This is a genomic window from Kribbella sp. NBC_00382 (genome assembly GCF_036067295.1).
Lineage (GTDB): Bacteria > Actinomycetota > Actinomycetes > Propionibacteriales > Kribbellaceae > Kribbella.
Window position 1 is genome coordinate 8,125,086 of the sequence record NZ_CP107954.1, and the last position, 55,157, is coordinate 8,180,242.

General features: G+C 67.5%; 55 protein-coding genes, 2 tRNA genes and 1 riboswitch (1 of these 58 only partly in view). Of the genes, 20 read left to right on the forward strand and 37 right to left on the reverse strand.

The window, feature by feature from the left end; translation table 11 throughout:
• The first annotated feature begins 64 nt into the window (after positions 1–64).
• Entirely contained in the window at positions 65–859 is a 795-nt protein-coding gene (locus OHA70_RS38130) for a MerR family transcriptional regulator (protein WP_328326461.1), read from the forward strand.
• A 3-nt stretch (positions 860–862) separates the two neighbouring features.
• On the opposite strand, the gene OHA70_RS38135 is transcribed toward OHA70_RS38130, so the two are convergent.
• Entirely contained in the window at positions 863–1,870 is a 1,008-nt protein-coding gene (locus OHA70_RS38135; RefSeq protein ID WP_328326463.1) for a sugar phosphate isomerase/epimerase family protein, read from the reverse strand.
• A gap of 16 nt (positions 1,871–1,886) precedes the next feature.
• A complete protein-coding gene (locus OHA70_RS38140) occupies positions 1,887–2,981 on the reverse strand; it encodes a Gfo/Idh/MocA family protein (RefSeq protein WP_328326465.1) in 1,095 nt (364 codons plus the stop codon).
• Positions 2,982–3,054: 73 nt separating this feature from the next.
• On the opposite strand from OHA70_RS38140, the gene OHA70_RS38145 reads away from it, so the two are divergent.
• Positions 3,055–4,188, forward strand: a complete 1,134-nt coding sequence (locus OHA70_RS38145) for an ROK family transcriptional regulator (RefSeq protein ID WP_328326466.1) — start codon at positions 3,055–3,057, stop codon at positions 4,186–4,188.
• On the opposite strand, the gene OHA70_RS38150 is transcribed toward OHA70_RS38145, so the two are convergent.
• Positions 4,185–5,189 (reverse strand): NAD(P)H-dependent glycerol-3-phosphate dehydrogenase, encoded by a 1,005-nt coding sequence (locus OHA70_RS38150; RefSeq protein ID WP_328326469.1) that lies wholly within the window; start codon positions 5,187–5,189, stop codon positions 4,185–4,187. The genes OHA70_RS38145 and OHA70_RS38150 overlap by 4 nt on opposite strands.
• Positions 5,186–5,980, reverse strand: coding sequence for a lysophospholipid acyltransferase family protein (locus tag OHA70_RS38155; RefSeq protein ID WP_328326471.1), 795 nt, complete (start codon positions 5,978–5,980; stop codon positions 5,186–5,188). The genes OHA70_RS38150 and OHA70_RS38155 overlap by 4 nt, the downstream gene beginning before the upstream one ends.
• Before the next feature lie 16 nt (positions 5,981–5,996).
• Between OHA70_RS38155 and cofC the strand changes: the two genes are divergently transcribed.
• Both cofC and OHA70_RS38165 read left to right on the forward strand, forming a co-directional pair.
• A complete protein-coding gene (gene cofC, locus OHA70_RS38160) occupies positions 5,997–6,668 on the forward strand; it encodes a 2-phospho-L-lactate guanylyltransferase (protein WP_328326473.1) in 672 nt (223 codons plus the stop codon).
• 20 nt (positions 6,669–6,688) lie between these two features.
• Entirely contained in the window at positions 6,689–6,895 is a 207-nt protein-coding gene (locus tag OHA70_RS38165; RefSeq protein ID WP_328326475.1) for a hypothetical protein, read from the forward strand.
• 99 nt (positions 6,896–6,994) lie between these two features.
• On the opposite strand, the gene OHA70_RS38170 is transcribed toward OHA70_RS38165, so the two are convergent.
• From OHA70_RS38170 to leuC, 4 genes are all read right to left on the reverse strand, one after another.
• Positions 6,995–7,579 carry an HU family DNA-binding protein gene (locus OHA70_RS38170; protein ID WP_328326477.1) on the reverse strand — a complete coding sequence of 195 codons (585 nt, stop codon included), beginning with the start codon at positions 7,577–7,579 and terminating at the stop codon, positions 6,995–6,997.
• A 246-nt stretch (positions 7,580–7,825) separates the two neighbouring features.
• On the reverse strand, positions 7,826–8,992 hold the full coding sequence (gene corA, locus OHA70_RS38175; protein ID WP_328326479.1) for a magnesium/cobalt transporter CorA: 1,167 nt from the start codon (positions 8,990–8,992) through the stop codon (positions 7,826–7,828).
• Between the two features lie 260 nt (positions 8,993–9,252).
• Positions 9,253–9,852, reverse strand: coding sequence for a 3-isopropylmalate dehydratase small subunit (leuD, locus tag OHA70_RS38180; RefSeq protein ID WP_328326481.1), 600 nt, complete (start codon positions 9,850–9,852; stop codon positions 9,253–9,255).
• Between the two features lie 13 nt (positions 9,853–9,865).
• Positions 9,866–11,296 carry a 3-isopropylmalate dehydratase large subunit gene (gene leuC, locus OHA70_RS38185; RefSeq protein WP_328326483.1) on the reverse strand — a complete coding sequence of 477 codons (1,431 nt, stop codon included), beginning with the start codon at positions 11,294–11,296 and terminating at the stop codon, positions 9,866–9,868.
• Positions 11,297–11,437: 141 nt separating this feature from the next.
• Between leuC and OHA70_RS38190 the strand changes: the two genes are divergently transcribed.
• Positions 11,438–12,157 carry an IclR family transcriptional regulator gene (locus OHA70_RS38190; RefSeq protein WP_012922430.1) on the forward strand — a complete coding sequence of 240 codons (720 nt, stop codon included), beginning with the start codon at positions 11,438–11,440 and terminating at the stop codon, positions 12,155–12,157.
• A gap of 82 nt (positions 12,158–12,239) precedes the next feature.
• Here OHA70_RS38190 and OHA70_RS38195 read toward each other — a convergent pair whose 3' ends face one another.
• Positions 12,240–12,833, reverse strand: a complete 594-nt coding sequence (locus OHA70_RS38195; RefSeq protein WP_328326494.1) for a TetR/AcrR family transcriptional regulator — start codon at positions 12,831–12,833, stop codon at positions 12,240–12,242.
• A 56-nt stretch (positions 12,834–12,889) separates the two neighbouring features.
• On the opposite strand from OHA70_RS38195, the gene OHA70_RS38200 reads away from it, so the two are divergent.
• Together OHA70_RS38200 and OHA70_RS38205 are read left to right on the forward strand one after the other, a co-directional pair.
• Positions 12,890–13,714, forward strand: coding sequence for a hypothetical protein (locus tag OHA70_RS38200; RefSeq protein WP_328326496.1), 825 nt, complete (start codon positions 12,890–12,892; stop codon positions 13,712–13,714).
• A gap of 161 nt (positions 13,715–13,875) precedes the next feature.
• Complete coding sequence (locus OHA70_RS38205; RefSeq protein WP_328326498.1) at positions 13,876–14,415, forward strand: HdeD family acid-resistance protein; 540 nt, start codon at positions 13,876–13,878, stop codon at positions 14,413–14,415.
• Between the two features lie 70 nt (positions 14,416–14,485).
• Here OHA70_RS38205 and OHA70_RS38210 read toward each other — a convergent pair.
• The 5 genes from OHA70_RS38210 to OHA70_RS38230 form a co-directional block, all read right to left on the reverse strand.
• Positions 14,486–14,561, reverse strand: a tRNA-Glu gene (locus OHA70_RS38210).
• Between the two features lie 78 nt (positions 14,562–14,639).
• Positions 14,640–14,711 (reverse strand) — tRNA-Gln (locus OHA70_RS38215).
• Positions 14,712–14,827: 116 nt separating this feature from the next.
• Entirely contained in the window at positions 14,828–15,787 is a 960-nt protein-coding gene (locus OHA70_RS38220) for a CPBP family intramembrane glutamic endopeptidase (protein ID WP_328326500.1), read from the reverse strand.
• Positions 15,787–17,325: a glutamate--tRNA ligase gene (gltX, locus tag OHA70_RS38225; protein ID WP_328326502.1), complete on the reverse strand. Its 1,539-nt coding sequence runs from the start codon at positions 17,323–17,325 to the stop codon at positions 15,787–15,789. Before gltX ends, OHA70_RS38220 begins: the two co-directional genes overlap by 1 nt.
• Positions 17,318–18,106, reverse strand: coding sequence for a fumarylacetoacetate hydrolase family protein (locus OHA70_RS38230; RefSeq protein WP_328326504.1), 789 nt, complete (start codon positions 18,104–18,106; stop codon positions 17,318–17,320). Before OHA70_RS38230 ends, gltX begins: the two co-directional genes overlap by 8 nt.
• A gap of 98 nt (positions 18,107–18,204) precedes the next feature.
• On the opposite strand from OHA70_RS38230, the gene OHA70_RS38235 reads away from it, so the two are divergent.
• Both OHA70_RS38235 and OHA70_RS38240 read left to right on the forward strand, forming a co-directional pair.
• On the forward strand, positions 18,205–18,693 hold the full coding sequence (locus OHA70_RS38235; RefSeq protein ID WP_328326506.1) for a GNAT family N-acetyltransferase: 489 nt from the start codon (positions 18,205–18,207) through the stop codon (positions 18,691–18,693).
• Positions 18,690–19,553 (forward strand): 3-methyladenine DNA glycosylase, encoded by an 864-nt coding sequence (locus OHA70_RS38240; RefSeq protein WP_328326508.1) that lies wholly within the window; start codon positions 18,690–18,692, stop codon positions 19,551–19,553. The genes OHA70_RS38235 and OHA70_RS38240 overlap by 4 nt, the downstream gene beginning before the upstream one ends.
• A gap of 2 nt (positions 19,554–19,555) precedes the next feature.
• Here the strand turns inward: OHA70_RS38240 and OHA70_RS38245 are convergent, their stop codons facing one another.
• Positions 19,556–20,224: a class F sortase gene (locus OHA70_RS38245; protein ID WP_328326510.1), complete on the reverse strand. Its 669-nt coding sequence runs from the start codon at positions 20,222–20,224 to the stop codon at positions 19,556–19,558.
• A 92-nt stretch (positions 20,225–20,316) separates the two neighbouring features.
• A complete protein-coding gene (locus OHA70_RS38250) occupies positions 20,317–21,507 on the reverse strand; it encodes an ice-binding family protein (RefSeq protein ID WP_328326512.1) in 1,191 nt (396 codons plus the stop codon).
• A 442-nt stretch (positions 21,508–21,949) separates the two neighbouring features.
• Here OHA70_RS38250 and OHA70_RS38255 point away from each other — a divergent pair, with 442 nt between their 5' ends.
• Complete coding sequence (locus OHA70_RS38255) at positions 21,950–23,221, forward strand: Fic family protein (RefSeq protein WP_328326514.1); 1,272 nt, start codon at positions 21,950–21,952, stop codon at positions 23,219–23,221.
• A gap of 86 nt (positions 23,222–23,307) precedes the next feature.
• Positions 23,308–23,889 (forward strand): DinB family protein, encoded by a 582-nt coding sequence (locus OHA70_RS38260; RefSeq protein ID WP_328326516.1) that lies wholly within the window; start codon positions 23,308–23,310, stop codon positions 23,887–23,889.
• Positions 23,890–23,991: 102 nt separating this feature from the next.
• Here the strand turns inward: OHA70_RS38260 and OHA70_RS38265 are convergent, their stop codons facing one another.
• Positions 23,992–25,098 carry a serine hydrolase domain-containing protein gene (locus OHA70_RS38265; RefSeq protein ID WP_328326518.1) on the reverse strand — a complete coding sequence of 369 codons (1,107 nt, stop codon included), beginning with the start codon at positions 25,096–25,098 and terminating at the stop codon, positions 23,992–23,994.
• A gap of 136 nt (positions 25,099–25,234) precedes the next feature.
• Positions 25,235–25,351: riboswitch (cobalamin riboswitch) on the forward strand.
• Positions 25,352–25,558: 207 nt separating this feature from the next.
• Here OHA70_RS38265 and OHA70_RS38270 point away from each other — a divergent pair.
• Both OHA70_RS38270 and OHA70_RS38275 read left to right on the forward strand, forming a co-directional pair.
• Positions 25,559–28,408 (forward strand): ribonucleoside-diphosphate reductase subunit alpha, encoded by a 2,850-nt coding sequence (locus OHA70_RS38270; protein ID WP_328326520.1) that lies wholly within the window; start codon positions 25,559–25,561, stop codon positions 28,406–28,408.
• Positions 28,405–29,472 carry a ribonucleotide-diphosphate reductase subunit beta gene (locus OHA70_RS38275; RefSeq protein WP_328326522.1) on the forward strand — a complete coding sequence of 356 codons (1,068 nt, stop codon included), beginning with the start codon at positions 28,405–28,407 and terminating at the stop codon, positions 29,470–29,472. Before OHA70_RS38270 ends, OHA70_RS38275 begins: the two co-directional genes overlap by 4 nt.
• A gap of 90 nt (positions 29,473–29,562) precedes the next feature.
• On the opposite strand, the gene OHA70_RS38280 is transcribed toward OHA70_RS38275, so the two are convergent.
• Genes OHA70_RS38280 through OHA70_RS38295 form a run of 4 tightly spaced genes read right to left on the reverse strand, consistent with a single transcriptional unit; the run spans position 29,563 to position 31,776 of the window.
• On the reverse strand, positions 29,563–29,979 hold the full coding sequence (locus OHA70_RS38280; protein WP_328326524.1) for an isochorismatase family protein: 417 nt from the start codon (positions 29,977–29,979) through the stop codon (positions 29,563–29,565).
• A gap of 13 nt (positions 29,980–29,992) precedes the next feature.
• Positions 29,993–30,196 carry a hypothetical protein gene (locus tag OHA70_RS38285; protein WP_328326526.1) on the reverse strand — a complete coding sequence of 68 codons (204 nt, stop codon included), beginning with the start codon at positions 30,194–30,196 and terminating at the stop codon, positions 29,993–29,995.
• Positions 30,197–30,253: 57 nt separating this feature from the next.
• A complete protein-coding gene (locus OHA70_RS38290) occupies positions 30,254–31,345 on the reverse strand; it encodes an MFS transporter (protein ID WP_328326528.1) in 1,092 nt (363 codons plus the stop codon).
• Positions 31,342–31,776: a MarR family winged helix-turn-helix transcriptional regulator gene (locus OHA70_RS38295; RefSeq protein WP_328326530.1), complete on the reverse strand. Its 435-nt coding sequence runs from the start codon at positions 31,774–31,776 to the stop codon at positions 31,342–31,344. The genes OHA70_RS38290 and OHA70_RS38295 overlap by 4 nt, the downstream gene beginning before the upstream one ends.
• A gap of 114 nt (positions 31,777–31,890) precedes the next feature.
• Between OHA70_RS38295 and OHA70_RS38300 the strand changes: the two genes are divergently transcribed.
• Positions 31,891–32,979 carry an epoxide hydrolase family protein gene (locus tag OHA70_RS38300; RefSeq protein WP_328326532.1) on the forward strand — a complete coding sequence of 363 codons (1,089 nt, stop codon included), beginning with the start codon at positions 31,891–31,893 and terminating at the stop codon, positions 32,977–32,979.
• Here the strand turns inward: OHA70_RS38300 and OHA70_RS38305 are convergent.
• The 3 genes from OHA70_RS38305 to OHA70_RS38315 form a co-directional block, all read right to left on the reverse strand.
• Complete coding sequence (locus OHA70_RS38305) at positions 32,966–33,232, reverse strand: hypothetical protein (protein ID WP_328326534.1); 267 nt, start codon at positions 33,230–33,232, stop codon at positions 32,966–32,968. The two genes, OHA70_RS38300 and OHA70_RS38305, sit on opposite strands and share 14 nt — an antisense overlap.
• The gene (gene cimA / locus OHA70_RS38310; RefSeq protein WP_328326536.1) at positions 33,229–34,818 is read right to left on the reverse strand and encodes a citramalate synthase; all 1,590 of its coding nucleotides are present in this window, start codon (positions 34,816–34,818) and stop codon (positions 33,229–33,231) included. The genes OHA70_RS38305 and cimA overlap by 4 nt, the downstream gene beginning before the upstream one ends.
• A 253-nt stretch (positions 34,819–35,071) precedes the next feature.
• A complete protein-coding gene (locus OHA70_RS38315; protein WP_328326538.1) occupies positions 35,072–35,470 on the reverse strand; it encodes a hypothetical protein in 399 nt (132 codons plus the stop codon).
• A 102-nt stretch (positions 35,471–35,572) separates the two neighbouring features.
• Here OHA70_RS38315 and OHA70_RS38320 point away from each other — a divergent pair, with 102 nt between their 5' ends.
• The gene (locus tag OHA70_RS38320) at positions 35,573–36,001 is read left to right on the forward strand and encodes a hypothetical protein (protein ID WP_328326540.1); all 429 of its coding nucleotides are present in this window, start codon (positions 35,573–35,575) and stop codon (positions 35,999–36,001) included.
• A gap of 27 nt (positions 36,002–36,028) precedes the next feature.
• On the opposite strand, the gene OHA70_RS38325 is transcribed toward OHA70_RS38320, so the two are convergent.
• Genes OHA70_RS38325 through OHA70_RS38335 form a run of 3 tightly spaced genes read right to left on the reverse strand, consistent with a single transcriptional unit; the run spans position 36,029 to position 38,366 of the window.
• Positions 36,029–37,120: a branched-chain amino acid aminotransferase gene (locus OHA70_RS38325; protein ID WP_328326542.1), complete on the reverse strand. Its 1,092-nt coding sequence runs from the start codon at positions 37,118–37,120 to the stop codon at positions 36,029–36,031.
• 47 nt (positions 37,121–37,167) lie between these two features.
• Entirely contained in the window at positions 37,168–38,217 is a 1,050-nt protein-coding gene (locus tag OHA70_RS38330; RefSeq protein ID WP_328326544.1) for a 3-isopropylmalate dehydrogenase, read from the reverse strand.
• A complete protein-coding gene (locus OHA70_RS38335; protein WP_020392829.1) occupies positions 38,214–38,366 on the reverse strand; it encodes a hypothetical protein in 153 nt (50 codons plus the stop codon). Before OHA70_RS38335 ends, OHA70_RS38330 begins: the two co-directional genes overlap by 4 nt.
• Before the next feature lie 259 nt (positions 38,367–38,625).
• Here OHA70_RS38335 and OHA70_RS38340 point away from each other — a divergent pair, with 259 nt between their 5' ends.
• Both OHA70_RS38340 and OHA70_RS38345 read left to right on the forward strand, forming a co-directional pair.
• Positions 38,626–39,192 (forward strand): O-methyltransferase, encoded by a 567-nt coding sequence (locus OHA70_RS38340; protein WP_328326545.1) that lies wholly within the window; start codon positions 38,626–38,628, stop codon positions 39,190–39,192.
• A gap of 237 nt (positions 39,193–39,429) precedes the next feature.
• A complete protein-coding gene (locus tag OHA70_RS38345) occupies positions 39,430–40,242 on the forward strand; it encodes an aldo/keto reductase (protein ID WP_328326546.1) in 813 nt (270 codons plus the stop codon).
• A gap of 250 nt (positions 40,243–40,492) precedes the next feature.
• Here the strand turns inward: OHA70_RS38345 and serA are convergent, their stop codons facing one another.
• From serA to ilvD, 6 genes are all read right to left on the reverse strand, one after another.
• On the reverse strand, positions 40,493–42,091 hold the full coding sequence (gene serA / locus OHA70_RS38350; RefSeq protein WP_328326548.1) for a phosphoglycerate dehydrogenase: 1,599 nt from the start codon (positions 42,089–42,091) through the stop codon (positions 40,493–40,495).
• Positions 42,092–42,204: 113 nt separating this feature from the next.
• Entirely contained in the window at positions 42,205–43,401 is a 1,197-nt protein-coding gene (locus OHA70_RS38355) for a S1 family peptidase (protein ID WP_328326549.1), read from the reverse strand.
• Positions 43,402–43,522: 121 nt separating this feature from the next.
• Positions 43,523–44,542 carry a ketol-acid reductoisomerase gene (ilvC, locus tag OHA70_RS38360; RefSeq protein ID WP_328335304.1) on the reverse strand — a complete coding sequence of 340 codons (1,020 nt, stop codon included), beginning with the start codon at positions 44,540–44,542 and terminating at the stop codon, positions 43,523–43,525.
• 55 nt (positions 44,543–44,597) lie between these two features.
• The gene (gene ilvN / locus OHA70_RS38365; protein ID WP_442913857.1) at positions 44,598–45,281 is read right to left on the reverse strand and encodes an acetolactate synthase small subunit; all 684 of its coding nucleotides are present in this window, start codon (positions 45,279–45,281) and stop codon (positions 44,598–44,600) included.
• Complete coding sequence (locus OHA70_RS38370; protein ID WP_328326551.1) at positions 45,282–47,030, reverse strand: acetolactate synthase large subunit; 1,749 nt, start codon at positions 47,028–47,030, stop codon at positions 45,282–45,284. It lies immediately after the preceding gene.
• Positions 47,031–47,284: 254 nt separating this feature from the next.
• Positions 47,285–48,955 (reverse strand): dihydroxy-acid dehydratase, encoded by a 1,671-nt coding sequence (ilvD, locus tag OHA70_RS38375; protein WP_328326553.1) that lies wholly within the window; start codon positions 48,953–48,955, stop codon positions 47,285–47,287.
• Positions 48,956–49,060: 105 nt separating this feature from the next.
• Between ilvD and OHA70_RS38380 the strand changes: the two genes are divergently transcribed.
• On the forward strand, positions 49,061–49,624 hold the full coding sequence (locus tag OHA70_RS38380; protein ID WP_328326555.1) for a CHAP domain-containing protein: 564 nt from the start codon (positions 49,061–49,063) through the stop codon (positions 49,622–49,624).
• A gap of 40 nt (positions 49,625–49,664) precedes the next feature.
• On the opposite strand, the gene OHA70_RS38385 is transcribed toward OHA70_RS38380, so the two are convergent.
• The 4 genes from OHA70_RS38385 to OHA70_RS38400 form a co-directional block, all read right to left on the reverse strand.
• Complete coding sequence (locus tag OHA70_RS38385; protein ID WP_328326557.1) at positions 49,665–50,036, reverse strand: hypothetical protein; 372 nt, start codon at positions 50,034–50,036, stop codon at positions 49,665–49,667.
• A gap of 259 nt (positions 50,037–50,295) precedes the next feature.
• Entirely contained in the window at positions 50,296–50,580 is a 285-nt protein-coding gene (locus OHA70_RS38390; RefSeq protein WP_328326559.1) for a ubiquitin-like small modifier protein 1, read from the reverse strand.
• Entirely contained in the window at positions 50,580–51,671 is a 1,092-nt protein-coding gene (locus OHA70_RS38395; RefSeq protein ID WP_328326561.1) for a WD40/YVTN/BNR-like repeat-containing protein, read from the reverse strand. The genes OHA70_RS38390 and OHA70_RS38395 overlap by 1 nt, the downstream gene beginning before the upstream one ends.
• Positions 51,672–51,750: 79 nt before the next feature.
• Positions 51,751–52,680, reverse strand: a complete 930-nt coding sequence (locus OHA70_RS38400) for a 2-hydroxyacid dehydrogenase (protein ID WP_328326563.1) — start codon at positions 52,678–52,680, stop codon at positions 51,751–51,753.
• 156 nt (positions 52,681–52,836) lie between these two features.
• Here OHA70_RS38400 and OHA70_RS38405 point away from each other — a divergent pair, with 156 nt between their 5' ends.
• Positions 52,837–54,216 carry an FAD-binding oxidoreductase gene (locus OHA70_RS38405; RefSeq protein ID WP_328326565.1) on the forward strand — a complete coding sequence of 460 codons (1,380 nt, stop codon included), beginning with the start codon at positions 52,837–52,839 and terminating at the stop codon, positions 54,214–54,216.
• Positions 54,213–55,157, forward strand: the 5' portion of a protein-coding gene (locus tag OHA70_RS38410) for a cyclopropane-fatty-acyl-phospholipid synthase family protein (protein WP_328326567.1). 345 nt of this gene lie beyond the right edge of the window; 945 of the gene's 1,290 nt are visible here — the first part of the coding sequence; the start codon lies at positions 54,213–54,215; the stop codon falls past the right edge of the window. Before OHA70_RS38405 ends, OHA70_RS38410 begins: the two co-directional genes overlap by 4 nt.

Consider the following 55,157-nt stretch of genomic DNA (forward strand, 5'->3'; position numbering starts at 1 on the left):
CGTTGCTGGGAGGGATCGCCCTTGCAGTTGACACTGTGGGAAGCCGGAGAGTGAGAGGGCCATGATGAACATCGGAGAATTCGCCCGCCTCGGCGGTGTCACCACCCGCATGCTGCGGCACTACGACGCCCTCGGCCTGCTCGTCCCCGCCCACGTCGACCCGCACACCGCCCGCCGTTCGTACGACCTGGCGCAGCTGCCAACACTCCACCGCCTGCTGGCCCTCAAAGGTCTCGGCATCCGGCTGGACGAGCTGGGCCCGCTGCTGTCAGAGGGCGTCGACCCAGCGGAACTGCACGGCATGCTCCGCCTCCGCGAGGCCGAGCTGGAACGCCAGGTACGCCAGCAGCGGCACACGCTCGACCGGGTGAAGGCGAGACTCCGACTGATCGAGCAGGAGCCCCCGATGCCCGTCGAAACCAAACACGTCGAACCCATCACCCTCGCCGCCCTCTCAGCAGACGCCCCAGACGCCAGCCGCCAACAAACAGGCGCCGTCGTCCAATCGCTGTTCGAGCAGGTCATCGACCAGATGGAGACTGGCGGCGCCGACCGTACGACACCGATAGCTCGCTACCAGCCGTCCGCTGAAGCCCCCACCGTCCATGTCATTGCCGGCTACGCACTAGCGGGCAATGAGATCCCCGGGCTGCACGACCACGTGCTGCCCGCCGCCGAGGTAGCGGCAGTCGTCCACCGCGGACCGATGAACACCATCTCCAGCGCGTACCAGGAGCTCGCCCAGTGGGCTGAATCCACCGGGCGAACTCCCACGACACTCACCTGGCGCGAGTACTACCTTGAGGCCGCCGGCGACGACCAGAGCGACTGGATCGTCGAAGTACAACTGGAACTCTGACAGCTACTTGTCGGTGGCGAAGGCGTCGTCGAAGGAGCCTTCGGGCTTGTCGAAGGCCAGCGCGCGGATGGTGTTGACGGCCTCGGCGGCGCCGACCTTGCGCTCCATCCCGGCGTCTTCCCACTCGACCGAGATCGGGCCCTCGTAGCCGATCGAGTTGAGGACGCGGAAGCAGTCCTCCCAGTTCACGTCACCGTGGCCGGTCGAGTAGAAGTCCCAGCCGCGCCGCGGGTCGCCCCACGGCAGGTGCGAACCGAGCCGTCCGTTGCGCCCGCCGCCGACCCGCATCCGGGTGTCCTTGCAATCGACGTGGTAGATCCGGTCCTTGAAATCCCACAGGAACGCGGCCGGGTCGATGTCCTGCCAGACCATGTGGCTCGGGTCCCAGTTCAGCCCGAACGCCTCGCGGTGCCCGATCGCTTCGAGCGTCAGCGTCGTGGTCCAGTAGTCGTAGGCGATCTCCGACGGGTGCACCTCGTGCGCGAACCGCACGCCGACCTCGTCGAACACGTCGAGGATCGGGTTCCACCGGTCGGCGAAGTCCTTGTACCCGGCTTCGATCCGCTCGGCCGGTACCGGCGGGAACATCGCCACGTACTGCCAGATCGACGACCCGGTGAAGCCGATCACCGTCTTCACGCCGAGCTTGGCCGCGGCGCGAGCGGTGTTCTTCATGTCCTCGGCCGCCCGCTGCCGGACGCCCTCGGGATCGCCGTCGCCCCACACCCGCGACGGCAGGATCGCCTGGTGCCGGAAGTCGATCGGGTCGTCGCAGATCGCCTGCCCCACCAGGTGGTTGGAGATCGCGAAGACCTGAAGACCGTGCCGCTTCAGGATCTCGTGCCGGCCGGCGATGTAGTTCTCGTCGTCGATCGCTTGCTGGACGTCGAAGTGGTCGCCGGAGCAGGCGATCTCGACACCGTCGTATCCCCAGGAGGACGCGAGACTGCAGACCTCCTCGAAGGGCAGGTCGGCCCACTGACCGGTGAACAGGGTGATCGGGCGTGGCATGTGCAGGCTCCTCAGTTCAGTTTTCGACAGTGATCCAGGCGCCGTCCGCGGCAGCGGATCGGAGTACGGCGTCGACGAGATGGGCAGAGCGGGCACCGGCCGCGAAGTCCGGCAGGCCGTCCGGTTGGTCGCCGTCCAGCGCAGCCGCGTAGGTGTCGGCGACAAAGGAATCGAAGGCGTCCTGGTAGCCCTGCGCATGGCCGGCAGGCAGCCGATTGATCCGCGCGGCGGGCGGGCTGAGGGTGTCCGGATCGCGGGTCAGCAGCTGACTCGCCGCACGTCGCCCGACCCACAGCCGATCCGGATCCTCCTGGTCGAAGCCGAAGCTCGACTCGGTCCCGGAAACCTCCAGATACAGCCGGTTCTTGCGACCGGCCGCGACCTGGCTGACGACGACCGTCCCGACGACACCGGCCGCAGTACGGAACTGCGCGGTCGCCAGATCTTCGGTCCGTACTTCCACCCCGCCGCGATTCGCGCGAATCGTGCGGGTCTGCGCGCTGACGTCGGCGATCCGGTCACCGGTGACGAACTCGGTCAGGTCACACCAGTGCGAGCCGATGTCAGCGAACGCCCGAGACGGACCGCCCGCGGTGTCGTCCACCCGCCAGTTCTGATCGTTCTCCCCCGCGAGCCAGTCCTGCAGGTAACTCCCGTGCAGGCTGGTGATCTGGCCGGCCTCACCCTCGGCGATCCTGGTCCGCAGCTCGCGCACCATCGGGTGGTACCGGTAGACGAACGGCACCGTGGCGACGCGGCCAGCCTCCAATGCGGCGGCGAGCAGGCCTGTCGCGTCCTTGGCAGATGTCGCCAATGGCTTCTCGCAGATCACGTGCTTGCCCGCTTCGAGCGCTTGCAAGGTGACCGGCAGGTGCGTGTTGTTCGGCGTACAGACGTGGACGAGATCGATGTCGGCGGCAAGCAGTTCGTCGAGCGTCGCGAAGCCTCGCTCGGCGCCGGACGCCTCGGCCGCAGCCTCCGCCCGCTCGGGACTGGACCCGACCGCACCGACGATCTGGGCGCCCGCGACCAGCGCGGACCGGCCGTGCACGCGGCCCATGAAGCCGCCACCGACGATCCCGACCTTGAGCTTGCGCGCTGTGGTGGACATGACGGCGACGCTATGTTGAACTTTTGTTCCCCGTCAAGCAAAAGCCTGGCGGCCCGCGACGAAAGTGCTGCCGATGCGCGAGTTCGGTCCCGCCCACGGGGTACTGCGGCTGCTGCTCGACGGGCAGCCGCGGACCCGCGCCGAGCTGATCGACCTGAGCGGACTCGGGCGATCGACAGTCACCGTCCGGCTCGAGGAGCTGCTGGCGGCCGGCTTCGTCGTACCGTCCGGCGAAGCGGCATCGAGCGGTGGCCGGCCGCCGGCCAGGTTCGCGTTCAACCCGTCGGCACGGTTGGTGCTGGCGGCTGATGTCGGTGCGACTCACCTCTCAGTGGCGCTGACCGATCTCAGCGGCACCGTCCTCGGCAGCACCACCGCTGCCCTCAACATCGCCGAAGGCCCCGAGACAGTCCTCGCCGCCCTCACCACCACCGGTCGCGCGCTACTCGAGGACGCCAGGCGCTCAGATGCAGACCTGGCCGGCATCGGCGTCGGATTGCCCGGCCCGGTCGAGCACGCCACCGGCCGCCCGAACCACCCGCCGATCATGCCCGGCTGGGATTCGTACGACGTCGTCGGCCGGCTCACGAACGAATTCGGTTCCCCTGTCCTGGTCGACAACGACGTCAACCTGATGGCCCTCGGCGAGCATGCAGCCCAGTACTCCGACGTCGAACACCTGCTGTTCGTGAAGGTCGCCACCGGCATCGGCGCCGGCCTTGTCACGGGCGGCCAACTGCACCGCGGTGCCCAAGGCGCGGCCGGCGACATCGGCCACATCCAGTCCCCCGGCCACACCGAGCTCTGCCGCTGCGGCAACACCGGCTGCCTGGAAGCGGTCGCCTCCGGCGCAGCCATAGCCACCCAGCTACGAGCCGCGGGCCTCGACGCGACCAGCAGCCAGGACGTTGTCGAACTGGTCCGCGCCGGCAACACAACCGCCACCCATTCGGTCCGCCAAGCCGGCCGCGAGATCGGCACCGTACTGGCCGCCTGCGTCAGCCTCATCAACCCATCGGTCCTGGTGATCGGCGGCTCCCTCGCCCAAGCCGGCGACCACCTCCTGGCCGGCATCCGCGAAGCCATCTACGCCAGATCCTTGCCCTTGGCCACCACCGAACTGAAGGTCGTCCCCTCCCGCATCGGCCAACAAGCAGCAGTCCAAGGCGCAGCCGCAATGGTCCTTCAGCACACCCTAGGGTTCTAGCCCCAGCGTTCCGACTTTGCGGAGCGGGAGACCAGGCTGAAGAGCATGTCCTTGGGGGTCATCTCGCCGGCGACTACCTTCGTGACGTGTTCGGCGATGGGCATCTCGACGTCGTGGTGGTGTGCCAGCTCGGTGATGGAGGCGCAGGATTTCACGCCTTCGGCGACCTGACGAGTGGCGCCCGCGATCTCGGCGACCGTCATGCCCTGGCCTAGTTTTTCGCCGAAGGTGCGGTTGCGGGAGAGCGGAGACGAGCAGGTCGCGACCAGGTCGCCCAAGCCCGCGAGGCCCGAGAACGTGTGCTCGTCGGCGCCCAGCGCAGTACCTAGGCGGGCGGTCTCAACGAGCCCGCGGGTGATGACGGATGCGCGTGCGTTGTCGCCGAAGCCGAGGCCGACAGCCATACCAACGGCGAGGGCGATCACGTTCTTGGTGGCGCCGCCGAGTTCGCAGCCGATGACGTCGTTGTTCGTGTATGGACGGAAGGTCGGCGAATGGCACAGCTTCTGCAGCCGGGCGGCCGTGCCCTCGTCGGCACACGCCACGACGGCCGCAGCCGGTTGTCCCTCGGCGATCTCGCGAGCGAGGTTCGGACCGGAGACGACAGCGATCCGCTCGGGGCCGGCGCCGGTGAGTTCCGCGATCACCTCGCTCATGCGCTTCGTCGTACCGACCTCGACGCCCTTCATCAGCGACACCAGCGGTACCGCCGCCGGCAGCACGTCGGCCCAGTCGCGCAGGTTGTCCCGCAGCGACTGCGACGGAACGGCGAGCACGATCGCCTCGGCTCCGTCGGCGGCGAGCGCCGGGTCATGCGTTGCGGTGATGGCGTCCGGCAGCCGCAGACCAGGGAGGTAGTCGGGATTCTCATGCTGCGTGTTGATCGCCTCGCACAGCGATTCGCGACGCCCCCAGACCGAGACCTGATTGCCGGCCTGGGCCAGGACGATGGCGAAGGCAGTCCCCCAGGACCCAGCGCCGAACACCGCAACCTTGGTCATCGCGTCTCCCCATCCTCACGGTTCTTGTGCTTGCGCGGGTCATAAAGCTCAGCAGGCGGAGTCTCCCCACGCAGTACGCCGAGCTCCCCGGCGACCCGCTGCATGATCACCTCGGTTGCTTCGTGCAACAGCTCGTTGGTGATCGGCTTGCCCTGGAAAGCACTCAGGTCGACCGGCTCACCCGCGATCACCCGCATCGTCTTGCGCGGCAGCAACCGCACTCGAAGGCTCCCGTACGAAGCGAAGACCTCCTGCGCTCCCCAGTTGGCGATCGGGATCACCGGACAGCCGGTCATCAACGCGATCCGGGCGGCGCCGGTCTTGCCGGTCATCGGCCAATGGTCGGGATCACGCGTGATCGTGCCCTCGGGATAAACGCCGACGCATTCGCCCTTCTCCACCGCTGCAACAGCGGCCCGGAACGCGTCCGCGGCCTCGGCCGAATCGCGATAGACCGGAATCTGTCCGGCGCTGGTGATGATCCGGCCGGCGATCGGCAGCTTGAACAGCGACGCCTTGCCGAGCAGCCGCGGAATCCGCCGGCATTCCCAGATGTAGAACCCGAGCACGAACGGGTCGAAGTGCGAGATGTGGTTCGTCACGAACACCATGCCACCGGTCCGCGGCACGTTCTCGCGGCCGCGGAAGTCCCGTTTGGTCCAGGTCAGCATGAAGGGTTTGACGATGGCGACGACCAGGCCGAACCAGAACCCGCGGCGTGGCCGGGGTCCCTCGGTGGTGCACTGGCCGTTCACTGCTGCCTCCTGGTGGCTGTGGTTGCCGTCGGTCATGGGAGAATCCTGCCTGATGGCAGACCTACAGGTCGCTCCCTGGACCCTGGTGATCCCGGTGAAGCGTACGGCGATCGCGAAGAGCCGGCTTGCTTCCGCCTACCCGCAGCACCGGCCAGAGCTCGCTCGTGCCTTCGCAGTCGACACTACTGCGGCCGCACTCGAGTCTCCTCTGGTCCGCGCCGTCCTGGTTGTCACGGATGACCCAGTGGTCGCAGCGGACGTCACGGCGATCGGTGCGCGCGTAGTACCGGATGTAGCGGGGGCAGGGCTCAATGGGGCTCTGGAGCACGGTGCGGCGTTCGCTGCTGCCGAGTACCCAGAGGCCGGAGTAGTGGCGCTTTCAGCAGACCTACCGGCACTCAGGGCTTCCGAGCTAACCGCTGCGTTGGCAGCGTGCACAGCAGAGCGCAACTTCGTCATAGACGAGCCCGGGACCGGTACTACGATGCTTGCCGCCGCCCCCGGCAGTCCCCTCACCCCGCTCTTCGGTGTGGGCTCTGCCCAGGCCCACCAGGCCTCAGGAGCTCTACCGATCGAGCTGACGAGCATCGAGTCGCTGCGGCGTGATGTGGACACAGCGGCGGACCTGGCACACGCAGTACAGCTAGGTGTTGGTCCTCGAACGGCTGACGTGATGTCGCTCGTCATGGGCGCTGCGACAGGCACTGAGGGCCTGGCCTGCTGAAAGGCCGCTACGGTAAAGGCATGCAAGCAACTGTCAGCCGCTACGACGCTACGACGGCATCCGGCGCAGTGTTGACCGACACCGGCATCGAGCTGCCCTTCGACTCCGAAGCCCTCGTCGGCACTCCGGTGCGCCTGCTCCGCCTCGGCCAGCGGGTCCGCCTGACCACTACCGGCAGCGGCGCGGGTCTGGCGATCTCCGAGGTCCACTTCATCACCTTGCCGTAGGCAACTCGGCAAACAAGCAGCAACGGCGAAGGCCGGTCGCCCCTGGTGTGGGGAGACCGGCCTTCGCTAGTACAGCGGGTACTACGAGGTGCTGACGGGTCAGCGGGCGGCTGCGCGCTTCGCCGGAGCCTTCTTGGCGGGGGCCTTCTTGGCCGGCGCCTTCTTGGCAACGGTCTTGGCCGGGGCCTTCTTGGCGACCGGGGCCGTCTTCTTGGCGGCGGCCTTGACCGGGGCCTTCTTGGCCGGGGCCTTCTTCGCAACCGTCTTGGTGGCAACGGCCTTGGCCGGGGCCTTCTTGGCGGCGGCCTTGACCGGAGCGGCCTTCTTGGCCGGGGCGGCCGTCTTGGCCGGAGCAGCCTTGGTGGCCGGGGCCGCCTTCGGTGCAACCAGCTTCGGCAGCTTCTTCGCGCCGGAGACAACGGCCTTCAGCTCCGCGCCGGCGCGGAACTTCGGAACCACGGTCTTCTTGGCGCGCTTGGTCTCGCCGGTCCGCGGGTTGCGGACCATGCGGGCACCGCGCTCGATGGCCTCGAAGGCTCCGAACCCGGTGATGGCGACCTTGCCGCCCTTCTTGGTCAGCTCGCGCTGGACGGTGTCGATCACCGACTCCAGGGCGTGCTGGGCCGAACGGCGATTTCCGTCGAAGTGCACTGCGAGCGCTTCGACCAACTGGCTCTTGTTCACTGTCTTCCCTCCGTGAACGATGGCGTCGAGCACAGCGCTCGATCTTCCGTGAACGTTATGGACTCTTCGGCGTGTGCACAAACACCAACGCGGCAATTCGGCCTTGTTTCAGGCGATTTGGGCAAAATTTTCCCTCGAATCGCCACTTGGGCGGCTTCTGAATCCCTTCAGAGCAACGAACCGGCGACCAACGGTGACCTCGGCCACAACCCCGTTAGGCCATTCTCAAAGGCCTCCGGGGGCGCGCTACAACCAGCCGCGGCGCTTGAAGATCAGGTGCAGACCACCACAGACCATCGCCATCAGGCCGACCGCGAACGGATAACCGAACTGCCAATGCAGCTCCGGCATCGAGTCGAAGTTCATCCCGTAGACGGTGCCGATCAGGGTCGGCGCGAACAGGATCGCCGCCCAGGCAGAGATCCGCTTCACCTCTTCGTTCTGGTCGTTGCTGGCGACCGTGAGGCTCTTCATCTCCTCGTTCTGCTGCTGGGCGACCAGGGTCGCGTTCACCGTCAGGATGTCCCGCAGCAGTTCGCGAAACGCGTCCACCCGCTCCACCACCTGGGTGACGTGGTCGGCCACGTCGCGCAGCGAACGTTGCAGTTCCTCATCGACGCCGTACTTGTCGAAGCCGGCGCGCAACGAATCCAGCATGCCGACCAATGGCCGCGTCGCGCGCTGGAACTCGATCACCTCACGGGACAGCTCATAGATGCGCCGCGACACCTTCGGGTCGCCGCGGAACACCTCGGTCTCGATCTCGTCGATGTCGTTCTCGAGGCCGGCGACCACTGGCGCATAACCGTCGACGACCTTGTCCATGATCGCGTAGAGAACAGCCTCGGTACCGCGCCGCAGCAACTCCGGATCGCGTTCCACCCGGCGCCGGACCGCGGCCAGGTTGGGCGCTTCCGCGTGCCGGACCGTCACCACGAAGTCCGGGCCGACGAACACGTGCACCTCGCCGAACTCGACCTCCTCGGTCGCGTCCCGGTACCTGGCGGCCTTCAGTACGACGAACAACGTGTCGCCGTAGCGCTCGAGCTTCGGCCGCTGATGAGCCTGGATGGCGTCCTCGATCGCCAGCTCGTGCAGGTCGAACTCCTGTGCCAGCGAGGTCAGCTCGCGCCGGTCAGGGCGGTACAGGCCGATCCAGGCAAGGCTTTTCGGCGACTCGTGCAGCACCTGGTAGGTGTCGGCCAGCGACTCGGGTGACGCGACCCGCGAGCCGTCGCAGTAGATCGCGCTGTCGACGACGCTGTGCCCCTTGGGCTTCGGAGTCGCGGCGGGCGACGGCTTCTGGTCAACGGGCGCCGGCGCGGCGGTGGTACCGGCGTACCGGCGGGCGGCGGCGCGAAGCGACGGGGTGCGGCTGAACGCACGCAGGGTGCGCAGGCGGATGTCGGACATGACAAGTCCTCCAGGTGCGAGGTGTGGGATCGATGGAAGAAACACATCGCCCGGCCCCGCGCCGCAGGTCACCCCGCGCGGATCCGCGACGGGGTGACCTGACCTGTCAGAAGAGGATTCAGCGCCTCAAGGCCGGACGAGATCCGTATGTCTGGAGGGTTCGCTGCTCATGGCGCCCCACCTCCAAGATCTCGGTCCTGCCTTGTGCTGACAACTTCGCAAGGATAACACCGGAGTTATCGGTGAAACTGTGCGATGCGTTACGCCTTGGCCGGAAGCGTGGCCGGCTTGAAGGCCGGCCGGGTGGCCTCGTACGTGGTGATGTCGGCCTCGTGGGACAAGGTGATGCCGACGTCGTCGAGCCCGTTCAGCAACCGGTAGCGGGTGTAGTCGTCGATCTCGAACGGCGCCGAGACGTCGCCGGCCGAGAGCGTCTTGTTCTCCAGGTCGACCGTCACCTTGGTGCCCGGGTCGGCCTCGATCGCGGTCCACAACTGCTCGACGACGTCCTGCTCGACGAGTGCCGCGAGCAGGCCGGCCTTGCCCGAGTTGCCGCGGAAGATGTCGCCGAACCGCGACGACACGACGACCCGGAACCCGTAGTCCAGCAGGGCCCAGACGGCGTGCTCGCGCGACGATCCGGTACCGAAGTCAGGCCCGGCGACGAGCACCGAGACCCCTTCGTACTCGGGCTGGTTGAGGACGAAGGCCGGGTCGTTGCGCCAGGCAGCGAACAGGCCGTCCTCGAAGCCGGTGCGGGTGACCCGCTTCAGGTAGACCGCCGGGATGATCTGGTCGGTGTCGACGTTGCTGCGCCGCAGCGGGGCCGCGGTGCCGATGTGCTGGGTGAAGGCTTCCATGATTCCTTTGTCCTCAGACGTTTTCGGGGACGACGACATCCAGCGGCTGCAGATCCGCTGGCGCTGCGAGGGTTCCGGTGACGGCCGTGGCCGCGGCGACCAGCGGCGAGACCAGGTGGGTACGGCCACCCTTGCCCTGCCGGCCTTCGAAGTTGCGGTTCGAGGTGGAGGCGCTGCGCTCGCCCGGCGCCAGCTGGTCCGGGTTCATGCCCAGGCACATCGAGCAACCCGCCCCACGCCACTCGGCGCCGGCGTCCTTGAAGATCCGGTCCAGACCTTCCGACTCGGCCTGCAGACGCACCCGGCCGGAACCCGGTACGACGAGCATGCGGGTGCCGTCGGCAACCTTCCGCCCGGCCAGTACGCCGGCCGCGGCCCGCAGGTCCTCGATCCGGCCGTTGGTGCAGGAGCCCAGGAAGACGGTGTCGACCTTGACCTCGCGGAGCGGAGTACCGGCGGTGAGGCCCATGTACTCGAGGGCGCGCTCGGCGGCGATCTTGTCGTTGGGCTCGTCGAAGTCGTCCGGCGACGGCACGTTGGCCGACAGCGGGACGCCCTGGCCGGGGTTCGTTCCCCAGGTGACGAACGGGGCGACGTCCTCGGCGCGCAGCACGACCTCGCGGTCGAAGGTCGCGTCCTCATCGGTGGCCAGGCTGTTCCAGTACTCGACCGCGGCTTCCCAGTCGAGACCCTGCGGCGCGTGCGGCTTGTCCTTCAGGTACGCGTAGGTGGTCTCGTCCGGCGCGATCATGCCGGCCTTCGCGCCCCACTCGATCGACATGTTGCAGATCGTCATCCGGGCTTCCATCGTCAGCGCGCGGATCGCTTCACCGCGGTACTCGACGATGTACCCCTGGCCGCCGCCCGTACCGACCTGTGCGATCAGCGAGAGCACCAGGTCCTTGGCCGAGACACCGTCGGGCAGTACGCCGTCGACGGTGACCGCCATCGTCTTGGGGCGGGCCTGCATCAGCGTCTGGGTGGCGAGCACGTGCTCGACCTCGCTGGTACCGATGCCGAAGGCAATCGCGCCGAACGCGCCATGCGTAGAGGTGTGGCTGTCACCGCAGACCACGGTCATCCCGGGCTGGGTCAGGCCGAGCTGCGGGCCGATCACGTGCACGACGCCCTGGTCCGGGTCGCCGAGCTTGTGGATTCGGACGCCGAACTCCTCCGCGTTCTTGCGCAGGGTGTCCACCTGCGTCCGCGAGGTCAGGTCGGCGATCGGCTTGTCGACGTCGAGCGTCGGGACGTTGTGGTCCTCGGTGGCGATCGTCAGATCCGGGCGGCGCACCTGCCGGCCCGCCAGCCGGAGGCCGTCGAAGGCCTGCGGACTGGTCACCTCGTGCACCAGGTGGAGATCGATGTAAAGGAGGTCGGGCTCTCCGTCGGCATGGCGCACGACATGCGCATCCCAGACCTTTTCCGACAACGTCCTACCCATCAGGCACTCCTCTAGATAGATTCTTAATCCCACCCCACCGCCCCGCACGGGTTTTGTGGTGGTGTTCTCTCGCTCACAGTGCGCCGGAACCGGCTGCAGAAGCGACTTGCGTTCCACGATTCGAGACGGCAATATCGTCTCATGGACAACTCTAGCGGAGTCGGCGTTCTCGACAAAGCAGCTCTCGTTCTGTCCGCACTCGAGTCCGGACCGGCGACCCTGGCCGGACTCGTGGCGGCGACGGGACTGGCCCGGCCGACGGCACACCGGCTCGCCGTCGCTCTCGAGCACCACCGGTTGGTGGGCCGGGACATGCAGGGTCGCTTCGTGCTCGGGCCACGGCTGAGCGAGTTGGCCTCCGCTGCCGGTGAGGACCGACTGCTGGCGACAGCCGGTCCGGTACTGGCGCGACTGCGCGACATCACTGGTGAGTCGGCGCAGCTTTTCAGGCGCCAGGGTGAGTACAGGGTCTGTGTCGCGGCTGCTGAGCGCCCGTCCGGCCTGCGCGACACCGTGCCGGTCGGCAGCCAGCTGACGATGGCCGCTGGATCCGCCGCTCAAATACTGCTTGCCTGGGAGGACCCGGAGCGGATGCACCGCGGTCTCCACAACGCCACCTTCAACGCGGCCGCCCTGGCCGGCGTACGCCGCCGCGGCTGGGCCCACTCGGTCGGCGAACGCGAGCAAGGCGTCGCCTCCGTCTCGGCCCCGGTCCGCTCCCCCTCGGGCAAGGTGATCGCCGCCGTCTCCGTCTCCGGCCCGATCGAACGCCTCTCCCGCCAGCCCGGCCGGATGCACGCGCCCGCCGTCATGGCCGCCGCCGAACGCCTCTCCGAAGCCCTCCGCCGCGCTTCCGAGTAGTTCACCCGGTACTACGAAACAGCCCGTCGCCTCCCGGCGACGGGCTGTTTCGTTGTCCGGCTTGATTACCCAGCCTGATTGCTCAACCGTCGACGCCGGTCAATGTCTCGATGACCCGGTCGACGTGAACCGCCAGCGCCTTGCCGACCGGCATCAGCTCGGGCGTGGAATGCGCCAACTGCGCATGCCCGAGGAACGCGGCGTACGCCAGCAAACTGCGGTCACGGGCCCGATCCTTCGACAGACCGAGTTCACCGAACAACGAGTTGAGATAACCCAGTCGCCGCTCGGTCACCCGTGCCAGCACCCGCGCCACGGGAGGATGCGTCGCACTCGCCTGGAGCGCGAGCTCGACCGAGCCGGCACTTGCTCCGGAGTCGTCCAGTACCGCGGTGAACACCAGACGCAGGAGTTCCCGGAGCCGGCTCGCAACGTCAGGCGCCTGCCCGGTGGCTGCGATCACCCGGTCAGTATCGCGTTGCTCCCAGCGCTCGAGAGCTGCCTCGATCAACGCGTTCCGATCGGCGAAGTGCCAGTAGAAACTGCCCTTCGTCGTACCGAGCGCCTTGGCCAGCGGTTCCACCGCCACCGCCGCCAGCCCACCACGTGCCAGCGCGTCGAGCGCCGCCACCGTCCAGTCGTCCGCGGTCAAGGACGCGCGCTTCCCATTCGCCATGACCATACGCTACCGTATGGTCAATCCTCCATACGGAGGCGTATGGAAGGAGTGCCATGAACGCATCCACAGTCATCGCCGCCGAGGTCCAGGACCGCGAGGAGCGCACTGCCCCTCGCTTCGTCATCCGCGTCGTCCGGCGCTATCCGCTGATCACCTTCGTTCTGCTGGCCTGCCTGTTCGGCTGGTCGCCCTACATCGCCGCCTTGTTCGGCTGGGGATCCCATCCGGAGAACCTGCCGCTCGGCCCGCTCCCCGCTGCACTGATCGTGGTCGCCTGCCAAGGCCGCGCCGAGCTGCGCAGGTGGGCGCTCCGGCTGCGCAGCTGGCGCGCTGCTCCGAAGTGGTACCTGCTGGCCATCTTGGCGCCGCTGGCGGTGCACCTCGTCAACGTGCTGGTGAACCACGCGCTCGGTGCGCCGTGGCCCACCGCCGACCAACTCGCGACCTGGCCGTCCGCCCTGGCATCGTTCGTCGTGTTACTCGTCCTGGTCGGCATCGGCGAGGAGGCCGGCTGGATCGCCTTCGCGGCTCCGATCCTGCTCCGCCGGCACGGTCTGCTGGCCGCCTGGGCCATCGCGTCGGCGATCCGGATCGGGTGGCACCTGCCGCTGATGATCAACGGCGATCTGTCCTGGACGCTCGGGGTCGTCGGCAACGCGGCGTTCACGATGCTGATGCTGCAGCTCTTCATCGCCGGCGGTGGCCGCTGGAGTCTGGTGGCGGTCTGGCACGCGAGCCTCAACGCCTTCGGCAGCGGCTTCTTCTTCCAGTTCGTCAGCGGCGCCGACAATGCCCGGCTCGGCGTGCTGCTCTCCGTCGCGTACACCGTTGTGGCGACCATCACCTGCCTCGTCGTGCGGCAGCGTCGCAGCCAGTAGGACAGCACCCAGCCAGTATTACGAACAGCCCGTCGCCTCCGCGGCGGGCTGTTTCAGTTCTCCTGCACTGCGGGTGGCGTGCTTGCCGAGGCCGTGGGGCGGGATCACGATGAGCTCAGGGGTACTGCTCTTCGGGAGGTACTGCGATGGTGCGGGACTGGATGACTGTTGGCTGGAAGTTGCTGATCGTTCGCGGGGTGATCGGCGTCGTATTCGGGATCCTGGCGATCGCCTGGCCGATCTCGACCGCGATCGCGCTGGCGTTGCTGTGGGGCTTCTGGGCGTTGATGGACGGGATCGGGTCGCTGACCCAGGCGTTCCGGCCGGAGGCACGGGGCAGCCGACTGTGGTTGATCGTGCTCGGTGTGATCGCGTTGGTCGCGGCCTTCTTCGCCATCTTCAGCCCGGCCGTCACGGCCGTGACGCTGACCTGGATCCTCGGCATCTGGCTGATCGTCCGGGGTGTGTTCGAGGCGATCGGGGCCTTCACCACCAACCACGTGACGCCGAGGTGGTTCCTGCTCCTCGGAGCCGCCTTCTCGATCCTGCTCGGCATCCTCTTCGCCGCCAACCCCGGCAAGGGCGCGGTAGGTATCGCGGTCTTCCTCGGAGTGGTCGCGCTGCTGTGGGGCGCGACGTTCCTGGTCGCCGGTCTGTCGATGCGCCGGCTGATGGCGAGCACCCCACAGTCGCAGGTGTGACGCTCACCTCACCCAAGTACTGCGGGCAAAAACAAGCGCCCCTCACCTGGTGGTGAGGGGCGCTTTTCTCTGGTAGCCCCGACGGGATTCGAACCCGCGCTACCGCCTTGAGAGGGCGGCGTGCTAGGCCGCTACACAACGGGGCCAGAGGGTTGTCGACCGGTTCCGGAGAGCCGACCAACGAGGATGAACTGTACCTAACTTCCAGCGATACGGTCCAATCGCTGGGGTACTAGGACTCGAACCTAGACTAACTGGACCAGAACCAGTCGGGCTGCCAATTACCCCATACCCCAAAGCTTGTTACTGCGATTGTCAGTGCGTTTCCGCCCTCACAACCTGGCCCGCTGAGCCTATCGCAGCATGCCGCCAGAAACCAAAACGAGGTCAGCGTCCTCAGCTGTCACTCCCGTCACAGCAGTCGCCGCCCCGGACCACGATCCGAAACCAGTGAGGTCGCGAGCGGCAGTTCGCACCGCGTCGCCATTCCCTGCTTGCGGGCCAGCAGCACAGCGATCGCACCGAAGGCGGCGAACTTCACCACATCGACGATGACCAGCGACCAGGGTGCGTCGGACGCCCCGAGGCTGTCGCCCACGCTGTTCGTCAGAGCCGCGTAGATGAAGGTGATCACGTTGTTCGCCGCATGCGCCGCGATCGGCGCCTCCAGCCCACCGGTAAGGACCGCGAGCAACCCCGCCACCAGACCGAACGCGAACCGGTCCAGGAACAGCGCCGGGCTCTCCCACGGCCAGACCCCGTGCGCCATCGTGAACAGCACGGTCGTCACCAGTACTGCGACCAGCGAGCTCCGCACCACCGCACCGACCGCCTGCAGCAGATAGCCGCGGAAGAAGTACTCCTCCCCCGCTGCTTGGAACGTCGACGTCAGCAACGTCACTGCGATCACGCCGGCCGCATCCGGGGCCACGCCGGACCCGCCGCCCAGGACATCGACGCCGCCGAGCTCGATGACGCCGAGCATCACCAGCTCCACCACCACGGCCGCGACGCCGAACACCGCGAGCGGCCGCCAGCGGACCTTGCCGGTCACCGAGGACAGCAAGCCCGGCGTCTGCTTGTTCAGCTTGGTCGCGACGATCATCGTCAGCGGGATCAGCACGATCAGCGACAGGTTCGTCGCCAGCAGGCCGAGCCACGACACGGTCCCCTTGGGGTCGGTCCGGATCGACTGCTGGATCGACAGCACCAGCACGCTCCAGAACATCCAGCCGACCAGCACGGTCAGTGCCCCGAGGAGCACGAACGCGGACGGCGTGACGTTGTTGCGCAGCAGCCGGTGGTACGGCTGCGGGCCGGTGTCCCGGGGGTCGAGCGACGCCCCGGGACCCGGCGTACCGGCGTACGACATCACTCCGCCGGGAGGCTCGCGCGGGCCTGCTCGATGCGGCGGAGCGAGCGCTCCCGGCCGAGCAGTTCCAGCGACTCGAACAACGGCGGCGAGATCCGGCGGCCGGAGATCGCGACCCGGACCGGGCCGAACGCGTTCTTCGGCTTCAGCCCCAGACCCTCGATCAGCGACGCCCGCAACGCGGCCTCGATCGCCTCGGTCTTCCACTCGCCGACCCCGGCCAGCGCCTTGCCGGTCGCCTCCAGTACCGCGCCGGCGTCGCCGGTGAGCACCTTGGCGGCCGAGTCCGGGTCGATCGAGAACGCCTCGTCCGGTACGAACAGGAAGCCGAGCATCTCGACCGATTCCGACAGCGTGTTCATCCGCTCCTGCACCAGCGGCACGGCGGCGCTGAGCAACTCCAGCTGCTCCGCCGACGGCTCGGCCGGCAGAATGCCCGCCTTGGCCAGGAACGGTATGACGCGCTTGGTGTACTCGGCCGGGTCGAGCATCCGCATGTGGGAGGCGTTGATCGCCTCGCACTTCTTCGGGTCGAACCGGGCCGCGTTCGCGTTCACCTTGCGGATGTCGAACGCCTTGATCATCTCGTCCATGGTGAAGACGTCGCGGTCGTCGGCGATCGACCAGCCCAGCAGGGCCAGGTAGTTCAGCAGCCCCTCGGGCAGGAAGCCGCGCTCCATGTACTCGCCGAGGCCGGCGCCCGGGTCGCGCTTGGACAGCTTCTTGTTGCCCTCGCCCATCACGAACGGCAGGTGCCCGAACCGCGGCGTCCGGCCGGAGCCGATGCCGATCTCGGCCAGCGCCTCGTACAGGGCGATCTGGCGCGGGGTCGAGGAGAGGAGGTCTTCACCACGGAGTACGTGGGAGATCTCCATCAGCGCGTCGTCGACCGGGTTCACCAGTGGGTAGAGCGGGTAGCCGTTGGCCCGGACGAGCACGTAGTCGCCCAGATTCTCCGGCAGGAAGGTGATCTCGCCACGGACCAGGTCGTCGAAGGTGATCGGACGATCGGGCATCCGCAGCCGTACTACGGGACGCCGCCCCTCGTCGATGTACGCCTGCACCTGCTCGGGCGTCAGCGCGCGGCAGTGACCGTCGTACCCACTGTGCTGCCCGGCGGTACGAGCTGCCTCGCGGCGCTGGTCGAGCTCCTCCTGCGAGCAGTAGCAGTGGTACGCCTTGCCCGCGGCAAGCAGCTTCGCCACGACGTCGGCGTACGTGTCCATCCGCTCGGACTGCAGGTACGGGCCGTACTCGCCGCCGACCTCCGGGCCCTCGTCCCAGTTCAGGCCGAGCCAGCTGAGCGAGTCGAGCGTGTACTGCAGCGCCTCGGGGGTGTTGCGGGACTTGTCGGTGTCCTCGATCCGCAGGATGAGCTTGCCGCCGTAGTGCCGGGCGAAGGCCCAGTTGAACAGCGCGCTGCGGATGTTGCCGACCGTCAGCAGCCCGGTGGGCGACGGTGGGAAGCGCACTCGCACCTGGTTGGGCTCCAAGCCGCCGAGGACATCGTCGTCGGTCAGGGCAGGCTTGTCAGTCACGCACGATCACCTTGTTCGTCAGAGTTCCGAGTCCTTCGACGCTGACGGCGACCTCGTCGCCGGGCAGCATCGGGCCGACACCCGCGGGGGTGCCGGTGAGCACGACATCGCCAGGCAGCAACGTCGTGAACGAGGTGATGTAGGCCAGCACCTCGGGAATGTCGAAGATGAACTGCGAGGTCCGGCCGTCCTGCTTCGGCTCGCCGTTCAGCGTGGTGGTGACGCGGAGGTCGGCCACGTCCAGGTCCGTACTGATCCACGGGCCGAGCGGGCAGAACGTGTCGTACCCCTTCGCCCGGGCCCATTGGCCGTCGGACTTCTGCAGGTCCCGGGCCGTCACGTCGTTGGCGATCGTGTAGCCGAAGATGACCTCTTCGGCCCGCTCCTTCGGCAGGTCGCGGCAGATCCGGCCGATCACGATCGCCAGCTCGCCCTCGAAGTGCAGGTCGTTGGTCTGCTCGGGGTAGACGATGCCGTCCCGCGGGCCGACCACGCTGGTGTTCGGCTTCAGGAAGATCAGCGGCTCCTTCGGCACCTCGTTGCCGAGCTCCTCGGCGTGCGCCTGGTAGTTGCGCCCGACGCAGACCACCTTGCTGCGCGGGATCACCGGGGCGAGCAGCCGGACGTCCGCCAATTGCAGTTGTTCGCCGGTGAACTGGACCGGCCGGTACAGCGGGTCCGAGTCGAGCACTGCGACGGTACCGGTGAGCCCCTCGGGGTCATCGGTCTCGACGACGCCGTACTTCGGTTCGTCGTCGACGGAGAATCTGGCGATACGCACGTGCAGCCTTTACTTCGAGGTGGGTCGACTACTGGAGTCAATACCAGAGTCACGATCGCCCCGAGCCTACCGTCGTGCCGGGGTGAGACAGTTATCCGGTGACGACTGACATCCGGCTGGCGCTGCCCGCGGAGTACGACGCAGTGGGCGAGCTGACCGCCGAGGCCTATGCGGTGGACGGTTTCATCCCGCCCGGCTCCGACTACGGGCTGACCCTGCGCAACGCGGCCGACCGCGCGGCGAAGGCGGAGTTGTGGGTCGCTGCCGACGGTACGGAACTCTTAGGCACGGTCACCTTCTGTGTACCTGGCTCGGTGTACGCCGAGATCGGCCGCGACGGCGAGGGCGAGTTCCGGATGCTCGGGGTGGCGGCGACTGCGCGCGGCCGGGGCATCGGTACCGCGCTGTCCGAGCACTGCGTGGACCGGAGCCGTTCACTGGGCTACCACCGCGTCGTCTTGTCGAGCGCCAGCTACATGACCACAGCCCACCGTATGTACGGCCGCCTCGGCTTCACCCGCCTCCCCGAACGCGACTGGTCCCCCCGCCCCGGCGTCGACCTGTACGCCTTCTCCCTGGACCTATGACCGTCGTACTGGACCCCTCCGACTGGCAACCGCTCCAAGCAGCCCACGCGCTTCGGGTAGACGCCTTGCTCGCAGGTCATCTGGAGCGCAAGGCCCGCGGCGAGAAGCACCCGGTCGAGGACTTCCTCTTCACCTACTACCCCACACGCCCCAAACAACTCCGCCTCTGGCACCCCGGCCCGGGCATTGGTTTGCGCGGCGCTCGGGCTTACGAGGGCAAACGCGGCTACCTGTACGCCGATGACGTGGCTCGGCTGGACCCGGCCGAGATCTCCCGCCGCTCCGACTCCATCACCTGGATCGGAAGGTTGCTATCAGCAACCGCCTCCCGCCAACCCCAATTCGGCTGCTTCGGCCTCCACGAATGGGCCATGGTCTATCGCTCAGACGAGACACGCCACGACTGGCCGCTGCGTCTGGGCAGTGAAGCCACCAACCAGGTCGTGAAGTCAAGCAAAATCGCCTGCTCCCACTTCGACGCCTTCCGCTTCTTCACCGAGCCGGCCCGGCCTCTCAACGTCCTGCAGCCCACTCGTGAGTCCCAGCCCGCTTTGGAGCAAGGCGGCTGCCTCCACGCCAACATGGACCTCTACAAGTGGGCGACCAAGTTGATGCCGTTCGCCCCCAGTTCGCTCGTTCTCGACTGCTTCGAACTAGCGCGAGACATCCGCACCCTCGACATGCGCGCGTCGCCGTACGACTTCACCGCCCTCGGGTACATCCCGGTCGAGATCGAGACCTCGGCCGGTAAGTCCGAATACGCGGCCGCCCAACGCTCGTTCGCCGTTCGCGCCGACCCGCTTCGCCGGCAACTCATCGAACTCTGCGAACGCCTGCTCCAACCTGTCGCCACCAGCTGAAGCTAGGCCGTCAGGTCGGCGAAGACCACGAGATTGGCTTCGAACTTGCCGGATACGTAGTCGAGTCCGCCGCAGGTGATCAGCCGCAGCCCGGCGTGGTCGAGATCGCCGTACACCGCGGAGCTCGGGAAGGTGGACTTTGGGTACTGCTTGACCCGGACCACCCTGAATGCCGCCGCGCTGCGATCGTGGCGGATCACGGTGATCTTGTCGCCTGGCCGCAGCCCGCGCAGTCCGGCGAAGACGCCCGGCCGGCCGGACCAGCGGACGTGGCCGACGATGACGGCGGGGCCTTTCTCACCTGGAGTGGGGGCGCCGGTGAACCAGCCGGCTGGGAATCCGTTCGGCGGTACCTGCAGATCGCCGGTGGACTTGAGGCCCAGGCGAATCAGACTCGAATCCACCCCGATCGCGGGTATGACAACCCGGATCGGGGTGGACGGCCGCATCGGAGCCGGCCGACGGTGGCCCTGGCCGGGGGGTCGTGGCCGGGACGGTCCGGCTGGCTCCGTGCGGAGTACTGGGTTGGGTTGGCGTGCTGTCTCTTCGTCCTGCGCGACACTCGTGCGGTGAGCCGCGGTCGCGGCCGGTGTGCTGACGTGGGTGTTCGGCCTGGGTGTGAGGACGGTGGTGGTCGGCGCAGCGGTCCCGCTCGGTACGTCGAACTGCATCGGGTCGGTGTGAGTCGGCCCCGTGCCCGACTCACTGCTACACCCCGCCACGACAAGAGCCGCCACCATGAGCATGACCGCTGCGCCGGTCCTCACGGCGTTGTCCAGCCGAACCATGGGACGACCGGAGGCTCGATCAGCCAGATCGACCAGCCGGACGCATCCCCCGTACCAACAGGCCCCCGCGGCGTCTTGGTCACCTGCGGCGGCTTAGGCCCGGTCGGCGGCGTTGTGGGTGGGGTCGTCGGTGGTGTGGTCGGCGGCGTTGTGGGTGGGGTCGTCGGTGGTGTGGTCGGCGGCGTCGTGGGCGGCGTCGTGGGCGGAGTCGTGGGTGGGGTGGTCGGCGGCGTCGTGGGCGGAGTCGTCGGCGGCGTCGTGGGTGGGGTGGTCGGTGGCGTCGTCGGCGGTGTGGTCGGCGGCGTTGTGGGCGGAGTGGTGGGCGGCGTCGTCGGTGGTGTGGTCGGCGGCGTCGTCGGTGGCGTGGTCGGCGGCGTCGTGGGTGGCGTGGTCGGCGGAGTTGTGGGTGGGGAGGTTGGTGGGGTGGGGGTGCAGAGTGGTTTGGTGACGGTGTTTGTGTCCAGGGTGACGGCGCCGTTGCGGGCCAGTAGGCGGCCGATTGCGGTGGCGCCGGTCTGCATCGTGATCGACGTCAACGCCAGGATGGTGCCGCGGAAACTGGTGGCGGTACCGATCGTCGCGGAGCTGCCGATCTGCCAGAACACGTTGCAGGACTGGGCTCCGTTGGTCAGCAGCACCTGGCTGCTGGAGGCCGTGGTAAGCGTCGAGCCCGCCTGGAACACGAACACCGGCCCCGCGTCGCCCTCGGCATCCAAGGTGAGGGTCCCGGTCAGCCCGATCGAGGACGCCGAGTTGTAGACCCCCTGGGTCAGGGTCTTGCCACCCAGGTCGTCGGTGATCGGTGACGGCGGCGACTCCCCTGCCGCGACGTTGTAGGCCGTGACCAGGTCGTCCTTCGCGCCTTGGGTGACGCTGTCCCCGGCATGGTTCGTCCCGGTGATCGTCATCGTCCCCGTCCCGCTGATCGACGGGTTGGGGAAACTGCCGATGTCGCCGTTCAGCGTGGTCGGCCCGGTATTGGTGATCCCCGACCCGCCCAGCACCACGAAACTTCCGGCCGTACCCAACGGCACCTGGACCGCCGCCGCCTGGGCGCTTCGTCCGGTGACCAGCATGCCTCCCGCGGAGACTGCGACCGCTGCGGCGACCGCCAGCACGCTCAGCCGCCAGCCGCCTCGGATCGGCCCGTGCCTGGAGAATTTCATGATCGATTCACCCTCAAGTCCATCGATAAGTGCCTGATCCGGCAGGCAGCACCGCGTGCCGCGCCGGCAGTCTTCGCGAGGGAGGGTCCGCTGCTACACGGACGACGTCTCGAGGGCCGGGCAGAGGCCGGCAACAGGACATCGGGAGACCGCCATCGGCGGGAACACCAGGTCCCGCCGCGAGTTGATGGCGCGTTCGCACCCCGTTCGATCGGCGGCAGTCCACAGAGGCCGCGATACGCCGATCACAATTCGTAACTGAGGCTGACGTTAGGTCACCAATCACTACCTGTCAACAACTCGACGGATGCCATCGGCAACCAGTCCGGTTAGTTGCCTGATTCAACTAGTGCGGGCCTCCGGCGCACGCGTCCGCGCTCAACTGGCGAGAGGTGATTAATCAAGGTTGTTCAATAAGCTTGAATAAGGCACACTCGATGGTATGGCTCGGGTGGAACTGCATCGGTGGCCGGGGCACCCGGATGGGTTCACCCGGGCTGAGCGGCTGGGCGGGTCGTATGAGTTGTACTTTCCTGATCCGCTGGTCGGCCGGGACTTCGACCTCAGCGATGAGGTGCTGGCCGCGTTGGAGGATGCGGCCGGGGATCTCGCGCGGCTGGATGCGACCGCGGCGGTACTGACGAACAGCGAGGCGTTGGCCCGGTTGTTGTTGCGGGCAGAGGCCGTTGGGTCGTCCCAGATCGAGGGCTTGGTGGTGGGAGCTCGGCGGTTACTCAAGGCCGAGGCATTGCGCGACAGTGGGCGGCATCATGACGTGACGGCCGAGGAGGTGCTCGGGGCGGTCGACGCGATGATGTGGGTGAACGAGTCGGTCCGGATCGGGGACAAACTAGAGGTTGAGCATCTGCTGGAAGCGCATCGGCGGTTGATGGCGCATTCGCCGAATCCTGAGTTCGGGGGTGAGGTGCGTTATCTGCAGAACTGGATCGGTGGGCGCTCCCCCGCTGAGGCGTATTACGTGCCGCCGCCGGCTCATGTGGTGCCTGAGTTGCTGGCGGATCTGATGGCGTTTGTTCGTGAGTCGCCGTTACCGGTGCTGGCGAAGACGGGGATTGCGCATGCGCAGTTCGAGACGATCCATCCATTTGCCGATGGCAACGGTCGGACCGGGCGGGCGCTGATTCATATGGTTTTGCGGGCGGAGGGGCTGGTCGAGCGGAGTGTGCCGCCGGTGTCGCTGTCGCTTGCCACGCATGCGACGCAGTACGTCGAAGCGCTGACTGCGTTTCGGCATACCGGCAAGGCCACCAACGCGCGCGCCCGCAGTGCTGCGAACGAGTGGCTGCTGATGTTCGCCACCGCGTGCAGCCATGCGACCGGCGAGGCCGCACGATTCGAACGCACCGCCGCGGACCTCAAGACTGCTTGGCGCGAACGAGCTGCGCCGGTGCGTGCGGGATCCGCCGTTGACCTCCTGATCGACACTCTGCCGGCCGCACCCGTCCTGACGCTCGCCGCCGCGGCTGAGCTGATCGGCAGGTCGCAGCAGGCCGCGAATCAGGCGCTGGCACGGCTGACCGAGGTCGCCGTTCTGCGCGAGATCACCGACGGTCGCCGCAACCGTGTGTATGAAGCTCCTGAGTTGATCGATGCCTTCACCCTCCTCGAACGCCGCTTCGCCAGCCCGGCGGCCGACACCCAGGTCGCGGCGCCTAGCAGACCGGTTCCGTCAGTGCCACGACCAACACGCTGAGCTGATTGACTTTCCTCGCTTCCTCGATGAACAATTCGAACACATGTTCGAGAGCTGGACCAAATCGGGGAGTGTGAGGATCTGTGATGCCGGAGCCGTTCGACTGGGAGATCTTGCAGCGGCCGTCCGCCATGGCGATGGTGCGCGGGCAGCTCGGCTTCAGCTGGATGGTGTTGTCGGGCCGGTTGGCGGCGCTGACCGACGAGGAGTACTTCTGGCGGCCGAGCAGTGAGGCGCTGACGGTGGTGCGCCGGCAGTACGCGGGGCGGTTCAGGTCGCTCGGGTCGGGCGAGTGGGTGGCGCAATGGCCGGACGAGCCGGACCATCGCGGGCCGCGGACGATCGCCTGGCTGATCGCGCATCTGACCGAAACGTTCTTCGAGCGTTGGGAATGGACCTTCGGCGCGAGCCGACAAGGGCGCGCTGACATCACCTTGCACGGCAACGCCCAGGACGCCGTCGCGTGGCTGGCGCACTGGGTCGAGGCCTGGCGCGACTCCATCGCCGAACTGGAGGAAGACCAAGCGATGACCGTAGGCCTCAGCCAAGCCACCGAACTGGACGCCGCCGAGCCCTTCGGCCACGTGGTCCTCCGCCTCAACCGCGAACTCATCCACCACGGCTCAGAAATCATGACCCTCCAAGACCTCCACGCCCTAGCCGCCTGACCTCCTCCCCCCATCCCCTGGTCGCCGAGGCGGAGGCCGCTCCATCCACCGCTCAGGAGCGCGCCTCGGCGACCAGGCCTGCGCCACCCGGCCGGTCCAGAATCAGGAGAAAGCCTTGGCGGCTAGGTCCCAGACCTGCTCGAAGGCGTTGATTTCGGTGGGGTTGAAGCGGTTCTTGGTGACGGCGACCGAGATGCCGGTGGCGGTGTCCGCGTAGGCGGCGCTGCCTCCGATGCCGACCATGCCGAACACAGTCGGCGCAACAGGCCGCATCCCAACCTGGCCGACGGTGTAGCCGAGGGCGTACTGGGCGGGGCCGCCGGTCATTTCGTCGTTGCCGGTGGTTGAGAGGGAGGAGATCTTCTGGAGGCGGGCCGGGCTCACCAGGCGTACGCCGTCGACGTCGGTCAGGAGGGCCGCGTACATGCGGGCCAGCGAGCGGGCGGTCGCGGTGCCCCACGCGGGGATGTCGGCCATTGTCACGGCGGCATTGTTGGCCAGGGCCGCGTTGGGGAACAGCGATCGGGGGCCGGACTTGAAGAGTGGGAAGTCGGGTGGCAATGAGGCGAACATCGCTGCGCCGGCCGGGTCGTCCTCGAAGTGCGCCACCCGGCCGAGCTCGGAAGCCGGTACGCCGAAGTACAGCTCGTTCTCGATGCCGAGTGGCTCACCGACAACCGAGGCGAGCACAGTGGAGATCGGTGACCCGGTCGCGCGCCGGACCACCTCGCCGAGGATGAAGCCGAACGTCACCGCGTGATATCCGACGCGAGAGCCCGGCACCCACCATGGCTCCAACGAAGCGATCAAGCTGCACATCGCGTCCCAGTCACAGAAACGCGACAACGTCAGATCCGCCGGCACAGCCGGTATGCCGGCCGAGTGCGTCAGCACCTGCCGCACCGTCGTCGACTCCTTGCCATGAGCCCCGAACTCCGGCCACGCCGAAGCCACCAACGTGTCGTAGGACAACACCCCCTGCTCGACCAGCACATGCACGACGGTCGAGGTCACGCCCTTCACCGTCGATGCCGCATAGAACAGCGTGTCCGACGTCACCGGCCGCCCAGTCCGGTGGTCAGCGACGCCGGCCACGGCATCCACGATCAACTCCCCATGCCGGTAGACAGTGGCCTGCACGCCGTTCTCCGCGCCCGACGCCACCAGCCCCTCGATGACGTCCACAACTTGCTCCTGCAACTCGTTCATACCAGCTCCTCGTTGACGACTCTCAGTACCGGGTCGGAGCCGCTGCGGCAAACTTGACATGGTGCCGAGATGCGTTTTTCACACAAGATGTGCGACACGCGGCGAGTCGAGGCACTAGATGTGGGGTTCGGCGAGTTAAGGTCTCTCCACTGGTCGTCAGGGGAATCCGGTGAGAATCCGGGGCTGCCCCGCAGCGGTAAGCGGACAAGCAGTTCCCGTGAGCCCGAATACCTGCGACCGGTGCGCGTGCCGCCGGCACGCGCTGTCCGAGACCTCGAGGGCGGGTCGCAGGGCGAGACAGCAGCAGACCGTCGGGTTGGCGCGCAACAGCAGTGCAGCAGCAGTACTGCGCGGGCAGCCCACGGGTGGAGTCTGGGCTCCTCGACGATCTGCGTCGCGCGTCCCGTCATGCGCTCAACCGGGTCCCGGTCGTCAAGAGACTCGCGTGGAGAGAGCGCTTGTGACCATCGTTTCTGCAGGTCAGTCGGCCCAGGCCGCACCCCCGAACCAGCTCACCGTCGTACGCCGGGACGGCAACAGCACCGCCTTCGATCCGACCAAGATCTCGGTCGCCCTCAGCAAGGCGTTCCTCGCCGTCGAGGGCACGGAGGCCGGTGGCAGCCACCGCGTCCGCGACCTGATCGCCGACCTCACCGCCAAGGTCGTCGACACGCTGACCAGCCGTGGTGACGCCCGGCGCAGCGTCCAGGTCGAGGACATCCAGGACCAGGTCGAGCTCACCCTGATGCGGGCCGGCGAACACCAGGTCGCCCGTGCCTACGTCCTGTACCGCGAAGAGCGCACCAAGGCCCGTACGCCGGAGAACGCCGCCGAGCTCAGCACCACCCCGGTCATCACCGTGAAAGCGGCCGACGGCAGCACCGCTCCCCTGGACGTCGACCGCCTCCGCGTCATCGTCGCCGAGGCAGCGGCGGGCCTCGACTCCGTCGACGCCGAGCTGATCCTCAACGAGACGCTCGGCTCCTGCTACGACGGCATCGCCCAGCACGAGGTCGAGCTGGCCTTGGTGATGGCGGCTCGCGGGTACGTCGAGACGGAACCGGAGTACAGCTTCGCCGCCGCCCGTCTGCTGCTCGACCAGATCCGTCGCGAGACCCTCGGCCGGGTGCACGGTGAACCCCGCCAGGCGAGCCAGGCCGACATGGCCACGGCGTACGTCGACTACTTCCCGAAGTACATCCAGACCGGGATCGAGGCCGGGCTGCTCGACCCCGAGTTGGCCACGTTCGACCTGGCCAAGCTGGCCGCGGCGATCCAGCCCGAGCGCGACCTCGACTTCGCCTTCCTCGGCCTGCAGACCCTGTACGACCGTTACTTGCTGCACATCGACAAAACCCGGTTCGAGCTCCCGCAGGCCTTCTTCCTCCGGGTCGCGATGGGCATCTCGCTGAAGGAGGAGAACCGCGAGGACCGCGCGATCGAGTTCTACGAGCTGCTCAGCTCGATGCGGTTCATGTCGAGCACGCCGACCCTGTTCAACTCCGGTACGACGCGTCCGCAGCTGAGCTCCTGCTTCCTCACCACCGTCGACGACGACCTGTCCGGCATCTTCGCCGGCATCCGCAACAACGCGCTGCTGGCGAAGTACTCGGGTGGTCTGGGCAACGACTGGACCCCGGTCCGCGGGATCGGCGCCAAGATCCGCGGCACCAACGGCGAGTCGCAGGGCGTCGTACCGTTCCTGAAGATCGCCAACGACACCGCCGTCGCGGTGAACCAGGGCGGCAAGCGCAAGGGCGCGGTCTGCGCGTACCTCGAGACCTGGCACATGGACATCGAGGAGTTCCTCGACCTGCGCAAGAACACCGGTGACGAGCGTCGCCGCACGCACGACATGAACACCGCCAACTGGGTGCCCGACCTGTTCCTGCAGCGGGTCGAGTCCGGTGGCGACTGGACGCTCTTCTCCCCCGACGAGGTCCCGGACCTGCACGATCTGTACGGCACCGCGTTCCAGACGGCGTACGAAAACTACGAGCACAAAGCCGACAAGGGCGAGATCCGGGTGTTCCGCCGGGTCAAGGCCGTCGACCTGTGGCGCCGGATGCTGACCGTGCTGTTCGAGACCGGTCACCCCTGGATCACCTTCAAGGACGCGTGCAACCTGCGCTCGCCGCAGCAGCACGATGGTGTCGTGCACTCGTCGAACCTGTGCACCGAGATCACCCTGAACACCACCGTCGACGAGACCGCGGTCTGCAACCTGGGCTCGGTCAACCTGGTCGCCCACCTGACGGACACCGGTCTCGACGCCGAGCTTCTGAAGCGCACCGTCAAGACGGCCGTCCGGATGCTCGACAACGTGATCGACGTGAACTTCTACACGACGCCGGAGTCGGAGCGCGCCAACCAGCGTCACCGTCCGGTCGGCCTCGGCCTGATGGGCTTCGCGGACGCGCTCTTCGCGCTGCGCATCCCGTACAGCTCCGACGCGGCCGTCGCGTTCGCGGACAGCTCGATGGAGCAGATCAGCTACCACGCGATCGAGGCGTCGAGCGATCTCGCCGCCGAGCGCGGCCGATACCAGACCTACGAGGGCTCGCTGTGGAGCCAGGGCATCCTGCCGATCGACTCGCTCGAGCTGCTGCGCCAGGCGCGCAACGGCGACCTGACCGTCGACACGAGCAAGCAGCTCGACTGGGACGCGCTGCGCGGCAAGGTACTACGGGATGGCATGCGCAACTCCAACGTGCTGGCGATCGCGCCGACCGCGACGATCTCCAACATCTGTGGGGTCAGCCAGTCGATCGAGCCGATCTACCGCAACCTGTTCGTGAAGTCGAACATGTCGGGTGAGTTCACCGTCGCCAACCCGTACCTGGTCGCGGACCTGAAGGCGCGCGGGCTGTGGGACCAGGTCATGGTGTCCGACCTCAAGTACCACGACGGCATCCTGTCCCAGATCGACCGCGTACCGGCCGACCTGCAGGAGCTGTACGCGACCGCGTTCGAGATGGACCCGCTGTGGCTGGTCAAGGCGGCGTCGCGCCGGCAGAAGTGGCTCGACCAGGCGCAGTCGCTCAACCTCTACATGACGGCGCCGTCGGGCAAGGCGCTCGATGAGCTGTACCGGTCGGCGTGGCGGTACGGGCTCAAGACCACGTACTACCTGCGCTCCCAGTCGGCCACGCACGTCGAGAAGTCCACGCTGCAAGGCACGGATGGCCGGCTCAACGCAGTACCGGTCACTCCGCCGAAGCCTGCTCCCGAGGTACCGATGGACGACTCGTTGCTGGATGCACCCAATGTCTGCCTGATCGACGACCCTGACTGCGAGGCCTGCCAGTGACCACCACCAGCAATGTGACCGGGCTGGGCTCGATCGCCGTCGGCGCATCCCGGATCGAGGTCGCCGACAAGGCGATGATCAACGCGCGGGCGGACGTCAACCAGCTGCTGCCGCTGAAGTACCAGTGGGCCTGGGACAAGTACCTTGCCGGATGCAACAACCACTGGATGCCGACCGAGGTCTCCATGCAGGCCGACATCGCGCTGTGGAAGTCGAAGGACGGCCTCACCGAGGACGAGCGGCTGATGCTGAAGCGCAACCTCGGCTTCTTCGCCACCGCGGAGTCGCTGGTCGCGAACAACATCGTGCTCGCGGTCTACCGCCAGCTCACCAACCCCGAGTGCCGGCAGTACCTGCTCCGCCAGGCGTTCGAGGAAGCCGTGCACACGCACACCTTCCAGTACATCTGTACGTCACTCGGGCTGGACGAGGGCGAACTGTTCAACATGTACCGCGAGGTGCCGTCCATCTCCGACAAGGACGCGTGGGCGCTGAAGTACACGCAGCACCTGGAGGACCCTGACTTCAAGACCGGGACTCCTGAGTCGGACACGGACTTCCTGCGGGACCTGATCGCGTTCTACGTGGTCTTCGAGGGCATGTGGTTCTACACCGGGTTCGCGCAGATCCTGTCGCTCGGCCGGCGCAACAAGATGGTCGGGATCGCCGAGCAGTACCAGTACATCCTGCGCGACGAGTCGATCCACCTGAACTTCGGCATCGACTGCATCAACCAGATCAAGCAGGAGAACCCGCACCTGTGGACAGCTGAGTTCCAGGCCGAGGTACGGCAGATGCTGACCGAAGCGTGCGAGCTCGAGGTCGCCTACGGCCGGGCCACCATGCCCAACGGCATGCTCGGCCTCACGGCGGACCTGTGCGAGCAGTACATGCACTTCGTCACCGACCGGCGCGCCGAGCAGATCGGCATCGCCCCGATCTTCGGCGAGACCCGCAACCCGTTCGGCTGGATGTCGGAAATGATGGACCTGAAGAAGGAGAAGAACTTCTTCGAGTCCCGCGTCATCGAGTACCAGTCCGGCGGCGGCCTCAGCTGGGACTGAAGTAGTCACCTAGAACACCCACCGGCGACCTTGAACAGGTTATTACCTGTTCAAGGTCGCCATGTGGTGTTCAAGGTCGCCCGATCTGGTTCAGCTGTGGGTTTTGGCCAGCAGTTCCAGTACTTCGGCTGTGGTGCCGGATTCGCCTAGGCGGGGGAAGATCCAGGTCAGGCTGTTCTTGTGGGCATCCTCGTTGAGGTCGGTCATCGCGTCGGTGGCGAGGGTGACGTTGTAGCCGTGTTCGTAGGCGGCTCGGGCTGAGGACTCGACGCCGATGCTGGTGGCGCGGCGAGGGCTTTCGGTGCGGCCGGGGAGGCTGTCGGCGGGAGTGGTCTCGACGCGGACCAGTACAACGGGGAGTTGCTTGGCGCGGAATGCATCAGCCAGTTCTACCGAGCGGGCGACCACATCAGCGGTGGTCAGCGGCGTACCGGGGAGGGCTACGACGGCGTTCTGCAAATCTATGACTACGAGTGCGGTCTTCGGGTCGAGGGTAGTGAGTGCCACTGGGAATGACCTTTCAGCTGGGTTGGCCGATCCGGCGGAGCGAGCGGTCCAGGAGGGTGATGATCAGCAGCAGGGAGCTGGTGATCAGGAGGAAGAACGACAAGTGGTGGAGGCCGGTGGTCGAGGCGCCGGTCTTGAAGAAGGTGGCGTTGGCGGCGGCGGCCATGAGCGCGCCCAGGTAGGTACCGGTACGAAGCAGGCCGGCCGATGAGCCCATCCGGGCCGGATCCGCTTGGTGGTAGAGCGCGTTCTGATTGGCGAGGCCGTTGAGTCCCTACGGGAATCCGGCCGTGATGCCGAGTCCGACGAGCAGCCAGAGAGCGCTCCCCGACTCAGCCAGCTGAAGGCCGGCAACGGCGAGCAGCAAGATGATGCTTCCGGCAACAAGTTTGCCCCGTACCTGAGCCCGCCGCCCCGTGATCGCGGTGATCACGATCGCGGCGCCCGACATCGGCAGCAGCACCAGCCCGGCGGACGAGGCACTCAACGAGCGGCTCTCCTCCAGCCATTGGGCGAACCCGTAGAGGAACGAGTAGCTGACCACGAACGACAGCACCTGCCGCGCATAGGTCGCCAGCAAGGGCGCATTGCCACCGAGCACGCGCAGGTCGATGAACGGTTCCAGCGTCCGGAGTTCGCGCCAGGCGAAGGCTGCGCCAAACCCAATGGCGAGCACCGGCAGGTACAGGCGATTCACGGCAGGCAGCATCAGGAAGACCATCAGCGACACCAGCATCGCCGCGAACAACACGATCCCCGCGTAGTCCAACCGCTGCCCCGTCCGTACGCCGGTCGAGCGCCGAGGCAGCCAGAACCAGCCGAGCACAACGCAGGCGACCGACAGCGGCACGTTGATCGTGAAGATCAGATGCCAGCCACCCAGCCCGATCAGCACTCCACCGAGCGTCGGGCCGATCACCGCGATGACCTGGTTGGCGATCGAGAGGGCACTCAGTACGCCGGTCGGGCTCTCCTGGCCGGTGCGGTCGGACTCGCTGCGGATCAGCGACATCGAGGCCGGGTACGCGGCCGAAGTACCGAAGCCGAGCAGTACTCGGGAAGCGATTAGGAAGCCGAGGCTCGGCGCCAGCGCACCCATCAACCCGGCGACTCCGACCAGCGCGGTGCCGATCAGGTAGAGCCGCCGCGGTCCATAGGTGTCGACCAGTTTGCCCATCACCGGCTGGCCGACCGCCGTCGCGAGGTACAGGCCCGTCACCAGCCAGGCCGTCTGGGAGGGCGGGATGCCGAACGCGGCGCCGATCGGGATCAGGGCGACCGCGAGCATCGAGGAGTTGATCGGGTTGAGGATCGAGCCGAGCATCATCGGCGCGATCAGCTTGCGATCGAAACTCGCAGAACTCACGCCTGGGTCACTTCATCCAGCAATGCCAGCGCCTCGATGACGGTCTGCCGTTGCGCCTCGGTGCATCGCTCCTGCAAGGTCGTGGCCAGCCACTCCTGCCGGACCTGCCGGTCGCCTTGCAAGCGGTCGGCGCCCGCCGTGGTCAGCGAGATCAGCTGCTTGCGGCCGTCGCCGGGATCAGGGGTCCGCTCGACGAAGCCCAGCTCGACCAGCGCCGCGACCGTCGCCGCCATCGACTGCGGCCGCACCCGCTCGGCGACTGCGAGATCGCTCGCCGACGCCGGGCCGGTCTTGTCGAGCCGGCTCACCACCGACTCCTGCGACGGCGTCAGATCCGTCGTCGACGCCACTGCGCGCAACCGGCGGCGCAGGCGACCGAAGGTCACCCGCACCTCGCTGGCCGCCAGCGCGGCGGACTCCGAGATCTCCATGGCTTCGACCCTAAACTCTTCAGTCCAGACTGTCCAGTCCAGACTGTCTATTTTATCGTTGGCGCAACCAACAAACTTGGCGTATCGTTGGTGCCACCAACAAAGGAGCGCATGATGATCGAGCCGTTCACGATCGACGTACCGCAGGCCGACCTCGACGACCTGACCGACCGCCTCGCCCGCACCCGCTGGCCCGACGAGCTGCCGGACGTCGGCTGGGACTACGGGATCCCACTCGCCCGGGTGAAGGAGCTGGCCGAGTACTGGGCGACCGGTTTCGATTGGCGCAAGCACGAGGCGCGGCTGAACGAGCTGCCGCAGTACACCACCGAGATTGACGGGCAGCGGATCCATTTCGTGCATGTGAGATCAGCCAGGGAGGATGCTTTGCCGCTGATCCTCACCCACGGCTGGCCGGGATCGTTCCTCGAGTTCGAGCAGCTGATCGAGCCGCTGTCCGCAGAGTTCCACCTGGTGATCCCGTCCATTCCAGGCTTCGGATTCTCCGGACCGACGCACGAGAAGGGCTGGGATGTCCCCCGAGTCGCCCAGGCCTGGGCGGAGCTGATGAGCCGCCTCGGCTACGACCGGTACGGCGCCCACGGCGGCGACTTCGGGTCCGGCATCTCCCGCGCGCTGGCCGGCATCGCACCCGACAAGGTGATCGGGGTTCACCTCACCTACCTGCCCGGCCCGCCGCCGCCCGGCGTGACGTTCGACCTCGACGAGGAGGACACCCGGCGGCTGGCCCGGATCAAGGAGCTGATCGCCAGCAGGCCGGCGTACCAGTCACTGCAAGCGACCCGGCCGCAGACGATCTCCTATGCACTGACCGACTCCCCCGTCGGCCAGCTCGCCTGGATCGCCGAGAAGTACACCGAGTGGACCGATCCGGAGTCCCCGATTTCCCGAGACGAAATCCTGACCAACGTCTCGCTCTACTGGCTCACCGGCACAGCCGGATCATCAGCCAGACTCACCAAGGAAACCGCCGGCATCGCCCCACCGACCTGCCCGGCCCCCATCGCTGTCGCGGTCATGCCGCACGACATCACGCTGGCCGTCCGGGCTCACGTCGAGTATTTGTTCGACGTCCGCCAATGGACCGAATTCGACCACGGCGGCCATTTCTCCGCCCTGGAAGTCCCCGAGGCTCTGGCCGCCGACATCACGACCTTCTTCCAAGGGCTCAGCAGTAGCTGACCTCGAGGACGCCGATGATCTTGTCGAGACGGGCGGCGACCCGGCCGGCGTCGAAGCCGTTGCCTTCGACAACGATGTGGAGGGTGCAGGTCTCCAGGCAGAGCTTGAGTTCGCGGACGTCGTACGGGTTCAGCTGGACGGCGATCCGGGCGAGCAGGCCGCGGGTCTCCACGATCTGAGCCGTGAAGGTGGTGAGGATCCGCTCCGGTACGACGTAGGTCTCGACCGGGTCCAGGGTTGCCAGGGTAGTCATCGCACGACCTCCTTGTGGCGAAGCAGACCGTAGGTGACGCCGTCGACCAGCGCCTCCCAGGAAGCCTCGATGATGTTGTGGCCGACCCCGACGGTGAGCCAGGAACCCTCACCATCGGCGGTCTCGATCAGGACTCTGATGACCGCGTCGGTGCCGTGACCCTGGTCGAGGATCCGGACCTTGTAGTCGACCAGGTCGAACTTGCTGACGACCGGATAGGCGCGCTCGATCGCTGCCCGCAAGGCGTGGTCGAGCGCGTTGACCGGACCATTGCCTTCGCCCGTGACGATCTCGCGCTCACCATTGGCGACCAGCTTCACCGTCGCCTCGGAGACCGCTTCGCCGTCGGCGCGCGACTCGGTGATGACCCGCCACGACTCGACGTCGAAGAAGCTCACCCGTTGCCCGGCGACCTCTTCGGTCAGCAGCAGTTCGAAGGACGCGTCCGCAGCCTCGAAGGTGTAGCCGCGCGACTCCATCTCCTTCACCCGGTCCGTCACCCGGCTGACCAGATCGCGGTCGTCGCCGAGCTCGAAGCCGAGCTCGCGGCCCTTCAGTTCGACGCTCGCCCGGCCGGCCATCTCCGAGACGAGCATCCTCATGTCGTTGCCCACCAGGGCCGGATCCGTGTGCTGGTAGAGATCGGGATCCACCTTGATGGCACTGGCGTGCAGTCCCGCCTTGTGGGCGAAGGCTGACACACCGACGTACGGCTGCCGGGTCGACGGCGGCACGTTCGTCACTTCGGCGATCGCATGCGCGATCCGGTACGACTCGGCGAGCCGTCCGGGCGGGAGGAGTTCCATCCCGCGCTTGAGTTCGAGGTTGGCCACGACCGCGAGGAGATCGGCGTTGCCGGTACGTTCGCCGTACCCGTTGATGGTGCCCTGTACGTGCGTGCAACCCGCCTCGACGGCAGCGATCGAGTTGGCGACCGCGCAGCCGCCGTCGTTGTGGGCGTGGATGCCGAGGCGCGCGCCGGTGTTCTCGAGTACGTCGTGGACGATGTCCTGCAGCTCCCGCGGAAGCGTTCCACCGTTGGTGTCGCAGAGCGCGACGACGTCGGCGCCGGCCTCGGCCGATACCCGGACCACCTCCAACGCGTAGGCACGGTTGGCCCGGTAGCCGTCGAAGAAGTGCTCGGTGTCCAGGAAGACCCGCTGGCCGTGCTCACGCAGGTGCCGCACGGTGTCGGCGACCATCCGCAGGTTCTCGTCGAGCGTTGTGCGCAAGGCCCGCTCGACGTGCGCATCGTGGCTCTTGGCAACCAACGTGACGACGGCCGCGCCGGACTCGCGCAGCGCCGCTACCTGCTGGTCGTCGGCTGCCGGCGTACCGGGCTTGCAGGTCGCGCCGAACGCGGCGAAGGTCGCGTGCCGCAGGTGCAGCTCGGTCCGTGCCCGCTGGAAGAACTCGGTGTCCTTGGGCACCGCGCCCGGCCAGCCACCCTCGATGAAGCCCACCCCCAGGTCGTCCAGGTGCTGGGCGATGGCGATCTTGTCGGCCACTGACAACGCCAGACCCTCCTGCTGCGCGCCGTCGCGCAGGGTGGTGTCGTAGACGTGGAACTCGTCGGTTGTGCTCACGGAATCGCCTTCCGATGGGGGCTGCAGGCAAACACTTCAGGCATCGCTTCAGGCAAACAAAAAACCTCCCGCAAGGTGCGAGAGGTCTGCGCGCTCAGGTACAGCTGGCTGAGCGCGCCTAGTTAATAATGATCACGTAGGTCTTCATGACATTTGGCAGTCTGCCATAGGAATTCCACGGCGCGGCCGATTGTCTCGAAACGCGAACATCCAGTACGTCAGCCTGTACTACGTCGCCCACCGGAGTACTGAATTACGCGGTGAGTGACCAGCCCGGGTCATCCCAGGCAGCGTAGAAGTCCTCCCGGCTGAGCGGGCGCAGACCCCATTCCTCGCGATTCAGGCCTTCCTCGGTGAGCGCGCCGTCCTCGTCCTCGAGCCGCTGCCACCAGTACCGCAGTACGGTGCCGTCCTCGCCGACCTGCAACTGCCGGACGATGACCCACTCGCGCTCGTGCCAGACCGCCTCGAACAGCCAGTCCGTGCCGTACTCGTCCGCGCGGGCCCCGAAGGTCCGGGCGCCGGTCCCCCGATCGAGGTCGCGGATCAGCTCCACCGAGGCCCGATAGGCCCGCACGGTGTCCGGCTGCCAGCCGCGTTGATCAGCCAGCTCCGCGTAGTACGCCTCAACCTCATCCGGAAAGCCGCTCATACCCTCGCCCTCGACTGGCTGCCAATCACTCGACCCTACCGGGCCGACCCCGGTCGAGGCCTGAGAGGATCCTGATGAAATCCGGTGGGTCGAAAGGACACGATGAAGCAATCCCCGTTCCGGCTGGCGTCCCTTGCCTGCGGCATCGCCGCACTCGTGGTGCTGGCGCCGACCTGGTTCACCTTCGGCGGATCGCCGGGACACGAGGCTTACCGCGCCAGCGGCTTCGGCCTGACCGGCGTGATTCCGGGTCAGGACCACTCGCCGACCGGAGGTGTCGGCGTCCTCATGGTGCTGGTCTGCGTGGTGGCCGCGATCGCGATGCTGGTGATCCCGCCCGACGACAAGGCCGCCATGGTGCTGGCCGGCGCCGGCCTGATCGCCACCGGCGTCATCCTCGCTGATCGTGGTCAGCGGATGGTCGGAGTATCAGCCACTTGGGCGCCCTACGCGGAGGCCGCGATCTGGCTGGTGGCGGTCGTCGTCTGCCGCCGGGCGCAGCCGCCCAGCAAAAAGCTCCGGCGACCCTGAGGTCACCGGAGCCTTTCTGTGCTGGGGTCAGCAGACCTTGGTCATCCAGCCGTGCGTGTCGGTGGTACGGCCGTACTGCAGGTCCAGCAGCGCTGAGCGGACGGCTGCGGTGACCTTGCCACCCTCGCCGTCTGCGACCTGGACCTCGCCACCGTTCCACTTGAGGGAGGCGACCGGGGTGATCACCGCGGCGGTCCCGCAGGCGAACACCTCCTGGATCCGGCCGGACGCCGCCCCGTCGCGCCACTCGTCGATCGAGATCTTGCGCTCGGTGACGGTGTAGCCGAGGTCGGTGACCAGCTTCAGGATCGAGTCCCGGGTGATGCCCTCGAGGATGGTGCCGGACAGTTCCGGCGTGACGACCGTGCTGTCGTCGAGTACGAAGTACAGGTTCATCCCGCCGAGCTCTTCGATCCACTTCTTCTCGACCGCGTCGAGGAAGGCGACCTGATCGCAGCCCTGCTCGATGGCCTCGGCCTGGGCGAGCAGCGACGAGGCGTAGTTGCCACCCGTCTTCGCCGCGCCGGTACCACCGGGGGCGGCGCGCGTGTACTCCTCGCTGAGCCAGATCCGGACCGGCTTGACGCCCTTGGCGAAGTACGAGCCGGCCGGTGAGGCGATCGCACAGTACGTGACCTGGGCCGACGGCCGGACGCCGAGGAACGGGTCCGAGCCGAACATGAACGGCCGCAGGTACAGGGAGGTCTCGCCACCGGTCGGGACCCAGGCCTTGTCGAGCTCGATCAGCTGACGCAGCGAGTCCAGGAACGCCTCCTCCGGCAGCTCCGGCAGCGCGAGCCGCTGGGCGGAGCGGTTGAACCGCGCCGCGTTCGCCTCGGGCCGGAACATGTGGATCGAGTCGTCGGGGTGCCGGTAGGCCTTCATCCCTTCGAAGATGGTCTGGGCGTAGTGGAACACCGAGGTCGCCGGAGACAGCTCCAGCGGCCCGAAGGCGGTGATCCTCGCGTCGTGCCAGCCACTGTCCCGGGTCCAGGTGGCGATCGCCATGTGGTCGGTGAAGTACTGCCCGAATCCTGGGTTCGCCAGGATCTGGGCGCGCTGGTCGTCGCTGGCCGGTTGGGTGTTTGGCTCAACGGTGAACTGCAAATCCGCGCTCATAGGCGCACCGTACCTGTTGGAGAAGTGGTCATGCGAGCCCTCCGCTGTCAGCCCGCGGCGCGCTTGGCGATCGCGTCACCGATCTCCGAGGTGGTCCGGGGCGCGCCCGTACGCTCCTCGATGTCGGCCGTCACGGCCGCCTCGATCGCCGCCGCCGCCTCGGTCAGGCCGAGGTGGTCGCAGAGCAGAGCGGTGGACAGGATCGCTGCCGTCGGGTCCGCTTTCTGCTGGCCGGCGATGTCCGGCGCGGAGCCGTGCACCGGCTCGAACATGCTCGGCGCGGTCTTGTCCGGGTTGATGTTGCCGCTCGCGGCCAGCCCGATGCCACCGCTGATCGCGGCGGCCAGGTCGGTGATGATGTCGCCGAACAGGTTGTCGGTGACGATCACGTCGAAGCGGGCCGGGTCGGTGACCAGGAAGATCGTCGCCGCGTCCACGTGCAGGTAGTCGACGGTGATGTCGGGGAACTCGACCGCGACGGCGTCGACGGTCCGCTTCCAGAGGTGACCGGCGTATACGAGCACGTTGTTCTTGTGGACCAGCGTCAGCTTCTTGCGCGGCCGCGCCTGCGCCCGGGCGAACGCGTCACGGACGACCCGCTCCACGCCGTACGCCGTGTTGACGGAGACCTCGGTCGCGATCTCGGCCGGGGTCCCCACGCGGAGCGCGCCACCGTTGCCCGTGTACGGACCTTCGGTGCCCTCACGGACGACGACGAAGTCGACCTCGCCGGGGTTCGCCAGCGGCGAGCCGACACTCGGGTAGACCTTCGACGGACGCAGGTTCACGTAGTGGTCCAGGGCGAACCGGAGCTTGAGGAGCAGGCCGCGCTCGAGCACACCGGACGGCACTGTCGGGTCGCCGACGGCGCCGAGCAGGATCGCGTCGTGGCCGCGGATCTCCTCGAGCTCGGCGTCCGGCAGCGTCTCGCCGGTCTCGTGCCAGCGCTTCGCGCCCAGGTCGTACTCCGTGCGCTCGAACGTGACGCCGTAGTTCGCGCTGACCGCGTCGAGGACCTTGAGCGCCTCGGCGGTGACCTCGGGACCGATCCCGTCGCCACCTACTACTGCCAGCTTGAACGACTTTTGCGTGCTCACTTCTTGGGTTCTCCCCCGTTGTCGCGGCGGTTCATGGCCTCTTGGACTGGTTGGGTCTCGGCCTGGCGTGGGGCTGGGCGGCGACGGCGGGCGGCCTTGCGCTCGCGTCCGTCGACGACCTTCCAGTTGGCCGGATACATGTCGTACATGCTGCTCTCCCGTTTGGTCTGGTGCTTGTCACAAACGGCCGACGACTGGCATTACCGGGCGGGAGGTACGCCGAAACCCGCGCCGGGGAGGTCGGCCTTAGCGGACCCCGGCGCGGCAGCGAATAAGACGTACCGCGAACTGCATGATGGGTCCGAAGATACTCTGGCGTGCGACTATTTCGCCACAATGCGGGCACGCTGTCCCGGTATGTGAGATACCAGTGACACGACTGGACCAATGCTGTGCAAGTCTCAACCGGTGAGTGCTCCCCCAGAACTGCCGCCGCTGGTCTCAGCGGCCCTCAGCCTGTCCGGACGCCGTGGATTCGTCAGCGCGACGCGCAACGAGACCGGCCGATTGCTCGCCACCCTGGCGGCTTCCCGGACCGGAACGCTCGGCGAGGTCGGTACCGGCTGCGGCGTCGGGTCGGCCTGGCTGCGGCACGGCGCGACCGACGACACCAAGATCGTCACCGCCGAGAGCGACCCGCAACTGGCTCAGGTGGTCAAGGAGCTCTTCGCCGACGACGGCCGGATCGAGGTCCTGTCGGCGGACTGGACGGCACTGATCGAGCGCGGCCCGTTCTCGTTGCTCTTCGTCGACGCCCGCGAGGCCAAGCTGTCGGCCCGCGACGTGATCGCGGAGGCAGTCGAGCCGGGCGGCTTCGTAGTACTGGACGACTTCACCCCGTCCGCCGTGTGGCCGCCGATGTACGAAGGCCGCGTCGACACCCTGCGCCAGGAATGGCTCCAGGACAAACGCTTCACCACGGTAGAGATCATGGTCGCCACCGACGCCGCAGTCCTCCTCGCCACCAAGCGCTAGGAACTCCTTCGACGGGTGGTACCCCGCCCACGCCGGCTCGTACCTCGCCTGCTCCCCACCCCCCAGCTCCGTGGCTCCTCCGTCGCCACTCCCGCTGCCTTCGCCAGGGGGTGAGGCGCGCGGGACTTCGCCCCACCCCTCACCAAGAAGTCCACCACTGCGTTCCCCACCGGCTCCCCGATGGACCAGAGCTAGGCTTTTGGCGCTGGACCGCGCTCATCTGAACTGGGAGTAGACATGCAAGCACTGAAGCTTTCGAACGGCGCTGAGATCCCCGCACTCGGGCTGGGGGTCTGGCAGGTACCAGAGGGCCCGGTCACCGAAGCGGCGGTGACCGCGGCGCTCGAGACCGGGTACCGGCTGATCGACACGGCTCAGGCGTACGGCAACGAGTCGAGCGTCGGCCGAGCGCTCCGGAGCAGCGGCGTACCGCGGGAGGAGATCTTCCTGACGACGAAGTTCCTCCCGAGCCACCGCGATCCCCTGGCCGAGATGGAGAAGAGCCTCGAACGGCTCGACACCGACTACGTCGACCTGTACCTCGTCCACTGGCCGCAGGGCGGGCCGACGGCCGCCTGGTCCGGCATGGAGGCAGCCCACGCCGCCGGCCTGGCGAAGGCCATCGGCGTCTCCAACTTCAGCGCCACCGAACTGGCCGAGGTAATCAAGGCCAGCGAAGTAGCCCCCATGGCCAACCAGTTCCAGTACAGCCCGTTCCTGGACCGCCGAGCTCTGGTCGACGCCTGCCTAGCCTCCAACGTAGTCCCCCAGGGCTACAGCCCCCTGGGAACCGGCGAACACCTAGACGACCCAGTAGTAGCCAAGCTGGCAGCCGCCACCGGCCGCACCCCCGCCCAGGTCCTGATCCGCTGGTCCCTCCAACGAGGCGTCTCAGTCATCCCCAAGTCGTCCACCCCTAGCCGAATCCAGGAAAACTTCGCCGCCTTGGACTTCGAACTAGACGAGGACGCGATGGCAGCCCTGGACGCCCTAGACACCTCCGGTCACACCGCAGACGCAAAGGCCCCCGGCCAGAAGTGGTGGTCCTGACCACCTCATCGACCTGATCGATGACGGGTTTTCGTACCGCTGGCGGCCTGCATCACGCCATCGGCCACAAAACCCGCCAGGCCGTACTCCGGAGTACCGGGCTGAAAAGCAGGTGGGCCCGAGCGCGCTCCCGGTGGGAGGGCTCGGGCCCTGGCCGGCCGCCATGCGCCTGCGGGCGGCAGGCCGGACCTGTGCAACCAGTTTGCCTTTCCCCTGGGGCCACAAGCGACCCCAGGGGTGTTTTAACTTCTCAGACCTCGAGGTCGACCGCGCGAGCGGTGTCGGCCTGTACTGCGGTGGCGATGTCGTCCAGCACCGACGTCGGGATGCTGGAGTCGACGCTCAGCGCCACCAGCGCCTTGCCGCCCTTGCGGTCGCGGCTGACCTGCATGCCGGCGATGTTGATCTCGGACTTGCCGAGGATCCCACCGACCTGGCCGACGATGCCGGGCCGGTCCTCGTAGCTCAGGAACGCCAGGTGCGCCGCCAGCTCGACCTCGAGGTCGAAGCCGTCGATCTCGACCAGCCGCTCGGACTGCTTGACGCCGACCAGCGTGCCGGACACGGACACCTGTCCACCGTCGGCGAGCGTGCCGCGCAGGGTGATCAGGTTGCGGTGCTCCGGGCTGTCGTGGTCGGTGACGAGCCGGACCTCAAGCCCACGCTCGGCCGCCAGCAGCGGCGCGTTCACGTACGACACGTTGTCCTCGACCACATCGGCGAACACGCCCTTCAGCGCGGCCAGCTCGAGCACCTTCACGTCGTACTGCGTGATCTCACCACGCACCTCGACGTCCAACTGCTGTGCGACCCCACCAGCGAGAGCGGTAAAGATCCGCCCCAACTTCTCAGTCAACGCGATCCCCGGCCGGACGTCCTCGGCGATGACCCCGCCCTGGACGTTGACCGCGTCGGGCACGAGCTCACCCGACAGCGCGAGCCGGACGGACTTGGCGACGGCGATACCGGCCTTCTCCTGCGCTTCCTCGGTGGAGGCGCCCAGGTGCGGCGTGGCGACGACATTCTCGAACTCGAACAGCGGCGAGTCGGTGCACGGCTCTTTGGCGAAGACGTCGAGCCCGGCCGCGGCAACCCGGCCCTCCTTCAGCGCGGAGTACAGCGCGGCCTCGTCGACGATGCCACCGCGGGCGGCGTTGACGATGATGACCTCGGGCTTGACCTTGTGCAGCTGCTCGTCGCCGATCAGCCCGATCGTCTCGGGCGTCTTCGGCAGGTGCACGGAGATGAAGTCGGACGCGGCCAGCAGCTCGTCCAGCGACGCGAGCCGGACGCCCATCTGGGCGGCGCGGCCGGCCTGCACGTACGGGTCGTACGCGATCACGTTCATGCCGAAGGCGGCCAGCCGCTGGGCGACCAGGACACCGATCTTGCCCAGGCCGACGATGCCGACGGTCTTCTCGAACAGCTCGACGCCGGAGAACTTCGACCGCTTCCACTCGCCGTTCTTCAGCGAGAGGTCGGCGGCCGGGACGCGGCGGGCGGCGGCGAGCAGCAGCGCGACGGCCAGCTCGGCGGCGCTGACGATGTTGGAGGTCGGCGCGTTGACGACCATCACGCCGGCCTGGGTGGCGGCCTTCACGTCGACGTTGTCGAGGCCGACGCCGGCGCGGGCGACCACCTTGAGCTTCTTGGCGGCGGCGAGCGCCTCGGCGTCCACCTTGGTCGCGGACCTGATCAGGATCGCGTCGACGTCGGCGATGGCCGGGATCAGCTCGGCGCGGTCGGCGCCGTTCGCGTGCCGGATCTCGAAGTCGGGGCCGAGCGCCTCGACGGTGGCCGGGGACAGTTCTTCGGCGATCAGGACGACGGGCCGTTGAGCGTCAGTCATCAGAGATGTCTCCTGCAGAAGCGGTTGGGGGCTCGAAGAGTCAGAGCACCGCGCTGTGCCCGCTGAACACGATGTTACCTGGTCGCCGATCCGGCTGCCCGCAGGGTCTCATCTCAGTCGCAGGGCTGCGGATCCCGTACCGCGACCGCCCGGTCGACCAGCAGCCTGCCCTTCTCCCGGACCAGCTGGTACCGGTTGTCGAGCCGGTTGCAGGTCTGGCCGAGCGCGCCGGCGCTGTTCGGCGAGAACAGCACGCTGTACGTCACCCGGGCGTTGACCGTCTCCCCCACCTGGGTCACCTCGATGATCCGGGGACCGAACAGGTACGACGTCTGGTGGTGCTGGCGGTCCTCCTCCTCGGTGAGGTTCTTGGCGAGTCGCGTCGAGTAGAGCGCCCTCAGACCGACGAAATCGTGCCTGTTCGTGGTGGTCATGAACGCGCCGATCAGCGTCTGGACCTCGCCCGCGAGCGGCGTGTTGGCCACGGTCAGCTCGGGCACGATCGCGGCCTGCGGTCCACGCGAGCGGACGCAGGTGCCACCGGGTTCGGGGGTGATGCCGGGCTGGCCCGTACCGGCGTACTGGCGCAGTTTCGCGGCCGGGACGATCGTCGCCGTCTGCACCGTGTCGCCGGTGATCAGGCCGATCACGCGCCCGGAGCCGTCCAGGGCCGGCCCGCCGAGTTTCGTTGCGTTGAGCACCGATGCCAGCGGCGTGGGGCTCTTCGCCGTACCGAGCGGCTGGATCGTCTGCGACCCGTTGGCGATGAACCCGACCACCGCCCGGTCAGCGCTAGCGGGTGGCTCCTTCGACGCCAACTCAGCTGCGGGGTTGGGCAGTTGGCCGATCATCCGCAGTACTGCGACGCCGTCGGCGCTACTGCCGAGCACGTTGGCCCGGCGGACGTCACCGGTCGACGTCACCAGCGCGACGGCCATCGGCTTCTTGATCGCCGAGGCGGCGGTCAGTACCAGCCCGTCGTCGAGCAGTACGCCGGTTGCGATGCCGGTGCCCTCGCAGGTGGTGGCGAGGATCTTGACGACGCTCGGACCGGCCGTCTCGAGCACCCCGGCCGCGTTCAGGGTCAGGCTGTCCTGGCGGATCAGCCAGCCGGCGCCCGCGCCCAGGACTAGTACGAAGACGACCAGCGGAACCACGAATCGCGGCCGGAACCTCGGCGGCAACGGCGGCTGCGTGGTCACGGCCGGCCGACGAGGCGGTGGCGCCTCGATCGAGGTCAGCGGAGTCAGTACTCCGGACGGGACGCGGCGAGGCGGCTTCGGCAGCTCTCGCCTGCCGCTGTCCACCATCGACTACCCCCTGATCACCCGCTTCGGCCCGTTGCGTCACCGATTGTGTCAAACGCCCGGCCCACCACGAGGGTGGGCCGGGCGTCCGGCGTACAGGTGTTGCGTGTTCCTGGACCAGGGGTCAGCGAGCCGCGCTGCCCTCGACGTAGTCGTCGTCGTGCGACTTGACCCATGCCATCAGGCCGCGCAGCTCCTTGCCGACAGCCTCGATCGGGTGCTCGGCGCTCTTCTTGCGGAACTCGGCGAACTCCGGCGCGCCGGCGTCCTGGTCGGCGATGAAGCGGGCCGCGAAGGTGCCGTCGGTGATGTCGCCGAGGACCTCCTTCATCCGCTGCTTGACCGACTCGTCGATGATCCGCGGGCCGGAGACGTAGTCGCCGTACTCGGCGGTGTCGGAGACCGACCAGCGCTGCTTGGCGATGCCGCCTTCGTAGATCAGGTCGACGATCAGCTTGAGCTCGTGCAGGCACTCGAAGTAGGCGACCTCCGGCTGGTAGCCGGCCTCGGTCAGTACCTCGAAGCCGGACTGGATCAGCTGCGAGACGCCACCGCAGAGGACGGCCTGCTCACCGAACAGGTCGGTCTCGGTCTCCTCGGTGAAGGTGGTCTTGATACCGCCGGCGCGGAGGCCGCCGATGCCCTTGGCGTAGGACAGCGCGAGGTCCCAGGCCTTGCCGGACGCGTCCTGCTCGACGGCGACGAGCACCGGTACGCCGCGACCCTCGGAGAACTCACGACGGACCAGGTGGCCGGGGCCCTTCGGCGCGACCATGAAGACGTCGACGCCGGCCGGGGGCTTGATGTAGCCGAACCGGATGTTGAAGCCGTGGCCGAAGACGAGCGCGTCGCCGTCGACCAGGTTCGGCTCGATGGCCTCCTTGTACAGGGAGCGCTGGGCCGGGTCCGGCGCGAGCACGACGATCACGTCGGCCTCCTCGCACGCCTCGAACGGGGTGAGCACCCGCAGGCCCTGGGCCTCGGCCTTGGCGCGGCTCTTCGAGCCCTCCGGCAGGCCGACCCGGACGTCGACGCCGGAGTCGCGCAGCGACAGCGCGTGGGCGTGGCCCTGGCTGCCGAAGCCGAGCACGGCCACGTTGCGGCCCTGGATCACCGACAGGTCGGCGTTGTCGTCATAGAACATTTCTGCTGCCACTTGGAGCTCGTCTCCTTGATTTCTTTTTGATGAGGGTTGTAGCTCAGGCCTGGCGGGCGGGAGCGGGACGGTGACCCGGCGGCGGGTGCGGCACCGGGTGATTCGGGTTGGCCGGGTTGGCCGGTGTGCTCGGGGCGCTCGGGGTGCCGTTGGTCGTACCGGCCGGGCGGGCCTGCAGCGTCGGGGACCCGGTCGCCACGTGTGGCGGCGGTACCGGGACCGGGCGCAGGGTGCGGTCGGAGATGGAGCGGCTGCCCCGCCCGATCGCGACCATGCCGGACTGAACCAGCTCGCGGACGCCGAAGGGTTCCAGCACCCGGAGCATGGCTTCGAGCTTCTCGGGGTTACCGGTGGCCTCGATGGTGATCGCGTCCGGCGCGACGTCCACCACCTTCGCACGGAACAGCTGGACGGTCTCCAGCACCTGTCCGCGGCTCAGGGTGTCCGCCTTGACCTTCACCAGCAGCAGTTCACGCTGCACGGTGGCGGTCGGCTCGAGCTCGACGATCTTGATCACGTTGATCAGCTTGTTCAGCTGCTTGGTGATCTGCTCCAAAGGCTGCTCGTCCACGCTGACCGCGATGGTCATCCGGGACACCTCGGGGTGCTCGGTCGGGCCGACGGCCAGTGAGTCGATGTTGAACCCGCGGCGCGAGATGAGCGCCGCGACCCGAGCCAGAACACCGTGCTTGTTCTCGACCAGGATGCTCAGGGTGTGCTTGGACATTTACAGCTCCTCCCCATCCCACTGCGGGGCCAGGTCGCGGGCGAACTGGATGTCGTCGTTGCTGCTGCCGGCCGCCACCATCGGCCAGACCATTGCGTCGCGGTGCACGACGAAGTCGACCACGACCGGCTGATCGGTGACCGACATCGCCTTGTCGATGGTGGCGTCGACCGACTCCTTGTCGGAGCAGCGCAGCCCGACGCAGCCCATCGCCTCGGCCAGCTTGGCGAAGTCCGGGATCCGGGCCGAGTGCAGGTCGGTGTTGGAGTACCGCTTGTCGTAGAACAGCGTCTGCCACTGCCGGACCATGCCCAGCGACTGGTTGTTGATCACCGCGACCTTGATCGGGATGCCCTCCAGCGCGCAGGTGACGAGCTCCTGATTCGTCATCTGGAAGCAGCCGTCGCCGTCGATCGCCCAGACGGTCTTGTCCGGCCGCGCGACCTTCGCGCCCATCGCCGCGGGCACGGAGTACCCCATGGTGCCGAGGCCGCCGGAGTTCAGCCAGTGCATCGGCTTCTCGAACGGCAGGTAGTGCGCGGCCCACATCTGGTGCTGGCCGACGCCGCTGGTGTAGATCGCGTCCGGTCCGGCGATCTGGCCGATCCGCTGGATCACGTGCTGCGGGGACAGACTGCCGTCCTCCGGCTCGTCGAAGCCGACCGGGTACTTCGCCCGGACCGCCTCGAGCTGGGCGCGCCAGGTGGAGTAGTCCGGGGTCTTGCCGTTGCTCGCGATCTCGCTGTTCAGCGCCGCGATCAGATCGACGATGACCTCCTTGCAGTCACCCACGATCGGGACGTCGGCGTGCCGATTCTTGCCGATCTCGGCCGGGTCGATGTCCGCGTGGATCACCTTGGCCTCGGGCGCGAACGAGCTCAGCTTGCCGGTCACCCGGTCGTCGAAGCGGGCGCCCAGGCAGATCAGCAGGTCGGACCGCTGCAGCGCACCGACGGCCGAGACCGAACCGTGCATGCCCGGCATGCCGAAGTGCAGCTCGTGCGTGTCGGGCAGCGCACCCCGTGCCATCAGCGTGGTGACGACGGGGATGCCGTGCTGCTCGGCCAGTTCCTTCAGCTCGACGTGTGCCTTGGCGCGGATCACGCCGCCGCCGACGTACAGGACCGGCTTCTCCGCGGCGGCGATCAGGCGGGCCGCCTCGCGCACCTGCTTGGGGTGCGGGCGGGTCACCGGGCGGTAGCCGGGTAGCGAGAGCTCGGTCGGCCAGCGGAAGTCGACCATCGCCTGCATGGCGTCCTTGGTCACGTCGACCAGGACCGGGCCGGGGCGGCCGGTGCTCGCGATGTGGAAGGCCTCGGCGATCGTACTGGCGATCTCGTTCGGGTCGTTGACCAGGAAGTTGTGCTTGGTGATCGGCATCGTGATGCCGCGGATGTCCGCCTCCTGGAAGGCGTCCGTACCGATCGCCGCGCTGGCCACCTGGCCGGTGATCGCGACCATCGGCACCGAGTCCATGTACGCGTCGGCGATCGGCGTCACCAGGTTGGTCGCGCCCGGGCCCGAGGTCGCCATGCAGACGCCGGTCTTGCCGGTCGCCGAGGCGTAGCCCTGGGCTGCGTGGCCGGCGCCCTGCTCGTGACGTACCAGGATGTGGCGGATCTGGGTCGAGTCGAGCATCGGGTCGTACGCCGGGAGGATCGCGCCGCCCGGGATGCCGAAGACGGTGTCCACTCCGGCATGTTCCAGTGCGCGGATCAGAGCCTGTGCTCCGGTCAGCTGCTCACTCATGGTGCCTTCCCTTGGTCGTCACTGCTGCTACTACTGCCAGACAAAAGACTGCGGCCGATACAAAGAAAAAGCCCCCTCCGCCGGGTGGGCTGAAGGGGGCGCGCTCGACTCGAAGGTCGCGTCAGTCGGCGCGCCGCACAAGTACGAGAAGAATCGATCGCATGCAGTCACCTTCGCCGACTCCTCTCGATCCGGTCAAGCCTGACACAGGTCCATCTCATGAGTTGAGACGGCCGTCTTACGTTTAAGCCAGTTTAGGAGATGCAGACAGCGCCTTGAGAGGCGGAGGTGACAAGTCGCCGGTACTTGCCCAGCACGCCCCTGGTGATCGCGGGCTCCTTGGGCGTCCAACCCTCGCTGCGCCGTTGCAGCTCATCGGCATCCACGTGCAGGTCGAGGGTGCGGTTCTTGACGTCCAGGGTGATCCGGTCGCCGTCGCGGACGAACGCGATCGGGCCGCCGTCGACCGCCTCGGGCGCGACGTGGCCGACGCAGAGTCCCGTAGTACCGCCGGAGAAGCGGCCGTCGGTCAGCAGCAGCACGTCCTTGCCGAGGCCGGCGCCCTTGATCGCGCCGGTGACGGCCAGCATCTCGCGCATCCCCGGGCCGCCCTTCGGACCTTCGTAGCGGATCACCACGACGTCGCCGGGCTTGAGTTCGCCGACGGCGTCCATCGCACCGCGCTCGCCGTCGAAGACGCGCGCAGTACCTTCGAAGACGTCCTCGTCGAAGCCGGCGCTCTTCACCACGGCACCATCCGGGGCGAGGCTGCCCTTGAGAATGGTGATGCCACCGGTGCCGTGGATCGGCTTGTCCAGCGCGCGGATGATCGTGCCGTCGACGTCCGGCGGGGCGATGTCGGCGAGGTTCTCGGCCATCGTCTTGCCGGTCACCGTCATGCAGTCACCGTGCAATAGACCGGCGTCGAGCAGCGCGCGCATGACGACCGGGATGCCGCCGACGCGGTCGACATCCGTCATCACGTACCGGCCGAACGGCTTCAGGTCGCCCAGGTGCGGGACCTTGTCGCCGACCCGGTTGAAGTCGTCGAGGGTGAGGTCGACCTCGGCCTCGCGGGCGATCGCGAGCAGGTGAAGGACGGCGTTGGTCGAACCGCCGAGCGCCATCACGACGGCGATCGCGTTCTCGAACGCTTCCTTGGTGAGGATCTGCCTTGCCGTGATCCCTTTTGTGAGCAGGTTGACCACCGCCTCGCCTGACTTGCGGGCGAAACCGTCTCTACGTCGGTCGACCGCAGGCGGTGCTGCCGAGCCGGGCAGCGACATCCCGAGCGCCTCGGCCGCGGAGGCCATCGTGTTCGCCGTGTACATGCCACCGCAGGCGCCCTCCCCCGGGCAGATCGCGCGCTCGACGGCGTCGACCTCCTCGCGGGTGATCAGCCCGCGCACACACGCGCCGACGGCCTCGAAGGCGTCGATGATGGTGACGTCCTTGTCCCCGAGCTTGCCGGGCATGATCGATCCGGCGTACAGGAAGACACTCGCCAGATCGAGTCGGGCCGCGGCCATCAGCATGCCCGGCAGCGACTTGTCACAGCCGGCCAGCAGGACGGATCCGTCGAGCCGCTCGGCCTCCATCACCGTCTCGACCGAGTCGGCGATGATCTCGCGGCTGACCAGCGAGTAGTGCATGCCGACGTGGCCCATCGAGATGCCGTCGGACACGCTGATCGTGCCGAACTCGAGCGGATACCCCTTGGCCGCGTGCACGCCGTCCTTGACCGCCTTCGCGAGCCGGTCGAGGGACAGGTTGCACGGGGTGATCTCGTTCCAGCTCGAGGCGACCCCGATCTGCGGCTTGGCCCAGTCGTCGTCCCCCATCCCGACGGCCCGCAACATGCCCCGCGAGGCCGTCGCCTCCAGCCCATCGGTGACCGTGCGGCTTCTCGGCTTGATATCAACCATGGGGTCACTCTATTCCGTAGTCAAATAATTACTATGGGTTGCCAAAGTCGGTAGGTATGTAACAAGGTGGCTGGTGTTCCATCACCTACCGAAGGAGTTCCTACGATGCGCCCTCCCTGGAAGAAGCTCGCGCCCGCCCTGTTGCTGGGTGGTGCACTGCTCTCGGCGAGTTCGGTCACGGCGGCGGCGGTACCGGCTGCTGTCCCTGCTGTTTTGCCTGCTGTTGCTGATGTGCGTACTGCGATCGTCGACGCCGCCAACGGTGAGATCGGGCAGGGCGAGACGCCACCCGGCAGCAACTGCAACCCGTACGGTCCGTGCGAGGCCTGGTGCGCGCACTTCGCGACCTGGACCTGGCGGCAGGCCGGGATCACCATCCCCAACTACGGCTTCACCGGTGACATCTACACCTGGGGCCAGGGCAAGGGGCGCGCGCACTCGACCAACACCGGTATGCAGCCGGGTGACATCGTGCTCTACGGCACCGGGCCGCAGAACACGAACACCAGCGTGCACACCGGTGTAGTGGTTGCTGTCGGCAACGGCAAGATCACCACGGTCGAGGGCAACGCGAGCAACGCAGTACGGAAGTTCGGCCCGTTCGACCCGACCCACGCCAAGGCCGCCGGGCGTCCCGGCAACATCTACGGCTGGGTCGCCGCGCAGTAGATCTCTGGTTGGCCATCCAACGTGCCTGGATGGCCGCTCCTCAGTCCAGAACGAGCATCAAAGCTTCGAAGCCGGTCGCAGACCTGCTGGAGTGCCCGGTCCCCGTGGTGTCCTCCACCAGCAGCACATCTCCCGGCCGCCCGATCACCGTCTCCCCGGACGCAGTCACCTCACACTCACCAGCCAGTACTACGACCAGCCGCCGCCCCGCCTCCGGCTGCTCAGGATGCCCCCCACCCGCCGGCCCCCGCACCACCATCGCGGCCGACGCCTTGAGCGGCGCCGAAGCACTCAACTCCCCCACCCCCGGCACCGCAGGCAACAACTCCGGCCCCCACCCCTCAAACCGAGCCTTGCCATCCACATCCGCAAACAACCGCCACATCGTCATGCCACCCACTACGAAGCCCACACCCACACCGGATCAGCCATTCCGCCGGCTCTCGGATCAGCCATCCCCGCCCCGGATCACCCATCCCAGCCGACCCGGATCACCCATCTCCGCGGCCATCAGATCAACCGCCTGCCAGGCCCCGGACGAGCGCTCCCTGGTCACCCACGACGCGGACGCCTTCCTTCGCCAACCACCCGCGACGCGAGCGCCCGGCCTTCACCGACCACCCGCGACGGGGACGCCTCCGCTTCACGAACCCCGCAACGCCTCCGATTCGTCAGCCGCCGGCGACGCTGGGGAGGATGAGGAGTTCGTCGCCGTCGGAGAGCTTGGTGTCGAGGGCGTTGAGGTCGCGGATGTTGTCGTTGCCGAGGAAGACGTTGACGTGACGGCGGAGGGCGCCTTGCTCATCGGTCAGGCGACGACGCAACGCGGGATGCTCCGTCTCCAGCACGGCGAAGACCGAGCCCACAGTTACCTCGCCGGAGACGTCGACCTCCACCCGCTCCGCTCCCCCGGCGAACGGTCTCAGCACCGTCGGGAGCTTGACCGCCACGGACATCAGCCGAGCACCGCCGCGCGCACGGTCAGTACGTCGGGCAGATGGCGAGCCACCTCGGTCCAGTTGTCGCCGGCATCCGCGCTCGCGTAGACACACCCATCACGCGTTCCGACGTACACCCCAGCCGGGTCCGCTTGGTCCACGCACAGAGCGTCGCGTAGTACCGGCGCATATGACGGAACGTCCGGCAGGCCATTCGTGAGCGCCTCCCAGGTCGCACCGGCATCACGAGAGCGATAGACGCGGCATTTCGCGTCGGTCGGGATCCGGTTGCCGTCCGCGATCAACGGGAAGACATAGACGGTCGCCGGCTCATGCGGATGCACCACGATCGGGAACCCGAAGTCCGACGGCAGTCCGTCCGCGATCGACTTCCAGATCACGCCACCATCGTCCGAGCGGTAGACACCATGATGGTTCTGGGCGAACAACCGCTCCGGTACGTCGGGATGCCCGGCAAGCTTGTGCACACACTGGCCGAACTCCGGATCCGGGTCAGGCATGAAGTACGCCTTGATGCCGTGATTCGCCGGCTCCCACGACTCGCCCCCGTCGGCCGTCTGGTAGACGCCACCGGTCGACATCGCGACGCTCATCCCTTGCGGATCAGTCGGATGCGGCAGCACGGTATGGATCGCCTGGCCGCCGAATCCCGCACCCCAGTCCTTGCGATGCGGGTGATCCCACAACCCGCGGACCAACTCGAAGCGGACTCCACCATCGGTCGACCTCCAGAGCGAGGACGGTTGCGCACCGGCGTACACGACTCCGGGCTGGTCCTCCGGCGCAGGCTGGATCTGCCAGACGCGCTCCAGCGATGCGTCGTCACCGGTCTTGAAGCCGATCGAGCCCTCCGGCGGCTCGTCCCACGTCTGGCCGAGGTCGTCGGAGTGGAAGACGGCCGGCCCCCAGTGCTCGCTGGTGCCACCCGCGAAGAGCCGCGGCCGCTCGCCACGCGTGTCGATGCCGACCGAGTAGATCCCCTGCATCTCGAACTTCGGCCCGTCGAGTGTCCACTCGCGGCGCTCGGTGTCGCTCCGGCCGATCCAGAGCCCCTTCTTGGTCCCGATCAGCAACACGGTCTCGGACATCTTTGTCCATCTCCATCAGTCTGCACAGGTGTACCGCGCGGTCGGTCTGCGCGGCTGCGGCACCGCGCAACGGGTCAGGTCAGCGCGGCGGCCCCGCGACGACGTTGATCAGCGGTACGCCGGTGACGTACCGCTCGAGTTGGGCTCGTACCAGTCGGGCGACGCGCGGAGCGAAGGCGGTCGAGGCGCCGCCGCGATGCGGGTTGATGAGGATGTTGGGCGCGGACCAGAGCGGATGGCCCGCGGGCAGCGGCTCGGGATCCGTCACGTCGACGGCAGCGCTGATCCTCTTGGTGGTCAACTCGGCGAGCAGCGCCTCCGTGTCGACCACGACGCCGCGGGCGACGTTGATCAACAGCGCGCCGTCCTTGAGCCGAGCGAGGAACTTGGCGTCGACCATCCCCCGCGTCTCGGGCGTCGCAGGTGTCAGCAGGACGACGACATCGGCGCGCGGCAGCAGGTCTGGCAGGTCGGTGATCGGGTGGACGCCTTCGCGGGCCCTTCGCGCGACGCGGATGATGTCGCACTCGAACCCGTCCAGCCGCCGCTCCAACGCCTCCCCGATCGAGCCGTATCCGAGGATCAGCACGGTCCGGTCGGCGAGCGAGTCGTCCAGCTCCTGGTACGACGACGGCCACTCGCCGTGCTCCTGGTTCCTCACCGCCTGCGGCAACCGGCGGTACGACGCCAGAATCAGCCCGACCGCCAACTCGGCCGTCGACGCGTCGTGCACACCCCGCGCGTTGCACAAGGTGACGCCGTCCCGGAGTTGCGGCAGCAGGTTCTCGAAGCCGGCCGTCTGGGTCTGGATGACCTTCAACGCGGGCATCTCGGCGATGACCTCGATGACCTCGGACGACCCCATGTAGCTCGGCACGTAGAACTCGACAGCGTCCAGCGCCGGCCGCGCGCCGCCTGCGTAGTACTGCGCGTCGACGCCCGCGGGCAGCCCTCCGAGGAACCCGTCCGGGTCCTCCCACGGCAGCAATGCCTTCACCAAATCACCCATGCCCGCAACTTACTCGCCTGCACGGACAGGATGAAGCGACCTCCCGCTCGATCCACAGGACCACTGGATCGAGTGGTCCTAAAGTGCACTCCAAGTGCACTAGAAGTGCACGGAGAATTCCGTGCCGACGACAATTTCGCGTCGTACTCTGAACAGGTGCCTACGACATCGGATCTGGCCTCGACTCTCGATCACGATCAGGCCGTCGGGCGGCTGCGGTCGTCCTACCAGCGCATCCCGGCGGGGGCACCGGTCCGCCTCGCGAAGCGCAGCTCCAACCTGTTCCGGCCCAGAACCGCGGTCGACACCCCGGGCCTGGACGTCTCCGGGCTGACCGGGGTGATCTCCGTCGATCCGGTCGGCCGCACCGCCGACGTACAGGGCATGTGCACGTACGAGGACCTGGTCGCCGCGACTCTCCCGCACGGCCTGACGCCAATGGTGGTCCCTCAGCTGCGCACGATCACGCTCGGCGGCGCCGTGACCGGCCTAGGCATCGAGTCCTCGTCATACCGGGCTGGTCTCCCGCACGAATCAGTGCTCGAGATGGACATCCTCACCGGCGACGGCGAGATCGTCACCGCCCGCCCCGACGGCGAGCACGCCGAACTGTTCCGCACCTTCCCCAATTCGTACGGCTCCCTCGGCTACGCGACCCGCCTGCGGATCGAGCTCGACCGCATCTCCCCGTACGTCGCCCTGCGGCACGTCCGGCTCGGCCTGGACGAGCTCGGGCCGGCCATCGAGTCGATCGTTGCCGACGGCACGTATGCGGGCGAGCCGGTGCATTTCGTCGACGGCGTCGCGTTCAGCCCCGACGAGGCGTATCTGACACTGGGACGGAACAGCGATACCGCAGTACAGGTGAGTGACTACACCGGTCAGCAGATCTTCTACAAGTCGATCCAGCAACGATCGACCGATGCGCTGACCGCGCACGACTATCTGTGGCGCTGGGACACCGACTGGTTCTGGTGCTCGGCGGCCTTCGGCGCGCAGAACCCTTATATCCGGCGGGTCTGGCCGCGCAGGCTGAGGCGCAGCGACGTCTACCACAAGATCATCGGCCTGGAGAACCGCCATCAAGTTGCCGCGCGCATCAATCGCCGGCGCGGCAACCCGGACCGCGAGCGGGTCGTCCAGGACGTGGAGATCCCGGCGTCGCGACTGGCCGGTTTCCTGCGCTGGTTCGACGCCGAGGTGGGGATGCGCCCGGTCTGGCTGTGCCCGCTGCGCCTGCGCGGCTCCTCGGCCTGGCCTCTCTACCCGCTCGAGCCCGGCGAGACCTATGTCAACGTGGGCTTCTGGGGCACCGTCGCGATCGCTCCTGGCGCCGCCGACGGTGACGTGAACCGGCGCATCGAGGCGGCGGTCGCCGACTTCGACGGGCATAAGTCCTTGTACTCCGACGCTTACTACGACCGTGACACCTTTGACCGGCTCTACAACGTACCGGCGCTGACCGCGGTGAAAGAACGCTACGACCCCGACGCCCGGCTCACCGGGCTCTACGAGAAGGCGGTGACGCGCCGATGACGGCAACGATCCCGACGCAGATTTCGATCGCAGCAGCGCTCACCGCGGTGGCGCCCGAAGGACTTCCCTTCCGCTTCACCGCGTACGACGGCAGCGCGACCGGACCCGAAGACTCCCCGATCCACATGCACCTGGCCACCGAACGCGGCCTGTCGTATGTGTTGACGGCTCCCGGTGACCTCGGACTCGTTCGCGCCTACGTGCAAGGCGATCTGGAGATCAAGGGCATCCATCCGGGCAACCCGTACGACCTGATGAAGATGATGCTCAACCACGTCCACTTCGAGCGCCCGACCCCGTCGGAGGCGCTGCGCATCGTCCGCGGCCTCGGCTGGAGCCACCTCAAGCCGCCGCCCCCGCCGCCGCAGGAGCACCTGCCCAAGTGGCGCCGCACCTTCGAAGGCCTCCGCCACTCGAAGACCCGCGACAAGGCCGCGATCCACCACCACTACGACGTCTCGAACACCTTCTACGAGTACATCCTCGGCCCGTCGATGACGTACACCTGCGCCGTCTACCCGACCGCCGACGCAACCCTCGAAGAAGCCCAGTTCGAAAAGTACGACCTGGTAGCCCGCAAGCTGGACCTCAAACCCGGCCAACGCCTGCTGGACGTAGGTTGCGGCTGGGGCGGCATGGTCCGCCACGCGGCCCGCGAGTACGGCGTGAAGTCCCTAGGCGTAACCCTCTCAGCCGCCCAAGCCGAGTGGGCCCAAGCCGCGATCAAACGCGAAGGCCTAGAGGACCTAGCCGAAGTCCGCTTCTCCGACTACCGAGACGTCTCGGAAACCAACTTCGACGCCATCAGCTCCATCGGCCTCACCGAACACATCGGCGTCCGCAACTACCCGTCCTACTTCGGCTTCTTGTTAGACCACCTGAAGCCCGGCGGCCGCCTCCTGAACCACTCCATCACCCGCCCAGACAACCGCTACCGCCCC

What these genes read in the sequence shown, in the direction of transcription:
- OHA70_RS38130 (WP_328326461.1), top strand. Translation starts at nt 65, where the DNA reads ATGAACATCGGAGAATTCGCCCGCCTCGGCGGTGTCACCACCCGCATG.
- OHA70_RS38135 (WP_328326463.1), bottom strand. Translation starts at nt 1,870, where the DNA reads ATGCCACGCCCGATCACCCTGTTCACCGGTCAGTGGGCCGACCTGCCC.
- OHA70_RS38140 (WP_328326465.1), bottom strand. Translation starts at nt 2,981, where the DNA reads ATGTCCACCACAGCGCGCAAGCTCAAGGTCGGGATCGTCGGTGGCGGC.
- OHA70_RS38145 (WP_328326466.1), top strand. Translation starts at nt 3,055, where the DNA reads ATGCGCGAGTTCGGTCCCGCCCACGGGGTACTGCGGCTGCTGCTCGAC.
- OHA70_RS38150 (WP_328326469.1), bottom strand. Translation starts at nt 5,189, where the DNA reads ATGACCAAGGTTGCGGTGTTCGGCGCTGGGTCCTGGGGGACTGCCTTC.
- OHA70_RS38155 (WP_328326471.1), bottom strand. Translation starts at nt 5,980, where the DNA reads ATGACCGACGGCAACCACAGCCACCAGGAGGCAGCAGTGAACGGCCAG.
- cofC (WP_328326473.1), top strand. Translation starts at nt 5,997, where the DNA reads ATGGCAGACCTACAGGTCGCTCCCTGGACCCTGGTGATCCCGGTGAAG.
- OHA70_RS38165 (WP_328326475.1), top strand. Translation starts at nt 6,689, where the DNA reads ATGCAAGCAACTGTCAGCCGCTACGACGCTACGACGGCATCCGGCGCA.
- corA (WP_328326479.1), bottom strand. Translation starts at nt 8,992, where the DNA reads ATGTCCGACATCCGCCTGCGCACCCTGCGTGCGTTCAGCCGCACCCCG.
- leuD (WP_328326481.1), bottom strand. Translation starts at nt 9,852, where the DNA reads ATGGAAGCCTTCACCCAGCACATCGGCACCGCGGCCCCGCTGCGGCGC.
- leuC (WP_328326483.1), bottom strand. Translation starts at nt 11,296, where the DNA reads ATGGGTAGGACGTTGTCGGAAAAGGTCTGGGATGCGCATGTCGTGCGC.
- OHA70_RS38190 (WP_012922430.1), top strand. Translation starts at nt 11,438, where the DNA reads ATGGACAACTCTAGCGGAGTCGGCGTTCTCGACAAAGCAGCTCTCGTT.
- OHA70_RS38195 (WP_328326494.1), bottom strand. Translation starts at nt 12,833, where the DNA reads ATGGCGAATGGGAAGCGCGCGTCCTTGACCGCGGACGACTGGACGGTG.
- OHA70_RS38200 (WP_328326496.1), top strand. Translation starts at nt 12,890, where the DNA reads ATGAACGCATCCACAGTCATCGCCGCCGAGGTCCAGGACCGCGAGGAG.
- OHA70_RS38205 (WP_328326498.1), top strand. Translation starts at nt 13,876, where the DNA reads ATGACTGTTGGCTGGAAGTTGCTGATCGTTCGCGGGGTGATCGGCGTC.
- OHA70_RS38220 (WP_328326500.1), bottom strand. Translation starts at nt 15,787, where the DNA reads ATGTCGTACGCCGGTACGCCGGGTCCCGGGGCGTCGCTCGACCCCCGG.
- OHA70_RS38240 (WP_328326508.1), top strand. Translation starts at nt 18,690, where the DNA reads ATGACCGTCGTACTGGACCCCTCCGACTGGCAACCGCTCCAAGCAGCC.
- OHA70_RS38245 (WP_328326510.1), bottom strand. Translation starts at nt 20,224, where the DNA reads ATGCAGTTCGACGTACCGAGCGGGACCGCTGCGCCGACCACCACCGTC.
- OHA70_RS38250 (WP_328326512.1), bottom strand. Translation starts at nt 21,507, where the DNA reads ATGAAATTCTCCAGGCACGGGCCGATCCGAGGCGGCTGGCGGCTGAGC.
- OHA70_RS38255 (WP_328326514.1), top strand. Translation starts at nt 21,950, where the DNA reads ATGGCTCGGGTGGAACTGCATCGGTGGCCGGGGCACCCGGATGGGTTC.
- OHA70_RS38260 (WP_328326516.1), top strand. Translation starts at nt 23,308, where the DNA reads ATGCCGGAGCCGTTCGACTGGGAGATCTTGCAGCGGCCGTCCGCCATG.
- OHA70_RS38265 (WP_328326518.1), bottom strand. Translation starts at nt 25,098, where the DNA reads ATGAACGAGTTGCAGGAGCAAGTTGTGGACGTCATCGAGGGGCTGGTG.
- OHA70_RS38285 (WP_328326526.1), bottom strand. Translation starts at nt 30,196, where the DNA reads ATGGGCTCATCGGCCGGCCTGCTTCGTACCGGTACCTACCTGGGCGCG.
- OHA70_RS38295 (WP_328326530.1), bottom strand. Translation starts at nt 31,776, where the DNA reads ATGGAGATCTCGGAGTCCGCCGCGCTGGCGGCCAGCGAGGTGCGGGTG.
- OHA70_RS38300 (WP_328326532.1), top strand. Translation starts at nt 31,891, where the DNA reads ATGATCGAGCCGTTCACGATCGACGTACCGCAGGCCGACCTCGACGAC.
- OHA70_RS38305 (WP_328326534.1), bottom strand. Translation starts at nt 33,232, where the DNA reads ATGACTACCCTGGCAACCCTGGACCCGGTCGAGACCTACGTCGTACCG.
- OHA70_RS38315 (WP_328326538.1), bottom strand. Translation starts at nt 35,470, where the DNA reads ATGAGCGGCTTTCCGGATGAGGTTGAGGCGTACTACGCGGAGCTGGCT.
- OHA70_RS38320 (WP_328326540.1), top strand. Translation starts at nt 35,573, where the DNA reads ATGAAGCAATCCCCGTTCCGGCTGGCGTCCCTTGCCTGCGGCATCGCC.
- OHA70_RS38325 (WP_328326542.1), bottom strand. Translation starts at nt 37,120, where the DNA reads ATGAGCGCGGATTTGCAGTTCACCGTTGAGCCAAACACCCAACCGGCC.
- OHA70_RS38335 (WP_020392829.1), bottom strand. Translation starts at nt 38,366, where the DNA reads ATGTACGACATGTATCCGGCCAACTGGAAGGTCGTCGACGGACGCGAG.
- OHA70_RS38345 (WP_328326546.1), top strand. Translation starts at nt 39,430, where the DNA reads ATGCAAGCACTGAAGCTTTCGAACGGCGCTGAGATCCCCGCACTCGGG.
- serA (WP_328326548.1), bottom strand. Translation starts at nt 42,091, where the DNA reads ATGACTGACGCTCAACGGCCCGTCGTCCTGATCGCCGAAGAACTGTCC.
- OHA70_RS38355 (WP_328326549.1), bottom strand. Translation starts at nt 43,401, where the DNA reads ATGGTGGACAGCGGCAGGCGAGAGCTGCCGAAGCCGCCTCGCCGCGTC.
- ilvC (WP_328335304.1), bottom strand. Translation starts at nt 44,542, where the DNA reads ATGTTCTATGACGACAACGCCGACCTGTCGGTGATCCAGGGCCGCAAC.
- ilvN (WP_442913857.1), bottom strand. Translation starts at nt 45,281, where the DNA reads ATGTCCAAGCACACCCTGAGCATCCTGGTCGAGAACAAGCACGGTGTT.
- OHA70_RS38370 (WP_328326551.1), bottom strand. Translation starts at nt 47,030, where the DNA reads ATGAGTGAGCAGCTGACCGGAGCACAGGCTCTGATCCGCGCACTGGAA.
- ilvD (WP_328326553.1), bottom strand. Translation starts at nt 48,955, where the DNA reads ATGGTTGATATCAAGCCGAGAAGCCGCACGGTCACCGATGGGCTGGAG.
- OHA70_RS38380 (WP_328326555.1), top strand. Translation starts at nt 49,061, where the DNA reads ATGCGCCCTCCCTGGAAGAAGCTCGCGCCCGCCCTGTTGCTGGGTGGT.
- OHA70_RS38390 (WP_328326559.1), bottom strand. Translation starts at nt 50,580, where the DNA reads ATGTCCGTGGCGGTCAAGCTCCCGACGGTGCTGAGACCGTTCGCCGGG.
- OHA70_RS38395 (WP_328326561.1), bottom strand. Translation starts at nt 51,671, where the DNA reads ATGTCCGAGACCGTGTTGCTGATCGGGACCAAGAAGGGGCTCTGGATC.
- OHA70_RS38400 (WP_328326563.1), bottom strand. Translation starts at nt 52,680, where the DNA reads ATGGGTGATTTGGTGAAGGCATTGCTGCCGTGGGAGGACCCGGACGGG.